This window comes from Polaribacter sp. 11A2H (assembly GCF_011379025.1).
Classification (GTDB): Bacteria; Bacteroidota; Bacteroidia; order Flavobacteriales; family Flavobacteriaceae; genus Polaribacter.
The window spans coordinates 1-56,722 of the sequence record NZ_WTLD01000016.1 but is presented as its reverse complement, the minus strand read 5'-3'; the positions used below and the strand labels follow the sequence as shown (position 1 = coordinate 56,722).

The following is a 56,722-nucleotide window of genomic DNA, read 5'->3' as shown; positions in this document are numbered from 1 at the left end:
GTAATCAGTAATCAGTAATCAGTAATCAGTAATCAGTAATCAGTAATCAGTAATCAGTAATCAGTAATCAGTAATCAAAAATTAAAAAATGCTCTTAGAATAACCTAATTTAATCTTCTTTTTTTTGTTTTACCTCTAAATTCTTGATTCTTGATTCTTGATTCTTGATTCTTGATTCTAAAACTTTGAAAAAATTAACACAGAGTAACATAGATTTAGTGCTATTCTTATGTCTTTTTTAGTATTCAGTCTTATCTCTTGTCTCTAAATTGAAACAAAAACTTAATCATAAGACTGTCCTTCTTCTTCCGCAGCTTTTTGCATGGTAAGAAACTCTTCTGGAGATAAATCTCCATAATAAAAACTAATAGGGTTTACTGCTCTACCATTTTTATGAACTTCATAATGTAAATGTGGACCAGCAGATAAGCCAGTATTACCAACATAACCTATTAAATCTCCTCTTTTTACGTTTTTACCTTTTTCAATTACAATTTTTTTCATGTGTGCATAAATAGTTTCATACCCATAACCATGCTCTATGTAAACAACATTACCGTAAGAACTACTTCTTTGCGCTCTAATTACTTTACCATTTGCAGTGGCGTAAACTGGCGTACCAACACGCGCTGTAAAATCCATACCCTTGTGCATCTTTCTATACTTTAATATGGGATGCATTCTTAGACCATAACCAGAAGCCATTCTTGTTAAATCTTCTTTTTTAACAGGTTGTATTGCTGGTATAGAAGCCAACATACTCTCCTTTTCTTTTGCTAAATTTACAATTTCATCTAAAGATTTAGACTGTACAACCAGTTGTTTAGAAAGTATATCTATGTCTTTAGTTACTTTTGTAATCATCGTAGAATTATCAAAACCATCTAAATATTTGTATCTATTTACACCACCAAAACCCGCTTTTCTTTGCTCGTCTGAAATAGGGTTTGCTTCAAAATACGTTCTATAAATATTATTATCTCTTTCTTGTAATTGTGCCAAAATAGACGAACTTTCTTGCATTTTTTTAGAAAGCAACTCGTAATGTAACTTTAAATTTTCTAACTCTCTTTTTTGAGCTCTCTCTCTTGGAGACATAATAAACTGGCTAAACACAATAAAACCAATAAAAGAAGCTAATACTAAAGCTAAAACTCCAAAAATAGTTTTCTTATAGTATTCACCTTTTTTTACTGCAATTTTCCGGTAAGAAAGCGTGTCTGCATCGTAATAATATTTTACTTTTGCCATATGGATAAATATACTATTTTTGTTGTATTACGAGAGTTTTATATTTGAAACTCATTTTATTAAGTTACGAATTTACAAAATGTTTTACAACTGCTTTTTATTTGCAGTTTTTTTTAAAAATAATTTAACATAATCCAACTTGTTGGAAACTTCTTTTTTTATGAAATCTCAAGATATTCGCGCTACTTTTTTAAACTTTTTTCAAGAAAAAGCACATTTAATTGTTCCTTCTGCACCAATGGTTACTAAGGACGACCCAACTTTAATGTTTGTAAATTCTGGAATGGCGCCTTTTAAAGAATATTTCTTAGGTAACGGAGTTCCAAAAAATAACAGGATATCTGATTCTCAAAAATGTTTACGTGTTTCTGGTAAACATAACGATTTGGAAGAAGTAGGTTATGACACCTATCATCATACTTTATTTGAAATGTTAGGAAACTGGTCTTTTGGCGATTATTTTAAGAAAGAAGCAATTGCTTGGGCTTGGGAGTTATTAACCGAAGTTTATAAAATAGATAAAGATATTTTATATGTAACCGTTTTTGAAGGTTCTGATGATGACGATAACTTAAAAATGGATACCGAAGCCTTTGATATCTGGAAACAATTTATTGCTGAAGATAGAATCTTAAAAGGAAACAAAAGCGATAATTTCTGGGAAATGGGTGAACAAGGACCTTGCGGACCGTGTTCTGAAATTCATATTGATATCCGCTCTGCGGAAGAAAAAGCGAAAGTAGACGGACGAACTTTAATTAATGAAGATCATCCACATGTTGTAGAAATATGGAACTTAGTTTTTATGCAATACAATAGAAAAGCAAACGGAACTTTAGTAGATTTACCTAATAAACATATAGATACTGGAATGGGATTTGAACGTTTGTGTATGGTTTTACAAAATGTACAATCTAATTACGACACAGATATTTTTACACCAATTATTAGAGAAATCGAAACAATTGCCGATGTAAAATATGGTGAAAATTTAGAACAAGATATTGCTATTCGTGTAATTTCAGACCACGTTAGAGCGGTTGCATTTTCTATTGCAGATGGGCAATTACCAAGTAATACTGGTGCTGGTTATGTTATTAGAAGAATTTTAAGACGTGCAGTACGTTACGGTTTTACATTCTTAAACAAAAAAGAGCCATTTATTTATAAATTAGTAGATGTTTTAAGCAATAAAATGGGAGACGCTTTCCCAGAATTAAAAGCACAAAAACAATTAATAGAAAATGTGATTAAGGAAGAAGAAACGTCTTTCTTAAGAACTTTAGACCAAGGTTTATTATTACTAGATAGAATTATAGAAAGCACTTCTGGTAAAGAAGTTTCTGGTGATAAAGCTTTTGAATTATACGACACTTATGGTTTCCCTATAGATTTAACGTCTTTAATTCTTTCTGAAAAAGGATTGACTTTAGATGAAAAAGGATTTGAAGAAGAACTACAAAAACAAAAAAACAGATCTAGAGCTGCTAGTGAAATGTCTACAGAAGATTGGACTATTTTAGTTGATGATCCGATAGAAGAATTTATTGGTTATGATGCTTTAGAAGCAAACGTAAAAGTTACACGATACAGAAAAGTAACTTCTAAGAAAGATGGTGAAATGTATCAATTAGTTTTTAACCTAACTCCTTTTTATCCAGAAGGTGGAGGACAAGTTGGGGATAAAGGGTATTTAGAAACTACACAAGGAGATGTGCTGTATATTTTAGATACTAAGAAAGAGAATAACGTTATTATTCACTTTACAAAAAACCTTCCAAAACATATTAACGAAACTTTTAAAGCGGTTGTAGACAAAAAACAACGTTCTAGAACAGAATGTAACCACACAGCTACTCATTTATTGCACCAAGCTTTAAGAGAGGTTTTAGGGGTTCATGTAGAGCAAAAGGGTTCTGCAGTACATTCTAAATATTTACGTTTCGATTTTTCTCATTTTTCTAAATTAACAGTAGAAGAATTACGTGAGGTAGAAAATTTTGTAAACAGAAGAATTGACGCTCAACTTCCTCTAGAAGAAAGTAGAAATATTACCATGGAAAAAGCAATTGCAGATGGAGCAATGGCTTTATTTGGTGAAAAATACGGTGATACTGTAAGAGCTATTAAGTTTGGTAAGTCTATTGAACTTTGTGGCGGAACACACGTAAAAAATACCAGTGATATTTGGCATTTTAAAATTAAATCTGAAGGTGCTGTTGCTTCTGGTATCAGAAGAATAGAAGCGATTACAAACGACGCTGTAAAAGATTTTTATTCTGAAAACAATAAGGCTTTATTCGAAATTAAAGACCTTTTAAACAATACAAAAGAACCTGTAAAAGCAGTACAGAAGTTACAAGATGAAAATGCTTCTTTACAGAAACAGATAGAGCAATTATTAAAGGATAAAGCTCAGAATTTATCTGGTGAGTTAAAAAGCCAATTACAAGAAATTAATGGCGTTCAGTTTTTAGCTACTAAAGTAGATTTAGACCAAAACGGAATTAAAAACTTAGCTTTTTCTCTAGGAAAAGAACATCAAAATTTATTCTTATTATTTGCTTCTTCTGCTGCAAAAGATAAAGCGATGTTAACTTGTTATATCTCTAAAGAATTGGCAAATGAACGTGGTTATGACGCAGGTAAAGTAGTTAGAGAATTAGGAAAACTAATACACGGTGGTGGTGGTGGACAAAATTTCTTTGCAACTGCAGGTGGTAAAAACCCAGGTGGCATTCCGAAAGCTTTAGAGAAAGCAGTAGATTATTTGGTCTAAAAAGTTTCTCGCAAAGACGCAGAGACGCAAAGGTGGTGTATTGTTATGTTTAACATATAAATTAAACATACAACCAAGAACACACAACTTATAAAAAACTTTGCGCCTTAGCGGCTTTGCGAGAGAAACACACACAACATAAAAAAACTTTGCGCCTTCTAGAAAAACAAAAAAAACGTTGTACCTTTTGATAAAAAATTATGACGGAAAATGAAATTTCTAAAATAGTTGTAGATAAATGTTATCAAATTCACGTTGCATTAGGACCAGGTTTATTAGAAAGTGTCTATGAAGAAATTTTGTATCACGAACTAAAAAAGGAAAAACTAAAAGTAGAACGTCAAAAAGTACTTCCTGTATTTTGGGATCAAATAAAATTAGAATTAGGTTTTAGAGCAGATTTAATCATTGAAAACAAAGTAATCTTAGAACTAAAGTCTGTCGCTAAAATTGCGCCCGTTCACCCAAAGCAGTTATTAACCTATTTAAAAATCACCAACTTAAAGCTAGGGTTACTAATTAATTTTAATGAAGTTCTTATTAAAAACGGAATCACAAGAATTGTAAATAGTTTCTAGTTTCTCGCAAAGGCGCAGAGACGCAAAGAGATTGTTACTACTAGTAGTTTTATTAGAACAATATAAGAAGCATACAACTAAGAAGATACAACTTGAAAAAAAAACTTTGCGCCTTAGCGTCTTTGCGAGAGAAACACCACACAACTTAAAAACCTCTACTTTTTTCCGAGAAACAAATAAAACCACACCTTTGCAAGATGAAACTCCAAACTCAAATTTCCTTAAAAAAAGAAACAAGAAACACCATAGATTACAATTCTAAGGTACTATTATTAGGCTCTTGTTTTTCAGAAAACATAGGAGATAAATTATCTTATTATAAGTTTCAATCACATCAAAATCCATTCGGAATTTTATTTCATCCAAAAGCAATTGAAAATTTAATTACAAACGCTATTAATGAAAAAGAATATTCAGAAAAAGATTTAACGTTCCAAAATGAACGTTGGCATTGTTTTGATGCACATTCTAGTTTAAGTGCTGCTGGTAAAAACGAATTATTAAACAATCTAAATTCAACAATTTCATCAACAAAAAAACAATTAGAAGAAGCCACACACATTGTTATTACACTAGGCACTTCTTGGGTGTATCGATTTATAGAAACTGATAAAATTGTTGCCAATTGCCATAAAATTCCGCAGAAAAAATTTTTAAAAGAATTACTTTCTGTTGATGAAATTTCTGAGAGTTTAGAAGCTATACTTGTACTTTTAAAATCTATAAATAAAGATATCCAAATACTTTTTACGGTTTCTCCTGTACGTCATTTAAAAGATGGCTTTATAGAAAACACCCAAAGTAAAGCTCATTTAATTTCGGCTATTCACAATATACTTAATGGAGGCTGCGCCTTCTATTTTCCGAGTTATGAAATTATGATGGATGAATTAAGAGATTATCGATTTTATGCAGAAGACATGATTCACCCAAATAAAACTGCCATTAACTATATCTGGGAAAAATTTGTTGCCAGTTGGTTTTCTGAAGATACTCTATTAACAATGAAAGACGTAGATGTAATTCAAAAGGGACTTTCTCACAGACCCTTTAATGAAAACTCAGTACAACATCAGCAATTTTTAAAAAATTTAGAAGTTAAAAAAGAGACATTAAAAGTTCAGTTTACTTTTATCAATTTTTAAAGCACAAAAAAATAAAATTAATTTACTTAAAAATTTTATGTAAATTCCCATCTCATAACATTAACCTCCAAAAATGAGTCAAAAAATATTAATTGGTATAATTTCAGGTCTATTACTAGGCATGTTCGTTACCTCTATTTTCGTTATCGATGAAATTAATTTAATTGAACTCATTCTAACAAAAATTACTGCAACCTCTATAATAACAGGATTCTTTTGTGGTATTTATGCCCATATTTCAAAATCTAAACTAAAAGTATTTATTGTTTCTATTTTTATAGGAATCTTTATTTTCTATACAAAATACCTTATTACTGGGCATAATTTTGACCCACTAACTATGGGAGCTTTTATGGGAGCAATGCTAGGTGGAATCTTTGCCTTTTTTAGAAAAGCGACACATTCTATAAAAAAATATAACAGATTACAAAGACACAAAAAAAAGGGTTTCAAGAAATAAACTTTTAATTTTAAACAAAAAAATAGAATTCTAACACGAAGTTAAAATTCTATTTTTTTTATTTTATCAATAAAACCCTTCTTTAAAAACAGGTTTTACAAATGTTTATTTTTAAGAAACGTGCTGATCTACGTTTTGCCAAGGACCTCCATTTATAACATCTATTCCATGGTTTGTTAAAAACTGAGTTGCTTGTCCGCTTCTTGCTCCACTTCTACAAACAGCAATTACTGGTTTATTCCACGCTTTAATTTTTTCTACCTCTAAAGGAATAACCGTTAAAACTATATGTTCTGCTCCTTCTGTATGCCCTTCATCCCACTCTTCTTGTGTTCTAACATCTAAAACAACTGCTCCTTTTTCTAAATATTCTTTAATTTCTGTACTCATATCTTTTCTTTTAAACATGTCAAATAGACCCATGTTATTTTATTTTTAATATTAAACCTGACACAAAATTAGTCCATTTTCAATTAGCTTTGTGTAGCTTTTGTTACATTTCAATTCTTCCAACCTTTCTAAAATGGTCTCACTAATGGAAAAGTTATTCTGCAAAGCTAATTCATATAACTCTAAAGTCAACAACCAATCTCCTTGAAATTTGCTATTTAACTGATTAAATATTTCTGTTATTTTTTTATTTGTTGAAGATTTCTCTTCTCTAAGAGTCTTAACTTCAGCATACAAATTATACAATTCTAACTCTTTTACTGTATAAGAAATCTTATGTGTTTTAGTTTCAGAAACTTTACCTAAACCTAAAAAAGAGTCTACATCTGCAGGCCCCGCATAGGCAGAAACCACTTCTTTACCAACCGCCATATCATAAATTCCCCATTCTGGTTGAAACAAAATCTCATCTTTGTAAGTAACCGTGCAATCATCAAAAGAAATAATTAAAATTTTACCTCTTAAATCTCTAGTTCCGGTTATTGCTTTTCCTTTTACAATTACACCGCTCTCAAATTCTAATGTCATAAATTCACCTTCGTAAATTCCGTAAGCCCTTAGATCTCTCGGACTCATGTCTTCTATCGGTAAATTAATTCCTTTTAATTTACCAACCGGACTTCCAAAACCACTAGCATGACTTGTAATTCCGTGTCCAATTAACTCTTTATCTCTATTAGCTAAAGCGGTTGGACCAGTTGTTTGAAAATAAGCAACTTTATTATTTTTATACTGAATAACTTTGGTGAAAACGCCAGAAATTTGAATTCCCGTTGTTAATTCTATAGTCCCTAAGTTATCAGAATTTATTAATTTTTGAATACTTTTTAATCCGCCAGTTCGTATTGCCATTGTATTGGCAAACTCATCTAAAACCAAACTTAAATAAGCAAAATCTGGCGTTACAAATAATTGAGGTTGCGGTTTTGTAATATCAAAATTTATGGTTGCAACATCAATAGAATAAGAAACTTTTTTTACTTCATCTTGCATACACCAAGCACTTTCTCCTATAGAGGAAAGCAAACCTGCTCCGTATATTTTAGGATTATCTAAAGTACCAATCAACCCATATTCTACCGTCCACCAATGTAAGTTTCTAATTTGTGCCATTTCAGACAAATCTCCCATATTATTCTGCAGATAAGTTACTTTTTGCTCCGCATTATCTATTTCACTTTCTGTTGAGTTTGGATTTTCTTTTAAGATTGATAAAAGCCTAATTGCCTCATACATTTCATAATCTTTAGCAGAAGAAATTGCTTTGCTACCTATTTCTCCAAATCTTCTTAAGTATTCTGCATATTCTGGATTCGAAATAATTGGTGCATGCCCTGCTGCTTCATGAATAATATCTGGCGCTGGCGTATATTCTATATGATTAATGGTTCTCATATCAGACGCAATAACCAATACATTATAAGCCTGAAATTCCATAAAAGCATTTGGTGGAATAAAACCATCAACAGAAACAGCAGCCCAACCTATTTCTTTTAAAATTCTGTTCATACCTTCCATATAAGGAATGTTTTCTACAGAAATTCCCGTTTTTTCTAAGCCGGTTATATAAGATTTATGTGCTACTTTACTTAAGTAGTCTATATTCATTCTCATTACATAGCGCCAAACAGCTTGGTTTTGCGCAGTATATTCTTCATACGGCTGTTGTACCACAAACTTGTGTAAATGTTTGGGTAATTTTTTAGTGACTTCGTTTAATTCGAAATGTAGGCTCATTAAAAAAGTATTGAATTATTCTTACAATAATACGTTTTAAAATAATGATTATTTATTTTAAGACTCAAAAAAAACTTTTTATTATACTTATCGTAAAGTAAAAACCCTTTTAAACGTAACATTTTATCCTTTTTAGCTACTTATAGTTAAAGAAAACATCATTAATTATGGCTGGAGAAGGTTTTATTGCACATATGATTGCTAGTTTAAAGGCTAACAAAAGAAATCGTCTTTCTACTTTTGATAAAATTAAAGGCTATAAAAAAATAAAAAAAAGAGAACTTTATTTTGATAAAAAAGCAACTCCAGATGAGTTAGAAAAAATTAGAAAAAGAATAATTGCAGAAAACAACACCCTATTTAAAAGAAATATATTAATATTTATACTTTTAATTACAGCTATTTTAATAGGTTTAAATTATGTTAAATAACACCAAACAAAAAAACAGACACCCTTAAAAGGGAGTCTGTTTAACTTTAGATTAATTAATTCAAATAATAATACTAAAGTGCTTCTCTAATCACTTTTATGGCATCTACCGCCTTAGATCTTTTTCCTATTAACAAAGCAGTCATATTTCCAATAGATGATTTTATATCTAACTTTGCCCCATTATCAATTAAAAGTTGTGCAATTTTTGCTTTATTGTGTCTTGCGGCAAACATTAAAGGCGTTAACCCTGTAGATTTTGTGTTTACATTTTGGCCAGTTTCAATTAAAGCTTTTACAGCTTCATAATTCCCCATCTGAATCAACCTACAAAAAGCATTCACGTTAGAATACGTTTTTGCAGAAATTATTTTATTCGATTTTAAAACTTTTGGTGTACTTGCATTTATAGAACTAAAAGCAAAAAGACATACAAACATAGACAGGATGATTTTTTTCATAATAAAGTAGTTTTTGGTTTTTTAATTATTTTAACGGTTATATTTAAAAGACTATTAACAACTTAATATGTTTCAATACAAACGATCTATTAACAAGTATTTAACAAACAAAAAAAAGTTTTTATTTAGAAAAAGTTACTAAAATTAACAGCAACTGCTTATAAAATACACCTTTATTACAGAAAGGTTCTTTACGTTATCGGTTTCGTAAAAATTCTATAAAATCTATAAAAACGATAAAATATTCCTTAATTTTACTGTTCAATTTTAAGACAATGGACAAGAAAGTTATACTAATGATTTTGGATGGTTGGGGAATTACACAAGACCCTAAAGTATCTGCTATTTACAACGCAAAAACACCTTTTATTAATAGTTTATATGACATATATCCAAATGCTCAGTTAAGGACAGACGGAGAACATGTTGGTTTGCCAGAAGGACAAATGGGAAATTCTGAAGTTGGACACATGAATTTAGGTGCTGGTAGAATTGTATATCAGAATTTAGCTCGTATTAATAAAGCTGTTAAAGAAAACACTTTAGGCAAAGAAAAAGTATTATTAGATACTTTTAAATACGCAAAAGAAAATAACAAAGATGTTCATTTATTAGGTTTAGTTTCTAATGGAGGAATTCACGCACACATTAATCACTTAAAAGGATTATTAGATGTTGCTAAAGAAAATGAAGTTGATAATGTGTACTTACACGCATTTACAGATGGTAGAGATTGTGATCCTAAATCTGCACCTTTTTTCTTAAACGAAGTGCAAGAGCACATGGACAAAAGTACAGGTGAAATAGCAACCGTAACAGGTCGTTATTATGCTATGGATAGAGATAACCGTTGGGAACGTGTAAAAAAAGCGTATGATGGTGTTGTTAATGGAGTTGGAACAAAAACAACTGATATTATTAATACTATAAAAACAAATTACGAAGCAGGTATTACTGATGAATTTCATACACCAATCATTGTAACCAATGAAGATGGGTCGCCAAAAGCACAAATTAAAGAAGGTGATGTTGTACTTTTCTTTAACTATAGAACAGATAGAGGTAGAGAATTAACAAACGCGTTATCTCAAAATGATTTTCCAGAATTTGGAATGAAAAAATTAGACCTTTATTTTACAACCATCACTTTATATGATGCAAGTTTTAAAGGAATTAACGTTATCTATAATACAGATAATATTAAAAATACTTTAGGAGAAGTTTTATCTAAAGCAGGTAAAAAACAGATTCGAATTGCAGAGACAGAGAAATATCCGCACGTTACATTTTTCTTTTCTGGAGGACAAGAAGCTCCGTTTGAAGGAGAATCTAGAATTTTAAGAAACTCACCAAAAGTAGCAACCTATGATTTACAGCCAGAAATGTCTGCATACGAATTAAAAGATGCCTTGTGTGAAGATTTAAAGAAAGGTGAAGCAGATTTTGTTTGCTTAAACTTTGCTAATGGAGATATGGTAGGACATACCGGAATGATGGACGCTGCTATTAAAGCATGTGAAGCTGTAGATATTTGTGCCAAAGAAGTTATAGAAACAGGTTTAGATAACGGCTATTCTATTTTATTAATTGCAGATCATGGTAACTGTGAAACAATGATGAACCCTGATGGATCTCCTCATACAGCACATACAACAAACCCTGTTCCTTTTATTTTAATTGATAAAGAAATAAAATCAATAAACAGTGGTGTTTTAGGTGATATTGCTCCTACAATTTTAGATTTAATGGGCTTAGAACAACCTAAAGAAATGACACAACATTCTTTATTATAATTAAAAAATTCTAAATATGAAAAAAGTCTTTTTATTGGCTTGTATTATGGTTTTTACATCTTGCAACGGCCAAAAAAAAGTAACTGCAAAGAAAAATCAAAGTGGAGATTTAATAGGATTGGCTAACAAAGCCTCTTTTCAACAAACCCCTTATAGTACTTGGTTTAATGAAAGATTAGAAAGTTATACACCAGATTCTGCAACAATTACAATGCTAAAAAAAGAATTAGAAGGTGTTAAAATTAAAGGTTTTATGGGTACTTGGTGCGGAGATAGCAAAAGAGAAACACCTCATTTTTATAAAATTTTAGAACAATCTGGTTTCAATTTAAATAACTTAGAACTAATTACTGTTGACAGAAGTAAAAAAACTCCTGATAACTTACAAGAAGGTTTACAAATAGAAAGAGTGCCTACGTTTATATTTTATAGAGACGGAAAAGAAATTGGACGATACGTAGAATATGCACGAGAATCTTTAGAAAAAGACATGTTAAAAATTGTTTCTGGAGAAGCGTATAAACATTCATACGAAAAATAATAAATGCTATCAACAAACCCACTTATAATTGCTGTAGACTTTGATGGTACCATTGTAGAAGATGCGTATCCTAAAATTGGCGAAGAAATGATCTTTGCTTTCGATACCTTAAAAAGATTACAATCTCAAGGGCATCGATTAATTCTTTGGACCTACAGGCACGGAAAAAGATTAGATGAAGCTGTTGCTTTCTGCAAAGAAAATGATATTGAATTTTATACTGTTAATAAAAGTTTTCCTGAAGAGGAATATGATGAAAAACACAGTCGTAAAATACATGCTGATTTATTTATAGACGACAGAAATATTGGTGGATTTTTGGGGTGGACAGAAATACACAAAGCTATTTTTAATTACGAGCCACCTCAAAAAAAGAAAAAAGGTTTTTTCTCATTTTTCAAATAGACAAACCCTTCTTTATTCTACCCAAATTATAGTAACTTTGCCATTCAATTTTTTTAACATGATTAAGATAAAAACAAGAGAAGAGATAGAATTGATGAGAGAAAGCGCACTAATCGTTTCTAAAACGTTAGGTATGCTTGCTAAAGAAGTAAAACCAGGAGTTTCTACTTTGTATTTAGACAAACTTGCCGAAGATTTTATTAGGTCGGAAGGTGCTGTACCTGGTTTCTTAGGGTTATATGATTTTCCAAACTCACTTTGTATGAGTCCTAATTCTCAGGTAGTACACGGTATTCCTAATAAAAACCCATTAGTAGAGGGTGATATTATTTCTATAGATTGTGGTGCATATAAAAATGGTTTTCACGGAGATCATGCTTATACTTTTGCCGTTGGAGAGATTGAACCAGCAACTAGAAAATTACTAGATGTAACTAGAGCTAGTTTATATGTTGGTATTCGAGAATTTAAAGCTGGTAATAGAGTTGGTGATGTTGGTTATGCTATTCAAAAATTTTCTGAAGACCATGGCTATGGTGTTGTAAGAGAATTGGTTGGTCATGGTTTAGGTAGGGAAATGCACGAAGATCCAGAAATGCCTAACTACGGAAAAAGAGGACGTGGTAAAAAGTTTGTAGAAGGTATGGTTGTTGCCATAGAACCAATGACAAACTTAGGGACTCATAAAATTAAACAACATTCTGATGGTTGGACAATTACCACTTTAGACAACAAGCCTTCTGCTCATTTTGAACATGATATTGCTATTGTTAACGGTAAACCAGAATTACTTTCTACGTTTAAATATGTACATGATGCATTAGGTATTGTTACCGATGAGGAAGACGAATTTAGACAATAAAAAAGACACTAATTTCACTAATTGTCACTAAAAAATAAACTTTAATTTCACCAAAAACAATTGAAATCAGAACTTATACATAAACAGGAATCATATAACATTATTGGTTCCTGCATGGAAGTTCATAAAGAGTTAGGAAAAGGTTTTAGTGAAATTATTTATGGTGATGCTTTAGAAATAGAATTTAAAAGACGAGGAATTTTATATCAAAGAGAAGTAAAATTTCAAATATTATATAAAGGAGAAAAATTGTCTCATTATTATTTTGCTGATTTTGTCATCGATAATAAAATAATACTCGAAATTAAAGCTATTGAATCTTTAACAAATAGCCATATAAAACAAACTCTAAATTATTTAGCTGCATCAAAGATAAAACTAGGCTTATTAGTTAATTTTGGTGAAGATAGTTTAACCTACAAAAGAGTAATTTTGTAACTCTCATTTTGTGTAATCCGTGTAATTCGTGTCTATTTTTAAATCCATTCTAAACACCATCCCAAGACCTTGGTTAATAAAAGCTAGTTATCTAGTACGACCAATTATTGCTTTTTCTTTAAAAGGCGATACATATACAGACCCAATAGATGGCAAGAGTTTTCGTAAGTTTTTACCTTACGGATATGGTAAACAAAGAGAAAATGCACTTTCACCTTCTACCCTATCTTTAGAAAGACATCGCTTAATGTGGTTGTTTTTAAGAGATGAAACGGACTTTTTTACATCAAAAGAAAAACTAAAGACTTTACATATTGCTCCAGAACAATGTTTTTTAGATATTTTCAGAAAACAAAAAAACTTAGAATATACCACGTCAGATTTAGAATCTCCAATAGCAGATGTAAAAGCAGATATTTGCGATTTACCTTTTGATGATAACTCTTTTGATGTTGTTTTCTGTAACCATGTTTTAGAACATATTACAGACGATACAAAGGCAATGCAAGAATTGTTTAGAGTGATGAAAAAAGGAGGGTTTGGTATTTTTCAGATTCCGCAAGAATTGTCTAGAGAACATACTTTTGAAGACGATTCTATCACAGATCAAAAAGAACGCGCTAAGATATTTGGGCAATATGATCATGTAAGAGTCTATGGTAGAGATTATTTTAACAAACTACGTTCTATAGGTTTTAAGGTTGATGAAATAGATTATACTAAAAAAATCGCTCCAGAAAAACTAGAACGATTTTGTTTAATGCAGCATGAAATTCTTCCTGTATGTTATAAAGGTTAGTTCTTTTATAAAACACACTATAACAAATATAAAAACTAGTTATAGCCACTTGTTCTATATTCTTCTAAATCTCCATTTTTATTAATGAATAATAAAATAGCACCAATATTTTTATGAATTTCTAAAAATTCTTTAGCATTTTCTAGGCCCATAGCCATAAAAGCGGTTGCATATGCATCGGTATCTGCACAATCTAAATCGGCAATTACAGAAGCACTTAACAAATTACTCTCTATAGCATACCCTGTTTTAGGATTTACTGTATGTACATATTTCTGCCCATCTTTTGTAACTCTAAATTTTCTATAGTTACCAGAAGTAGCCATCGATTTATTAGATAAATTTATTTTTCGATATCCTTTTATGCTATCCTTTTTTATAGGATTTACGAGCTTAATAACCCAAGGATGATTTTCTTTTTTTACACCTTTTGCACGAATTTCTCCGCCAATTTCAACTAAATAATTCGATATGTTTTTACTATCTAAAAAACGAGCTACCACATCAATTCCAAACCCTTTGGCAATAGAGTTAAAATCTAAATAAATTTGAGCATCTTGCTTTTTAATTTTACCATTAACAATAGTTACTTTACCTAAACCAACATACTGCATTTGCTGTGCTACTTGATCTTCACTTAAATTTAACCTCTCCTTCTTAGGCCCAAAACCCCAAGCATTTACCAGGTTTCCTACAGTTGGATCAAAAAAACCATTGGTTTCTGTATAAATTCTTTTCGATTTTGTAAAAACCTCTAAAAATAAATCATCAACAATAACCGTAGAATCTCCTTTGTTAATTCTAGAAATATCTGAACTAGGTATATAAGTTGATAACGATTTGTTCATTAAAAAAAACAGACTATCTAAAGATGTTTGGTAGTTTTTAGAAGCATCTAAATAAACAATCTTATAAGTAGTGCCAAAAACGCGTCCTTTTAAGGTAAAGTCTTTTATTATTTCTGCGTTAGAACAAGAAAAAAAAGCTAGTAAAACTGTAATGAGTATCAGTTTATTTTTAAGAATCATAAATTGTAAAATCTTTTACAAAAATAGAACATAAAGTTTTCATAAAATATCATTTATAGTACTTTTTGTACTAACTATTTGCTAAATTTGTTAACTTAATTAAATATCGTTTCCAATGAAAAAAATATCAATCTTATTATTGACTGCAGTTATAGTTAGTTCTTGTGTTTCTAAAAAAAAGTTTGTTACTTTACAAGATGAATATGATCAAACTACAACAGAATTAGTAAATGTAAAAGCAACTTTACAAAAATGTTTAATTGAAAGTGAAAAAGATGCTGCTACACTTACAGAACAAATTAACTCTCTAAAAGAAGACAAAAAAGGTGCTTTAAAACAAGTTGAAAATTTAACTGTTTTAACACAATCTTCTTCAGACAATATTAAAAATGTTATTACTCAATTAAGTGAAAAAGACAAGTTTATAAATGGTATTAGAGCAGCAATGACTCAAAAAGATTCATTAAACCTTGCTATTAAATATCATTTAACTAAAAACTTATCTGATGGTATACAAGATGAAGACATACAGGTTAATGTAGAAAAAACAGTAGTATTTATCTCTATTTCAGACAAGTTATTATTTAAAAGCGGTAGTTATAATGTAACAGACAAAGCATACTCTGTTTTAGAAAAAATATCTAAAGTAATTAAAGACCAACCAGAAATGGAAGTTATGATTGAAGGTCATACAGATTCTACACCAATAAAAAGAGCTGTTATTCAAGACAACTGGGATTTATCTGCTTTAAGAGCAACCTCTATAACAAGAATTTTACAATATAAATTTGGAGTAAAACCAGGAAGATTAATTGCAGCTGGTAGAAGCCAATATGTTCCTTTAGTAGATAATAATACTGCCGAGAATAAAGCTATAAACAGAAGAACAAAAATTATCATTATGCCTAAATTAAATCAATTCTTTGATTTATTAGAGCAAGATGCAAATAAATAATCTTTATTGAAAAAAAGTTAAAAACCATCTGAAATTCAGGTGGTTTTTTGGTTAAAAAAATAGTCATACTATAAACGTTTAAAAATGGAAAATTTAAAAAACAAAAAAGCAATTATTACAGGTGGAGGAAGAGGTTTAGGAAAAGCAACCGCTATAGCCTTTGCTAAAGAAGGAATAGATGTAGCCATAACAGGTAGAAATGAAGCTGTTTTAAAAGAAACTGTTTCTGAACTAAAAGCATTTGGCATTAAAGCAATGTATGAAGTATTTGATGTTGGTGTTTACGAAGAAGTAAAAACCGGAATTAAAAACATTGTAAACTCTTTAGGTGGTGTAGACATCTTAGTAAACAATGCAGGAATTGCCGCTTTTGGATCTTTTAACGATATGGAAGTTAGCAAATGGACACAAATTATACAAACCAATGTTATGGGTATGTATCATGTTACAAAAGAAGTATTACCTTATTTAATAGAACAAAATAAAGGTGATGTTTTTAATGTATCTTCTACTGCAGGTTTAAGCGGAAACGCAACAACATCTGCATACTCTGCTTCTAAATTTGCCGTTATTGGTATGTCGGAATCATTAATGAAAGAAGTACGTAAAAACAACATTAGAGTTTGTACTTTAACACCTAGTACTATTGTGTCTGATATGACAATTGGTTTAGGTATTGCTAGTAAAGATTCTGAAGACTCTGTGTTACAACCAGAAGATTTTGCAGAGTTAATTGTTTCGGGATTAAAATTACCAAGAAGAGCCATGCTTAAAGGTGCTTCTTTATGGTCTACAAATCCATAGGTAAACATTCTAGAACAAAACATATTTAAATAGCATAAAAACCATCTCTAATGAGGTGGTTTTTTATGTAAAAGCAAATTTTAATTTGTTAAAAAAATACGGTAACTTCGTTTCACTTCTGAGATAAAATATTAAAACGTTCGATATCAACTGAATTGTACATAACTACTGAACCAAACAATAAAATGACTATAATAAAATTTCCCTTACTAATTGCTCTTTGCTTATTTTTTAGCAATACGCATTCTCAAGAAATAGTTGAAAAAAAAGTATCTACCAATGTTAATCAGGTCACTGTATTTCTAGAAGGAGCTCAAATAACAAGAAAAAAGACGATTGAAGTAAAACAAGGTAAAACAATATTAAAATTCTCTAATTTATCTCCTTTTATAGATGCCAAAAGTATTCAAGTAAAAGCGGAAGGGAATATTACTGTTTTTGCTGTAAATCATCAACAAAACTTTATAGAAAAATTAGACAAACAACAAGAGCTAATTGACTTAGAAAAAAAACTTAAAGAAGTTGATGATAAAATAGTATTAGAACGTACCTATTTGCAAATCTTGACAGAAGAATTAGCTTTTCTTAAAGAAAACAGAAATATTGGAGGTAAAAATCAAGAGGTAAGTGTTACTAATCTAAAAAACGCATCCATATTTTTTGGCGCTAAACTAAAGGAACTTAAAATTAAAGAGATTGAAAGAAACAATACATTAAAAAATCTAACTATAGAAAGTAGAGATTTATCAAATCAAATAAATACAATATCAGGAAAAAAGGAATTTCCTAACGGTGAGATTTTGGTAAAAGTAGAGGCTAAAAATAATGCTACTGTAAATTTTGAATTATCGTATGTTGTAGAAAATGCGGGTTGGTTTCCAACTTATGACATAAGAGCAAAGAACGTAAACGAGCCTGTTCAGCTTATTTACAAGGCAAATATTAAACAAGATACAAAGGTCAGTTGGGATAATGTAAAATTAAACCTATCGTCTGCAAATCCTAATGTATCTGGAGTTGCGCCAGAACTTAAAACCTACTTTCTAAATTACAACACACGCCCTCCTGTTTACAATAGAGCTACTAATGAAGTATCAGGAGTTGTATTAGATCAAAATAACGATCCGTTACCAGGTGCTACGGTGTTAATAAAAGGAACCACAATAGGAACATCAACAGATTTTGATGGTAAATACTCAATAACAATTCCTAATAATGAGAGTTCTTTGGTGTTTTCTTATTTAGGATTTATCAGTCAGACCAAACCTATTCAAAGTGAAGTATTAAATATAATGTTAGAAGAAGATTCAGCAACATTAGATGAAGTCGTTGTAATAGGATACGGAACTGCTCGTAAAAGTAAATCTATAACGAAAGCTCTTCAAGGCACAGTTTCTGGGCTTAATATTCGAGGAGCAAGTAGTTTGCCTGTACCAACTGTTCAAACAGAAAACCAGACCACCGTAAACTTTGAAATAAAAACTCCTTACACCATAAAATCTGATAATAAAAGTTATTCGGTTGATATTGATACGTATAATTTATCTGCATTCTATCAATATTACGCTGTGCCTAAAATTGACAAGGATGCTTTCTTAATAGCGAACATATCTAATTGGGAGCAATATAATTTATTAGAGGGTGAAGCAAACATCTTTTTTGAAGGTACTTATATTGGTAAAACATTGTTAGATGTTAGATATGCTACCGATACTTTGCAAATATCTCTTGGTAGGGATAAAAATGTAAGTGTAAAAAGAGAGAAAGTTAAAGAGTTTATCTCGAAGAATTTTATGGGTAGTAAAAAAGAAGAATCTAGAGGATGGAATATTGATGTAAAAAACAATAAATCACAACAAATCAATATGGTGATATATGACCAAGTTCCGGTTTCGACAAACGACGAAATAAAAATTGAAGTTTCAGAAATCTCAGGGGCGAAAAAAACTCCTGAATCTGGTGAAATAAAATGGGAATTTACAATTGCACCAAACGAAAGTAAAAATTTTATTTTAAGATACCTGGTTAAATACCCAAAAAATAAAACGATAATATTAGAGTAGAATTATACAATTTAACTGTTGTACAAATCCAAAAAAATAAATACCGAAGATTTTGATAAGTATATTTAGCTGGATTTAAAAACAACTAGATATGAATAAATTAGTTCTGATTTAAAAAGTTATCCATTAACTCAATAATTTAATGCAACAAATCTAATTTTGGATCTATAATACTAAATATAGATTGTTTACGTAAAAACTATCTTATCATTAACGCATTCAATCTTAAAAACATCTTTAGATTTTATCGACCTTACAAGTGTAGCCATAAGTTCTTGTTGATGAGTATTAGAGATATTAGACTTACCCTGCGCTCCTATTTTTGGGTGAACGTGGCTTAAATATATTTTACCTTTTATTTCGAATAAATAATAATAAACTCTAAGAGCTTTTTTACCACCTATCCTTTTTTTCAATAATGGAATTGGAGGATTAACACCATTAATTATTGTTGCAGACAACGGGTTATTCCCAAGAAAAAATTTAATTATAAGTTTTTCGTAACTTTTATATTTTTTATCTTTTAATAAAGATTGTAATTCTACTTTAAAATCTTGAGTACAAAAAACATCCATTAAACCAAGTCATTAAGTTCCTTGTAAAGATTTTTCATTTCATCAGTATCTTTATGCTTAAAAAATGAATATGAAACATCATTTATAGTTTCTTCTAAATCTTCGACAACACCTAAGTTTTCTTGAATTACATTTGGAATCTTATCTCCAAAAGTTTCTTTCAACATATAGTAGTTCATTTTTAGAGTTTTTAAACTACCACTACTAAGTTTAATAACGATATTAATAAACAAAAGATCGTTTTCATTTATTTCACCTACCCAAGTTAACTTTTCTAATGATTCCGTAAGATTTTGGATACTCTTATTTATTTCCACAACAGAATCACTCAAGAAACTAACCTTGTCTAAGAAAGTGTTAATCTCTTCTGAACTAGTAGGTATCTTAATGTTCTCGTTAGCACGAACTACATTATCAACACATTCTTGTACGGTTAAATTCATAATAATATGATGTTTTTGATACACAAAGATACTAAAAATTAAGATCCAAAAGTTAATTTAACGTATCTAGCGTAATCGTTATATTTCGCCAATTTACTAATTACGATTAATTTTTCTAATAACAGAAAAAAATGCAGCTTACAACCGTCAAACAAACCTACTCCAAAATCTTAATAAAATCATCAAAAGCCTCGTAGTAAGGCTGATCTTTAAAAACAGGACTTTCAACACTTTCTGCGTTGGCAATTCCTACGCCAGCAAACCAAACTTTGGCATTCTGTTTTTTGGCGTGATTTTTAAAAGTCTCCATCCAAATGGTATCGTATTCATTCGGGTTTTGAATATTATTACTCGCCTTTACCAAGACAAAAATAGTAGGTTCTCCTTTTTTAAATAACACAAATTGGGGATGTCTTTTTAACTGACTGTTTATAGCCTGAAATTCATACCCCATTTTTGTAAGCTTCTTACCAACAATGTTCATTGCCAAATTATGCAATTCTTGTGCTGTTAAAATTTGCATTATTTTTTCTTTTTCTTGTTATGTTTGTTGTAGTTTTTATCTCCTCTTGTTTTTGGTTTCTTATATTTTGCAGCAATTTCTCGTCTGTAAGAACCTCCTAAATTTACTTGGCTATTTTTTTCACTCTTTTCATGAAATGCAGCTCCAGGTACATATTCTAAAGAAGTTCTATTTTTAGAAATACCTTGATCTTCTCTTGGACGCTCATCTTCCGTTAATAAATCAGAAATCTTAACGTCTTCTGGGATTTCTAAAACCGGAATCTCATAATCCATTAACTTCTCAATACTTTCTTTTGTTTCTTGCTCTTTTGGAGTAGAAAAAAGAATCGTTTTCCCTGCTCTTTCAGCACGACCAGTTCTACCAATTCTATGCATATAGTTTTCTGGAAACTCTGGTGTATCAAAATTGATAACATGAGAAACATTATCAAAATCTAAACCACGTGCCATTACATCGGTCGCTAATAAGATTCTATTCTTGCCTTCATCAAATTGTCTAATAGAACGTATTCTGTAATTCTGAGTTTTATTAGAGTGAATCACACACATTTCATCATTAAACACTTCTTGTAAATGTTTAAATAATAAATCTGCGGTTCTCTTAAAACCAACAAAAATTAATACTTTATTGTAGGTTTCTTTATCTGATAAAAGCTCATGTAACAAATTAACTTTGGTAAAAAAGTTAGGTATATTATAAGAAACTTGCTCAATATTATCTAGTGGCGTTCCACTTACTGCAACAGATATTTTTTCTGGATTTTTAAAGAAATCGTAAATTAATGCATCTACATCTTCCGTCATAGTCGCAGAAAATAATACGTTTTGTCTTCTTGCAGGAATCACATCAAAAATATTCATCAACTGAAAACGAAACCCTAAATCTAACATTACATCTACTTCATCAATTACCAATTTCTGAATAGATTTTAATTTTAAAGCATTGCTTAACGCCAAATCGTATAAACGACCAGGAGTTGCCACAATAATATCTTGCCCTTGTAAAATTGACTGTTTTTGGGTATTGATGTTTGCTCCACCATATACACCTAAAACACGTGTATTAATATATTTAGATAATTGCGCTATCTGTTCAACCACCTGTAAAACCAACTCACGAGTTGGCACTAGAATCAATACTCTTGGATGTTTTTGTGTAGAATATGGTAAATCTTGCAAAATAGGCATCATGTAGGCAAAAGTTTTACCGGTACCTGTTTGCGCAATTCCTACTACATCTTTCCCCGATCTTACAACAGAAAATGCTTGTTCTTGTATTGGCGTTGGGTTCACATACCCCAAGTCATCAATAGCATATTGTAATTGATTAGAGATTCCTAAATCTTGAAAAGTCATTCTTAATATTTTTCTGCAAAGGTACGTTTTATAAAACGCTAAACAATAGCCCTTTTCACTAAGAATAATTTGTAGTTTTGCAGCTGAAATTTCACACAACATGATTACAGATACACACACCCATTTATATTCTAGTCAGTTTAAAGAAGACCAATCAGAAATGATGCAACGCGCTAAAGAGGCTGGTGTTACTCGTTTTTTCATCCCTGCGATAGATTCTACGTATACAGATAAAATGTTTCAATTAGAAAAAGACTATCCAGATGATGTTTTTTTAATGATGGGTTTGCATCCTACTTCTGTTAAAGAAAACTATTTAGAAGAACTGGCGCATGTTAAAAAATGGATTGATGAAAAGAAATTTTATGCTATTGGCGAAATCGGAATGGATTTGTATTGGGATACAACTTTTTTAACACAACAGCAAGATGCTTTTAGAACACAAATTCAATGGGCAAAAGAAAAAAAGATGCCAATTAATATTCACTGTAGAAATGCTTTTGATGAAGTTTTTGAAGTCTTAGAATCTGAAAAAGGAGATGATTTAAGAGGGATTTTTCACTGTTTTACAGGAACTTTAGAACAAGCAAAACAGGCTATTTCTTACAATATGAAATTAGGAATTGGTGGTGTTGCTACGTTTAAAAATGGTAAAATTGATAAATTTCTGAATGAAATTGACATAAAACACATTGTTTTAGAAACCGATGCGCCTTATTTAGCACCAACTCCATACAGAGGAAAAAGAAATGAAAGCGCTTATTTAACCAACATTGTTGATAAATTGGTAGATATTTATGGACTTTCTTTTGATGAAATTGCAGCAATTACTACTCAGAATTCTAAAGATGTTTTTGGTATTTAAGCAGAGAAAAAACAAAAAGTTTACATTTAACGAAACTTTTTATTATCTTTGAATAAAGTTTATAGAAAATGATAAAACGCTTTGAGACTAGATTATTGGAAGAAGCGTTTGAATTTATTCAAAAACAAGATCTTAAAACTAGAAATAAAATTTTTCAAAATATAAGGAGAGCTGAACAACATTCAGATCCAAAATTTTTCAAGAAATTAAATAGTGAAATTTGGGAGTTTAGAACTTTATACTCTGGAAAACAAATTAGACTTTTAGCTTTTTGGGACAAAGAAAACAAAAACGAAACCTTGGTCTTTGCGACTCATGGTATTGTAAAGAAAACTAGTAAAGTAGATAAAAAAGAGCTCGAAAAAGCTGATAAAATAAGATTAAATTATCTAAAAAATAAAAAGAAATGAAAAGCTATACTTTAGATGAAGCAGAAGACCTTTTAATTGGAAAAAAAGGAACTAAAGAAAGAGAAGAATATGAATTTGAATTAAAACTTGAGTTAATTGGTGATATGATTAAAACTGCCAGAAAAAAAAGAAAATTAACTCAAGAACAACTAGGTGACCTCGTTGGTGTAAAAAAAGCACAAATATCTAGATTAGAAAACAGTACTGGAAATGTAACTTTTGAAACAGTTATGAAAATTTTTAATGCGTTAGGAGCAAAATTAAACCTGCGTCTTCAAATATAACAAGCATACACAATCTAATTGACAATAAAAACCACATACTACAAAACACCTTTAGGAACCGCAAAAATTGTCGGTGATGAAAACGGAATTCAATCTGTTTCTGTTGTAGATGAAGACTTATCAACATCAAAAGAAATCCCTGAATGTTTACAAGAATGTGTTACGCAATTAGATCAATACTTTTCTGGTGAAAGAATTGATTTCAATTTAAAATTGAATCCTCAAGGAACCGATTTCCAAAAAAAAGTGTGGGACGAATTATTAAATATTCCTTATAATAAAACCAGAACCTATTTAGAACAAAGCAAAGCTTTAGGAGATGTAAAAGCCATAAGAGCAGTGGCTTCTGCAAATGGTAAAAATCCAATTTGGATTATCATTCCCTGTCATAGAGTTATAGGATCTGATGGTTCCTTAACAGGTTATGCTGGCGGAATTTGGCGTAAAAAATGGTTATTAGCACACGAAAATCCTGTAAAGCAACAATCATTATTTTAATTTTTATTTTCAAACATTAAAAAACATATTTTTACGTTTAGAACATATAGTTTTTTATGATTCAAAGAGTTCTCTTTTTCTTTTTACTTTTTATTGGGTTTACAATCCAATCTCAAACTGTATCTAAAGATTTTAGAGTGCAAAAATATTTGATTGAAAAAGACACCATTCAATTAGATTCTGTGGCTTTAAATCCGCAGAACTTTAAAGTTTTAAATGCTTTTTCAAAAGAAATTCCTTTTTCTGAATATACCATCGATTTTAGCAATGCCGTTTTAATTATCAATTCAGCAAAACACACAGAAATTACAGTTGAATATTTTAGACTTCCCGATTTTATTACTAAAATTTATACTCCTTTTGATGAAAAGTTTATACTTCCAAATGGTACAAATACCGGTAAATTATACAGTTTAACTACCAACAAAAAAGCATCGGACATCAAATTATTTGATGGTTTACAAACTAAAGGATTTATAACGAGAGGAATTACATCGGGTAACAATCAAAATGCAGTTACAAACTCAGCTTTAGATTTAGAAATATCGGGTAAACTCTCTAAAGACGTTACGTTAAGAGCCAATATTTTTGACACCAATATTCCGATTCAAGAAAACGGATATTCACAAAATATCACCGATTTCGATCGTATTTTTATTGAAATGTTTACGGATAATTGGCGTGTAAAAGCTGGTGATATTTCACTACAAAACACCAAAAGTTATTTCTTGCCATTTACCAAACAAGTTTCTGGCTTATTGATAGAAGCGCAACTAAACGACAACTTTAAAGTTGCTGCTTCTGGAGCTGTGGTAAGAGGACAATTTAGTTCTTATAATATTACGAGTGTAGAAGGAAATCAAGGTCCCTATAAAATTTTAGGTACTAATAATGAAAGTGCCATTTTAATTATTGAAGGTAGCGAGAAGGTGTTTATCAATGGAATTCAAATTAAACGCGGAGATGAAAATGAATATACTATAGATTATAATCTTGGGGAAATAGAATTCAATACCACATACCCAATTACTAATGATATGAGAATTAAAATTGATTTTCAATATTCAGAAAGAAACTATACTCGTTTTATAACCTATGATGAAGCTTCTTACGAAGGCGATAAATTTAGTATCGCTGGTTATTTTTATTCTGAAAATGATGCCAAAAACCAACCAATACAACAAAATTTAACAGACGAACAAAAACGAATCTTAGAAAGTGCTGGTAACAATACCGATTTAATGATTGCAGAAAGTGCCTACGAAGATGCTTTTAATGAAAATAAAATCTTGTATAAAAAAGTACTTAATGGAAGTGAAGAAATTTTTGAATATTCCAACAACGCAACAGATGAATTATACACGGTAACTTTTTCTAATGTTGGTAGCAATTTAGGAGATTATGTTTTAGATGAAACCACAGCAATTGGTAATATCTTTTTGTTTGTAGGCACAAACCAAGGGAATTACAATCCTATTATTCGTTTAACTCCACCTACGAAATCGCAATTATTTATTGTACAATCTGCATACAATCCTTCAGAAAAAACAATTATTAATACAGAAGTAGCACTGAGTAATAATGATGCCAATTTATTTTCTACGGTAGATGATGCCCAAAATAAAGCAATTGCAACAAAGGTTAATTGGCAGCAAACTTTAATTGATAAAAAATGGCAGTTAAAGAGTAATATGAGTCATGAATTTGTGCAGAATAATTTTAAAACAGCACAACGTTGGGAGTCTGTAGAGTTTAATAGAGATTGGAATATTCTAACAAATAATGCTACTAAAAGTTATTTTCAATCGGAGTTCACTTTACAGAATAAAAAAGAAGACTTTATCCTATACCGTTTTAACAACCTTGCATATAAAGACATTTTTTCTGGTAACAAACATGAACTGCAATCTAAAATGAAGTTAAAAAACACTTCTTTTTATGTAAATGGTAGTTTTTTAAAAAACACCTCAACCTTAGAAGATAATTCATTTTTTACAGCAAAAGCAAAAGCAGAACACGATTTTAATAAAAAATGGTTGGGTGCGTTTATCAACTTTGAAACCAATAGCAGAAAAGATCTTACTACACAAGAATTTATAAATACCAGTCATAAATTTAAAGAATATGAAACCTATTTTGGAATTGGAGACTCTACTAATGTGTTTACAAAATTCGGATTTAACTACAGAAATAACGACAGTATAAAATCGAATCGTTTTACAGAAATCAATAATAGAAAAACGTTTTATATCAACAGTAAAATCATTCAGAACAAACAAACCAATTTAAGTGTTTTTGCCAATTACAGACTTACAGAAAACAAGTTTACCGAAAATGAAAAATCGTTAAATTCTAAAGTTGTTTTTAATCAGGAATTATTTAATAGTTTCATCAATTTAGGAACCGTTTATGAAACTTCATCGGGTAACGTTGCAAGACAAGAATATATTTATGTGAAAACAGAACCAGGTTTGGGGTATTATACTTGGATAGATTATAACAGTAACGGCGTTAAGGATTTTGATGAATTTGAAGTTGCAGAATTTCAAGATCAAGCGGAATATTTACGTTTACCAAAACCTAATTTACAGTTTATTGCCACTCAACGCGCAAAATTTACGCAGTCTATAACATTAAACCCAAGAATTTGGACTGCTAAAAATGGGGTTAAAAAATTGCTTTCTAATTTTTACAATCAGAGTTTTTTAAGTGTAGAAAATGAACAACAAAGAATAGGAAATTCGTTTAATTTTAATCCTTTTGATTTTGATGAAAGTAAACTGATTGGTTTAAATTTCAGTCTTAGAAATAGTCTATATTTCAACAGAAATCTTCAAAAATATAGCACAACGTATACCTACGGAAAGAACAGAAATAAGCAACAATATTTTATAGGAAATCAAGAAAATAACATTGAGTTACATCAGCTAGATTTTGCACATAAATTTGCAACTTTTTGGTTACTTGATTTAATGGGTAAAACTACTGAAAATGATTTAAAAACAGCCAATTTCAACAATAGAAACTATACCATTAAAGCCAATGAGTTTCAGCCAAAAATTAGTTTTTTATACAATGACAGCAATCGTCTAACGGCTTTTTATCACTTTAAAAATAAAGAAAACCAACTCGCAGATTTTGAACATTTGAAGCAACAGAAATTCGGAATTGAATACTTCTATATCAACAGTAAAAAGAATCAAATTTCGGCCAATATAAATATGTTTTTAAATGATTTTACAGGAGACACCAACTCACCCGTTGCCTACCAAATGTTAGAAGGTTTACAAGATGGAAAAAATTACACTTGGAATCTTTTATTCAACCAAAAATTGAATGCTTTTTTAAATTTGAATTTATCTTATTTAGGTAGAAAGAGCGAAAACACAAAAACCATTCATACTGGAAGTGTGCAATTGAGAGCCATTTTTTAGAAACTTGGGTACTTTTTTAATACGTTTGTAACATCAACAAAAAAAATCAATTATGAAAAAAATTACACTATTGCTTTTATTATTTATTACAACAATTTCTATTGCTCAAGAAAAAGAAGAACAATACCCACAAGACATCAATAAAAAACACGAAGTAAAATTAAATATTTTGGGAGCTTTAGCTTTTGAATGGATAGATGTTTCTTATGAGTATTTAATTAATGACGAATCTTCTTTTGGTGTAGGGGCTTTAGTTGGTCTTGATAATAATAAGAATATAGATAAATACAGAAAATTTTCTTTAACGCCTTTTTACAGAAGATACTTCTCTAATAAATTTGCTAGAGGTTTTTTTATTGAAGGTTTTGGAATGTTACACTCTTATGAAAACAATAACTCTAATTATTACGATGATTATTCTAACAATTACATTAGTTATGGGAACGATGATACTAAAACAGAATTTGCTATTGGTATCTCTGTTGGAGGGAAATTTATTTCTAAAAAAGGGTTTACTACAGAAATTTACCTTGGGCTAGGACGTAATTTAGGCGGAGATAGCAGCTCTGTAGAAGTAGTAGGTAGAGGAGGAATCTCTTTAGGTTATAGATTCTAAAACCAATCTTATTTACTAAATTTGCTGCTTCTAAAATCATTAGATACAAAAAATAAAAAAACATGAAAAAAATACTTTTAGCTTTCGGACTCCTAGTAAGCACTTTAAGCTACGCACAACAAGAAATTAAATTAGACATTGGAGATGTATTGATTGTAAAAAATTTAGAATTTTCTTATGAAAACTACATTACAGAAAGTTCTTCTTTTGGTATTTCTGCTTCATTTAACTTAAAAGATCAAGATGCAGATTTTAGATACCATGAGAACACCATGATTACACCTTATTATCGTAATTATTTTTCTACAAACGAAGCATGGAATTTTTTTGGTGAAGCTTTTTTAGGTATTAATTCTGGTAAAAATGAAATTACTGACTCAGCAGATACTATAACAGGTTATGATAAATACACAGATGCTGCATTAGGTATTGCTGTTGGTACAAAATATATTACAGAAAGTGGTTTAACTATTGATATACACGCTGGTATTGGTAGAAACTTATTTGGTTCTGACTCACCTACCCTAGTACCTAGATTAGGTGTTAATATTGGTTGGAGATTCTAATACATTTCTTACTTTATAAAACAAAAAACGCACTCTAAGGTGCGTTTTTTTTTGTTCCTTAACACCACTATACTTTCCCGAATAAGATCCTTTTAAACTTGTGTATACATCAATTTGAATATACTTACAAGTACTATTTATAAATGGTTAGAGAATAGCTTTTATTTACACCTTACAATATGAAATAAAAAAATCTCTTGAAGCATTGCTTCAAGAGATTTTAAGAAATATATAATTAAGTAATTTTACAATTACCAAAGTTTATTATAAACCTGCATTAACCCAAGTCCAAGAAGTAACATCTACTTGTGTACCTGTATTATAAACATTTGTAGTAGTTGCAGCAGCACCTTCAATTATAACGTTCGCTAAAGAACCATTATCTTTCATATCTATGTTAGTATCATAACCTTCTAAATATAAGTTATTAATAGTACCACCAGAATTAAGTTTAAACTGTAAAGCTGTTCCACCAACAGTAGAGATAGCAGTAATATTAGTAAATGTAGGGTTTGCGTTAGCTTTATCTCCTTCAAAAACAGTAGAAAAACCAGCAACAGAATGAGAAATATAAGCGTTTGTTACAGAACCAGACCAAGACTCTGTCCAATCTATTGAATCATCACTATTGTTTTCTAAGTATAAGTTAGATACAGAAACAGTACCACCAAAGAACTCAACACCATCATCATCTCCGTTGATTACAGAAACGTTTTCTACAGTAGTTCCAGATCCTACAGCATAGAAAGAAACTCCATTGTATTGAGATTCTGAATTAATTTGAGCACCAGTACCTTTAATTACTAAATATTTAATAGAACCAGAGCTATCTGCATCATCAGTTCCACCATAAATGAAACCACCTATTTCTGCTTCTGCACCTGCACCTGCACTAGTTGTAGCATTACCACATAAAGTAAGACCTCCCCAATCTCCAGGTTCACCTGAAGCAGAAGACATAACTACTGGATTTGCTGCAGTACCTTGTATGTCTATTTCACCACCTTGTAAAACTGCGATATAAACTCCTGTACCACCTTCTCTAGCAGTAATTTTAGTTCCTGCTGGTATTGTTAATTTACCACCATCTTGTACAATATAAGAAGAGCTTAATGTATAAGCGATAGAAGCATCTAATGTTACATCACCAGTAACAGCTCCTTGTAATAAGTTAGATTCAAAAGAAACATCAGTATCTACCCAAGGGAAATCTGCTGCAGTAACTGTTGAAATTGCAGAAGTATTTAAAGCATAGAAATATCCGTCTGTTGCTTGATCTTCTGTTAATGCAACTGGAGTATAACCTTGTGAAAAAGTAACGCTAGAAACATCACCACCATCTTTCATGTCTAAATCTACATCATAACCAACTAAAGAAAGACCTGTAATTGTACCTCCAGAAGTAGCTTTGAATTGTAAAGCAGTACCACCAACAGTAGAAACTGCAGTAATATTATCAAAAGTAGGGTTTCCGTTTGCTTTATCTCCTTCAAAAACAGTAGAAAAACCATCTTCTGTATTAGAAATATAAGCATTTGAAATGTTACCAGACCATTCTTCTGTCCAATCGATAGCATCATCTTGTACGTTTTCTACATATAAGTTAGTCACTGAAACAGCACCACCAAAAAACTCAACACCATCATCTGCACCATTAAGTACAGCAATATTGCTAACAGAAGTACCAGAACCTACAGAGTAAAAAGAAATTCCGTTATATTGAGACTCAGAGTTAATTTGAGCACCTGTACCTGCTATTTGTAAATAAGAAATAGCTCCAGAACTATCTGCATCATTAGATCCTCCATAGATAAAACCACCTACTTCAGCTTCTGCATTTACACCTGCACTAGTAGTAGCGTAACCACAAATAGTTAAACCACCCCATCCGTTAGCTTCTCCTGAAGCTGTAGAAATTACAACTGGGCTAGATTGTGTACCGTTAATATTAATTGCTCCACCTTGTAAAACTGCAATATAAACATCTGTACCACCTTCTAACGCTTCAATTTTAGTACCAGCTGGTATTGTAAAAGTATATCCTTCAGGAACAATAAAAGAAGAAGTTAATTTATAAGTAATACTAGCATCTAAAGTAACATCAGAATCTAATCTTCCTTTTAAAATTCCTACTTCTAAATTTTCTTGAACATCAGAATTAAGTAATGCTGGTTCGTCACTAGTACAACTTGCAAAAGTCATAGCAAATGCTAATGCTACAACACTTAAGTTATTAAAAATTGATCTTTTCATTTTTGTTTGTATTGTTTATTGTTTATTTTCATGCAAAGAAACTACCGAACCATTTAAATAACCTTAACTAAATATTAATAATATGTTAGATAAATACGGCTTTGTTAACTAATTGTTACCTCGTTTTAACAGCTAATAACAAATAGTATTAAAAAAAGAAAAAGCCTAGAAGTAAACTTCTAGACTTTTTAAATTATTTAAAAAAATTCTTTAATTAGAAAGCATATTTAACTCCTAAAGTTAATTGAACCCCTTGTTTATAATTAGAAACTGTTTCATTTGTTTCTATTTCTGTATTTACATTTCTTACGAACTGCGTTTGTTTGATTTCTGGGTTTAATAAGTTTCTACCAACCAATTTAACACTTAATCTATCCGTTAATTCTTTACTTAAAACTAAATCAAGAGAAACAAAACCTTTTTCTATAATTTCGTCATTATAAAGTGTAGCACTATTTACAAAATCTTCTGGAGAACCTAAAGCAAAAACTTTATCTGATGAATAATTACCTGTTAAAGTTGCAACAAATTCTTTTTCTTTATTACTACTATAACTTAAACTACCATTTGCAATAAGGTCTGAAGCTCCTTGTAAGTTTGATTCTGTTTTTCCTTTATATTGAAAAACATCATCTAAATCTTGGCTAAACCACATTTTAGTTAAGTTTGCATTAAAACCTAAAACAGTATCATCATCTTCATTTTTAATAAAGCTTGTTCTAGCTTCTAACTCTAATCCTTTTACTGTTGCTTTCTCTCCTGTATTATAGAAAATAAAGTTACCAGAAGAACCTCTTGACTGTGCCAAGTTAATTGGGTTTTTTATATTTTTATAAAATCCTGTTACAGAGAAAACTTCTCCCCTACTTGGAAAAAACTCCCATTTTAAATCAACATTTACAACATCCGATTTTTCTAAATCTGGATTACCTTTAGAAACACGACCAGTTGGTGAAACATACTCAAAAGGAGATAATTCTTTAAATTCTGGTAAAGTTTGTGTAAGGCTTGTTGCAAAACGTATATATTGGTTTTCTGCAACTTCATATTTTAAGTTAACACTTGGAAACAAGTTTTCGTAAGTTTTACTAGTATTACCTATTCTACCTACGTAGTTTGCTACATCCCAAGAAACATTAATTTCGTCTCTCTCGAAACGCAAACCTAAGTTCCCCGAAAACTTTTCATTTAAAGTAAAGTTAAAATCTGCAAAAGCAGCTAAAACATTCAATTCTCCAGAGAAAAGATCTACTTCTCCTATTCTAAGGTTTAAACCATTATCAAAATTAGATTGCACAAAAGTTGAAGATAATTCATCTACAGAAGGTGCTTTATAATTTCTTGCTAAAACTCCAATTGCTTGTGATTTAAAATCTCTTTCTTTCCTTCTATAATTTACACCATAATTAAGCGCAAAAGGCTTATCTCCTTCTTCATTAAGGTTACCAAATTTCCAATTATTTTTAACATAAGCATTGTACTCTACATCTTCAATTTTTTGAGTAGATTTTCTTTGCTGATAATCTCCTACGTGTGCAAATTGAATTTCTGATGAACTTGCTACATCTAAAATATTAACTTCGTTTCTAATTCTATTTGGCTCTTCTGCTAAAACAAAATTATAACCACCAGCCCAAGTTAAAGTATTATTCTCGTTTAAATCATGCTTTCCTATTAACTGATTAATAACCATTGTGGTTTGTTTAAAGTTTTGATCTCTAACAAAAGCTCCATCTTCTTGCGGATCTTGATCATATACAAAACCTAAACCATTTCTTCCTTGTTCATATAAATTATTAGAACTCTTGTTTACAAATAAAGTATTAAACTTTAAACTGTTAGCATCATTCAATTTCAATTTAAGATTAACATAACCAGAAGTATTTGTTTTTGTTGTAAAACTTTCTACATCAGAAAACACGTTGTCCTCACGATTCTGTCTAAAACTTTGAAACTCTCCTGAATAATAATCATAAGACTTAGAATGTGTAGCACTTACATAAAAAGACAAATCTTTACCAAAAATTTCAAATTTTTGAGCTGCAGATAAAGAACCACTATAATTTATGGGTTGTGCAGATATAGTTTCTGTATCCCAACCTTGTCTAGATATTAAATCTTGCAAAGCATATTGTTTTTTATGAAAGCCTAAGCTAACATCATTATTTGTTATTGTAGTTCTAAAATCCCCATCGTACTCTAATACATTTGTATTTGTTCCTCCGTTTACACCTATAGAATATCCCTTTTTAGAATAATCTTTAGTTACCACATCTACATTACCAGAAGCTTGATCTGCATAACCAGAAGTTGTATATGTTTTACTAATCCCTACGTTTTGAATAACATCTGTAGAAAAAAGATTTAAGTTAATATTTTTCTTTTCAACATCATCCGAAGGTACAGGTAAACCATTCATAGTAGTCGATAAATATCGATCTCCTAATCCTCTAATAAAAATATCTCCCGTTCCTTGACTTTTTGTAACTCCAGAAATTTTAGTTGTTGCTGTTGCCGCATCCGAAACTCCAATTTTAGATAAAGTTTGTGCTCCAATACTTTCTTTAATTACTGTCGCTTTTTTCTGTTCTAATAAAAGTGCCGAAACAGATTCTCTAGACGCAGCAGACATAATAACTACCTCTTCTAAAGAAACTCCTTCTTCTGCAGATAGTATTTGATTTATCGTTAAAGTTTCTCCTACAGCAATTGTAATTGATTTTTCAATTGTTTTGTATCCCAAAAAACTAAAAACAACAATATGAGTTCCTGCTGGTACGTTTAATACATAATTTCCATCAAAATCGGTAGTTGTACCCATTGCGGTTCCTTTAATAAGAACGTTTGCAAAAGGCAACGGTTCATTATTTGTTTCTTTGTCAGATAATATACCCTTTAATGTACCTTGACTTTGGGCTACTAATAATTGACTAAAAGCTAAAAAAGTAATAAATAAAAATTTTTTCATTTTTTTCGTATAATTTACTGCCGCAAAAGTCCACCGCTTTTGTAAATTCTATGTTAGCTTTAAATTATGCTTGTATCACAAAAACATTAACTAAATGTTAAGTGGGTATAAATCGTTAACATTTTTTTAATTTTGAAAAAACATTCATTTTAATTTTTGGTGAGATATTTGAACTATTCTTTAGAAATAAAGATTACCATAAATTAAATTAGTTTTTGTCGACTACAATTTATGATCTACTGCCTCTCACCAAGGCAGTTTTTTTGTTTACTTAATACTGAATTAACATTAATTTAACATAGTTAACTGTTCTTTGCATTGACAAAAACTAATAACATGCAATTCTCAACACTACGTAAAGTAGTAGTTTCCATTATCATGTGTGCTTTTTTAAGCATACAGGCACAAGAAACAAATGCCCCAAAATTTGGAAACGGCCTCTTTAACCTTGTTGGTAAAGACAGTACATATACAATGAAGGTTGGTTTAAGAGTTCAAACACTTGCCACTTCTCAATGGGATGTTCGTAATGGTCTTTCTAACCCAGAATCTTCTATGTTAATTAGAAGGTCTCGTTTAAAGTTTGATGGTTTTGCTTTTTCTACTAAATTAAAATATAAAGTAGAATTAGGGTTGTCTAATAGAGATCAGTCTGGAGGCTCAGAATACACCAGCAATGCTCCTAGATATATAATGGATGCAGTTTTGAAATGGAATTTCTCTGGAAACTTTGTATTATGGTTTGGGCAAACAAAATTACCAGGTAATAGAGAAAGAATTATTTCTTCTGCAAACTTGCAAATGGTAGATCGTTCTTTATTAAATAGTAATTTTAATATAGATAGAGATATCGGAATTCAATTAAAACACCATTTTAACCTTTCAGATACCTTTATAATTAAAGAAACTTTTTCTATTGCCCAAGGTGAAGGAAGAAATATTACTACAGGTAATATTGGTGGACATCAATATACTACAAGAGTAGAATTACTTCCTTTTGGAAATTTTACGAGTAAAGGAGATTATACTGGAAGTGATTTAAAATTTGAGAAAAAACCAAAACTGTCTTTAGGTTTTGTTTACGACTTTAACAATAACGCCTCTAAAACAAAAAGTAATCAAGGTTCTTATATGTTAAATGATATAGGGTTTTATAATACAAATATTTCTACACTTTATTTAGATGCTATGTATAAACACAAGGGATTCTCTTTTATGGCAGAATATGCTAACAGAGACGCAAAAGACCCTTTAGCAAAAAACTCTGATGGAACTTTAACCGGAGATGAAGTACAAATAGGTAATGGTTTAAATTTACAAACTGGTTATATGCTATCTAAAACTGTAGAAGTTTCTGGGCGTTACACAAATATTACTTTAAGCAAAAATATTACAGGAAAAGGAGCTAAAAATCAATACACTTTAGGTGTTTCTAAATATATATCAGAACATAAATTAAAAGTACAAACAGACGTTAGCTATACAGACATTGGTTTTAGTACAAATCAATTGCAATTTAGACTACAAGTAGATATTCATTTTTAGTTAAAATGATAACATAAACCTAACATAGGCGTTCTTTTATGTCTATAAATTTGCACAACAAAAATTAAATAAACAAAATGGGAGATCCATATATTTTAATGTTAGTCGCTTTAGCTGTTTTAGCTATAGTAGATTTAGTTATAGGTGTTAGTAATGACGCAGTTAACTTTTTAAATTCAGCCATAGGCTCAAAAGCAATATCAGTAAGAAATATTATGATAATTGCAAGTTTAGGTGTGTTTTTTGGAGCCGTTACCTCTAGTGGAATGATGGAAGTTGCACGTAAAGGTATTTTTAACCCTAACATGTTTATGTTCCAAGATATTATGTTCATTTTTATGGCTGTAATGATTACAGATATTTTATTGCTAGATATCTTTAACACGCTCGGAATGCCTACTTCTACTACAGTTTCTATTGTATTTGAACTTTTAGGAGCTGCCGTTTGTATTTCTTTAATAAAAATATCTGCAAATGATTCTCAATCTATTTCTGATATTTGGAACTACATTAACCATGAAAAAGCTTTTGAAATTATTAACGGAATATTATTATCCGTTGTCGTCGCATTCTCTGTAGGTGCTGTTGTACAGTTTGCATCTAGATTAATTTATACATTCAACTTTAACAAAAGAGCTACATATATTAGTGCATTATTTGGTGGATTTGCAATTACTGCAATCACCTACTTTATCATTATTAAAGGAATGAAAGGTACACCTTGGTATGACGATGTAGCACATTTAATTGAAGGAAATACTTTGGGTATTATTTTAGGAAGTTTTGTTATTTGGGCTATTATTTCTCAACTTTTAATACAATTTTTTAAAGTAAATATTTTAAAATTGATTATTGGAGTTGGTACGTTTTCTTTAGCCATGGCTTTTTCTGGAAATGATTTGGTAAACTTTGTAGGTGTACCAATTGCTGCATGGAACTCTTACCAATCTTGGAACGTTTCCGGTATTGCTCCAGATGCTTTCTCTATGGGTATTTTAGCCAAAAAAGTACCTTCTAACATCTGGTTATTATTAGCTGCTGGTGCTATTATGGTGGTTACTTTATGGACTTCTAGTAAAGCACAAAATGTAATAAAAACAGGTATCGATTTATCTCGACAAGGAGAAGGGCATGAAAAATTTCAGCCAAATAATTTATCTAGAGTTGTGGTAAGGTTTGCAATGGGTCTTAATTTTGGAATTAGTAAAATTTTTCCTAAAAAAATATTGACTTATGTAGATTCTAAGTTTCAAAAACCCGTAATAGAATTACCGAAAGACAAAACATACGAGTTACCTGCTTTCGATTTAGTAAGAGCGTCTGTTAACTTAATTGTTGCTGGTATCTTAATATCTGTTGCAACTTCTATGAAATTACCTTTGTCTACTACTTATGTAACATTTATGGTTGCTATGGGTACTTCTTTAGCAGATAGAGCTTGGGGACGTGAAAGCGCAGTTTATAGAGTTGCCGGAGTAATAAATGTTGTTGCTGGGTGGTTTTTAACGGCTATTACAGCCTTTTTAGCAGCTGCTTTAGTAGCATACTTAATTAGTTGGGATATGATTATGATTCCTATTCTATTAGCACTTGTTGCTTTCTTAATTGGAAGAAATAGCTTAATTCATAGAAGAAGATCTAAAGAAATAAAAAAACAAGTATACATAGAAAGAGCAGAATTAATTACTATTAATGGTGTAATTGAAGAAAGCGCAGATCATATTTCTGAAGTAATAAATCGTGTAAATAAATTATATACCAATGTTGTAAATGATTTGGCAAACCACGATTTAAATAAATTACGTAAAACAGACAAACACGTTGCTAAACTTAATGACGAAATAGATGGTTTAAAAGACGGTGTTTTCTACTTTATTAAATCTTTAGACGAAACTTCTGTAGAAGCAAGTAGATTTTATATTATGGTTCTAGGATATTTACAAGACATAGCACAATCTATTAGTTATATTTCTAGAGCAAGCTACAAGCATGTAAATAACAATCATAAAAACTTAAAGAAAGGTCAAATAAAAGATTTAAAAACTATTGACGTTGCTTTATCTGCTCTATTAACTAAAGAAGCTAATATTTTTGAAAACAGAGAATTAGACAATTTAAATAGTCTATTAATAGAAAAGAATGAGTTGTTACAAAGCGTAAGATCTTCTATTGAAAAGCAAGTTGCTAGAATTAGAACAGATGAAACGAGTCCTAAAAACACAACTTTATACTTTAGTGTATTATTAGAAACAAAAGATTTAATTAAGGCTTTAATGAGTTTACTAGAAACTTATGAAGAGTTTCACTTAAGCACAAAACAAGTAAAATTATAATATTATTATAAACAACAAAAAAACCATGAAGCGCTCTTCATGGTTTTTTTTTGTTATATATTTTGTTTATTTTTAAATGTAATCCTTTAAAAGTTCTGTAAAAAAGAAAGCAGATAGAAAATCTGTAAAGGCTATCCTTTTAATTACTGGTACCATGCACTAAAAACAGCAACCCTTAAGCTGTTTACTATACTAAATTTACTTCCCTTTAAGTTTTAGCTCAAAGGAGTTTTGCCTCCTATTCTAATGTATTTTCTACTTACTCTGTAGAGTAACAAAATAGAAATCTAGTATTGGTTTTCTTTTAAAATTAACATTAGATAAAAGCGAATTTTAAGAGATATTCTACTAATACCTATAGACTCCTTTCTAAAACCAAAACCCTAAATTAAACAACCAATATTTTTCAGTATTTTCTGGAGACCAACTATATTTTATTTCTAAAGGACCAATAAAAGAATTATAACTATAACCAATAGCATAACCTGATTTTATGTCTTTAAAAAGATCTATATTTTTGAAAACATTTTCGTCTAAACGCCCATAATTAGCTATAAAAATTGCGTAATGTTTACTTGCAAAAGCATATCTTAAATTAAACTCTGTCTTTACAAAGCTATTGTTAGAAAGCTCTCCAAAATCATAGCCATAAAAAGGCACAAAAGTATTGATATAGTTTTGGTTGTAACCTCCTAAATAAAAGTCAAAAACCTCAGAATCTACATCGTTTAGTGTAAAACCAGCTTCACTTGTTACTTGAAGAGTAAGTTTATCTAAAAAAGTAGTAGCAAAACCTAAAGTTCCTTTAGATTGGGCAAATTGCGAAAAATCATTATTTCGATCTGATGAAACCATGTACCATTTAAAGTTTAAATCTGCAAAATATCCTTTGGTAGGAAAATATTTTTTATCATAAGAGTCTAATTTTAAATAACCAAAAGAATTAAAATAGTTGCTATTATCAAAAACTGTAGCTCCACTATTTACAGATGCAATTGTTTCACTGGTTGCCTTTACATATTTATACTCTACACCCAAACCTAAAGCAAACCTTCTATTAAAGGTAGTTTGAAGAAAAAATTGGTTGGTAATATCTGTATATTTTAAATTAATAGTACTAATTGTAGGATACTGAGATACAATGGAACTAAATTTAGAATTTGTTCTAAAATGATTGTATCTAGACCTAAACCCATAGCTAATATAAAAACCATTATCTACAAAATAATCTAAGTTATACCTTAAATTATCTCCTAAAATCATGTCAAAAGAAAACATATCATTATTTAATAATAAATGTTTTTTATTATAGTTTGCTAAAAAACCAGACTTATATAAATAATCATAATGGACTCCCAATTTTAAATTAGCACTCCCACTTGTTTCGTTTAAATTCAGTTTTAGATTATAAGTATTATCTTCTTTTTTAATTAAGTTATACGTTATTCGTTCGTAATTTTTTGTAGAAGATAAGAGGTGTATCCTTTTGGTAATTTCTTTTCTTGTTAGACTATCTCCTCTTTTTATCTTTATTTTACCTAAAACAAAAGCTCTTGTATATATATTAGATCCTAACAGATTAATCTCTGTAATAGAAAATTTATCATGATCAAAATCTACCTTCTTACGTTCTTTTTTATGTACTTGCTTATTTGCTAATTCTATAAAAACACTGCTAAATTTTTTTCCTTCTTCAATTCCTTTTTCTAAAATACTTTCTTTATCATCAAAACTAACCACATTGTAATCAGTAACAGATGGATGAATATAAACATCAAGCATCTCTTTTTCTTTGTCTGTTGTACGATACATCTGATAACTAACAATCTGGTTCATTATAGCAACAACAGAATTTAGATTTTCTTTTTCATATAAATTCCCTTCAACATCTACTCCTATTATAACATCTACTCCCTTAGATTTCATTACACTAATAGGAAAATTATTTGCTATACCACCATCTACTAACAATTTATCATTTATAAAAACCGGATTTAACAACGTGGGAAAAGAACCACTAGCTCTTAAAGCCAAAGGCAAAGAACCTTTTTCTAATAAAACAGGACTTCCATTTTCTACATCTGTAGCAATACAGAAAAAAGGGATCGGAAATTTTTTAAAATCACTAATACCCTCTACTGATGACAATAATTCTGTTAAAAAATTTAATACATTCTGTCCTTTAGAAACAGCTACCGGAAAGCCTATTGCTCCTTTGTTTACAGGCAAAGTAATCACAGTTTTTTCTCCAAATTCTTTTTCGAAAAATGGTGCAGAATTTCTAGGCAACTTATCTTGTAAAAGTGAAACAAAATCGGTTTCTAAAATGATTTGCTCTATCTGATCACCAGAATATCCTATTGAATATAAACCTCCAATAATTGCGCCCATGCTGGTACCACCTACATAATCTATTTGTAAACCTGCTTTGTCAATTTCTTTTAAAACCCCAATATGAGCAAAGCCTTTTGCACCACCTCCACTTAAAACCAAACCTACTTTTGGCTGCTTTTCTTGACTATTTATAGTTATAGAAAGCAACAATAGAAATGCTAATAAAATGTTTTTCATTTTTTATTCGGTTGAAAATATTGATATACTTTTACAGCTCTTGCATTTCCAATAACCTCTTTTAATTCTTCTAAAGAAGCTTCTTTAACACGTTTTGCCGACTTAAATTTACGTAACAAGGTAGTAATAGTTTGCGTACCAACATCTGGTATTTGCTCTAACTCAGATTTTATAGCACTTTTACTTCGTTTATTTCTGTGAAACGTAATTCCGAATCTGTGTGCCTCATTTCTTAGGTACTGGGTAATTTTTAACGTTTCAGACTTTTTATCTAAATATAAGGGAATTGGATCTCCTGGATAATATATTTCTTCTAATCTTTTAGCAATTCCTATAATGGCAATTTTACCTCGTAACCCTAAAATATCTAAACTTTTTAAGGCAGATGATAATTGTCCTTTTCCACCATCTACAATAATTAGTTGCGGCAACGGCTCTTCTTCTTCTAGTAAACGCTTATACCTTCTATAAACAACCTCTTCCATAGATGCAAAATCGTCTGGCCCATCAACTGTTTTAATATTATAATGTCTGTAATCTTTTTTACTCGGTTTTCCGTCTTTAAAAACTACACAGGCAGCTACTGGGTTTGTTCCTTGAATATTTGAGTTATCAAAACATTCTATATGACGTGGCTCCACATGCAAACGTAAATCCTTTTTCATTTGCGCCATAATTCTTTTTACATGCCTATCTGGATCTACAATTTGTACTTGCTTAAATTGCTCTTGTCTGTAGTATTTTGCATTTCTTTCAGATAATTCTACAATACGCTTTTTATCACCTAATTTAGGAACCGTAACTTTTACAATCTCTCCTAAATCTACTTTAAAAGGAACATAGATTTCTGGTGATTGAGAATCGAAACGTTGTCTAATTTCAACAATAAACAATTCTAATAATTCTTTGTCTGTTTCATCTAACTTTTTCTTAATTTCTGTAGTATGAGATTGAATAATAGACCCATTAGAAATTTTTAAGAAATTGGCATATCCATGTGTTTCATCAGAAATAATAGAAAAAACATCTACATTATTTATAGAAGGATTTATAATAGTACTTTTAGATTGATAATTGCCTAATAGATACAATTTCTCCTTAATTTTCTGTGCCTCTTCAAATTCCATTCTTTGAGCAAAACCCAACATCATTTCGTTAAATTTCTCTAAACTTTCTTTAAAGTTACCTTTAATAATGTTTCTAATTTCTACAATAGAATTATTGTAATGACTCTCGGTTTCTAAGCCTTCGCAAGCACCTTTACAATTTTTTAAATGATATTCTAAACAAACTTTATACTTTCCTTCATTTACATTCTGATGACTTAAATCGTAGTTACAAGTTCTTAGTGGATACAATTCTTTTATTAGATCTAACAAAACCCGAACTGTTTTTATAGAGGTATAAGGCCCAAAATATTCCGAACCATCTTTTATAACTCTACGGGTCATAAAAACTCTAGGGAAACGTTCTTTTTTAATACAAAGCCAAGGATACGATTTATCATCCTTTAGTAAAACATTGTAACGCGGTTTGTATTTTTTTATTAAATTATTCTCTAATAATAGAGCATCTGTTTCTGTATTAACAACAATATGCTTTATACGAACAATCTTTTTTACTAAGACTCTTGTCTTACCGTTCTCATGATTCTTATTAAAATAAGAAGCCACTCTTTTCTTTAAATTTTTAGCTTTACCAACATAAATAATAACATCTTCTTTATCAAAATACTGATAAACTCCGGGTTCATTTGGTAAAGTTTTAATTTGTAGTTCTAAAGGTGTAGGCATAGAACGAAATTACACATTTTTAAACATCCGGAATATAAAAACAAGTGAAAAAAGAAGTTTAAAAAAAAGAGGAAAACTATTTTTAATATTTAAAATTACGTATTAATAGGGCATCTTAGTTATTTTCTATACTTTTAAAACCTAACCAAAATTATTTATTAACTACCAATACAAACTAAACATGGCAAAAAAAAATACCATTTCATTAAAAACAGCTAAAAAATGGACCAAAAGATGGCGAAAAATGGAAGGCACCTATAATGCACACCGAGATTGCAGGGCTTTTAACATTCCTTTAGAAGATTTAAAAGATGTTATTGCAGAAGGAGCCACAACAGTAAGAGCCTATTTAGGTGTACATAAACATAAAATTGAAGGAGAAACTGTTTTTGAAGAAAAATTAATTATTGTGGGTGTAGATGCCAATGGTAAAGACATGATTTCTTCTAAAGATGGCGAAAATCTAGATTCAGAAAGTGATTTTATTTATGATTTGACGACTCCTTGTCCGGATAAATGCGACTCTGAAAGTCCTTTAAATTAAGCTGCCTAATATGACTTTTGATGATTTTGTAATAAATACTGGCTATGCTGTATTAGTTTTAAATACACTCGTTTTTATTATAAGCTATAATAAAAAACACAAAGCACTAAAATACTTTATTATGTATTTATTGCTTTGTCTTTTTATTCAGTTTTTATCTAACATTTTAAATTCGTTAAACAATTACAACCTTTTTTTAAGTCATTATTTTTTTATTGGTCAGTTTATTTTTTTAAGCCTATTCTTCTCCTCTCTTACTGATTTTAAAAAGTACAAGCGCTTACATATTTTTCTAACATTTATAATAGCCACTTCTTTTATTATATACCTCTATAATTTTCCTAATAATTTAAATAGGTGGAGTGTTTTAGAAATTGCAATTACATCTATAGCATTGTTATTATATAGTTTTTTCTTTTTTCTAAAAAAAATAGAAGATGCTAAAGATAAAAGATACATTTATTTTAACTCTGGTTTCTTTGTATATACATTGTGCAGTACGTTAATTTTTACATTAGGAAACATCGGTTCTAGAGAATTAAAATTTTATGTTTGGCAGTTTAATACCATCTTGTATCTTGTTTTTCAGCTGATGATTTTTGTAGAATGGTATAAAAACTTTAGAAAACCAATTACTAAGAAAATCTATCAAATATTTACATCCAAAAACACAGATTAAATTTATAAGACTTATTTTTTTTAAACAAAGCAGGTGTTAAGTATAGATCTATAGATAATACTATTTAAAGTAATAAAAACGACAATTATAGAAATAAAAAAAAATGTTGTAACTTCGTTAAGATTCTTCAAAAACCCCCAATGACAGAAGCACTTATTCAAGAAAACCAAGTGATCCTTATCGCTTTAATAGGGGTTTTATTACTTCTATTTATGGGCCTTGCGCTCTTACTATTTTTCTTCTCTTCAAGAAAAAAAATTGTAGACAAAGAGCTAGAAAAAAAGAAATTAGAAGTAACCCATCAAAAAGAAATTATACAGTCTATCATTATAACTCAAGAAGAAGAACGCAAACGTATTGCACAAGATTTACATGATGATATTAGCTCTAAACTAAATGTAATTAACCTAAATGCAAACCTCTTAAAAGATGGAGGTTTATCTCCAGAAGAATATTTAATTGTTAACAATGGTATTTTAGAAGCTACAGACAAAACCTTAGAAAGTGCTCGTAAAATTGCACATAATTTACTACCTCCAATTCTAGAAGAATTTGGTTTTAAAGATGCCGTAGAAGAACTTGCAGACTCTTTTAATAATAGTAGAAAAATTAATATAACATACAATATTAATTACCTCAAGAAACATTTAAATCCACAAAACGAATTACACCTTTTTAGAATTACTCAAGAATTAATTAATAACTCTGTAAGGCACGGTAAAGCAAAAAATAGTACTATAAATATTTCTCATAAAGACAACAATCTTATTTTTAGCTATACAGATAACGGCGTTGGTTTTAATTCTGATAAAAAAGAAAATAAAAAAGGCCTTGGTATGAAAAATATTGAAAGTAGAGTTTCTCTGTTAAATGGAAAATATAGTATTGGTAGTGAAGTAGGAAAAGGATTTAATATTTTAATTGTAATATAACCCTCAAATAATGATGAAAATTAATATCATAATTGCCGATGATGAAGAACTTTTTAGAAAAGGTATCCGATTTTTACTAGAAAGAGAAAGTAACTTTAACATTACTTATGAAGCAAAAAACGGTAAAGATTTAATTGATTTTTTATCCTATTCAGAAGGCACTCCTGATATTATTTTAATGGATCTAAAAATGCCAGAAATAAATGGTGTAGAAGCTACAAAAATAATTCATAAGACACACCCAAACATTAAGATAATTGCTTTAACTAGTTTTGACGGAAAATCTTTTATAACCAATATGATTGATGTTGGAGCCTCTTCTTACCTTCTTAAAAACACAAGCCCTAAAATGGTAATTCATACCATAAATGAAGTATATAATAAAGGTTTTTATTATGATGAAAAGGTTTTAAAAATTATACATGAAAACATTAATTCTTCTAGTGGAAAACGCATAAAAATAGATTTAGATAAAAAGCTACTTTCTAAAAGAGAAATTGATGTTTTAGAATTAATTTGCGATCAATGCACTACTGCAGAAATTGCAGACAAACTATTTATTAGCCCAAGAACCGTAGAAGGTCATAGAAATAACTTATTACTTAAAACACATTCTAAAAATGTAGCGGGTTTGGTTATTTATGGTATTCAAAAGAAATTAATAGAAATTACTCCAGATTTTAATATCTAAAAGACAGCTAATTTTATAATAAACTATGGTAAATATACCGATTTAACGGTTTAAGCTTTAAGTCTAGAAATAGCTACGGATGTATTGTAATAAAAAAAGGATTACAAAAGCTCTCAACTTTATTTTTGAGGGCTTTTTTTAAACTTAATCTTTAAAATTACTAAAAATTCCCGAATTTGTATTGTCTATCACTTGCCAATTATAAACTGCAGAAAGTTGATATATTTTAGACAACTCCTCTATCAATCTTATTTTTGCTTTCTCTTTTAAGTCTGTAACCGCTATAGTTTCTTTAATTTTTTCGATACTTTTTTGGTTGATTTTATTCAACTCGCTCTTGGTAAAAGTATTAAACTGACTTTGTTGTAAGTCGAAATATTTTACATCTGGTGAAATTACAACCTCTTCTTTTGGAATTTTATTAATATAAATTTTCTTACCCAAAGAATCTATTTGAATTTCTAATTTAGATAAATCATAACCAACCTCTACCGTAGCGTTTACAGTTACAATGGCTTTTTTATCAAAAGAAAGATAATCGTAAAAGTATTTTTTAGAATCTGAATAATTATAAACTTCAGAAAAAGTTCCTTTAGAAACCACTAGTTTACTCAAATTTTTAATTGAAGCTACTACGACTTGTATTTCTTCTTGTTTATGATTTCTCTCGCTTTTATCACACCAATATTTGGCGATAAAAAATCCCAGAAAAAAAATAATAAGGTATTTTAGAAAGCGTTTCATAGGCTTAAACTTTCTTTAAAGGTAAAAGATTATTCTTTTAAAACAACCGGCTCATCTTTAGGAAAAGCTTGTTTACTAAAAATAAATAATAAAGCTACACCAATACTTATAAAAGCATCTGCAGGGTTAAATATATATTGAAAAAAAGTAAACATTTCTCCTCCTATAACAGGTATCCAATCTGGCAGAACGCCTTCCCATAAAGGAAAATAAAACATATCTACTACTCTACCATGAAACAACTCTCCATAAGGTTTGTCTGCAAATAGTGTTGCTACTTTATGGTTAGAACCATCAAAAATAGCTCCGTAAAAAACAGAATCTATGATATTACCAACTGCTCCAGAAAAAATTAAAGCAATCGCTATAATTACGGCATTGTGTACCTTCTTTTTAATGTTTTGTATTAACCAATAGATAATTCCGGATACTGCAATCAATCTAAATAAGGTTAAAAAGAGTTTCCCTCCTTTTCCTCCAAACTCAAAACCCATTGCCATACCATTATTTTCTGTAAAATGAATTCTAAACCAATCGAAAACAACTACCTCTTCACCTAAAATAAAGTGTGTTTTTACATAAATTTTAATTACTTGATCTAAAATAATTGCGATAAAAATAATTAGAATAGCAAGACTCTTTTTTGACATTTGTATTGAATTTGTGGTAACAAAAATAACAATATTATTGTGTTTATTTCGTTGTTAAGAAAATATTAGCTTTTATAGAATTTACAAGCACTTTTTTATCTGATTTTTCTACTCTTTTCTGATATGTTTTATCAACTAAAACATCGTTAATATTTAGTTTACCTGCTTTAGAAACAACATTAATATTTGTATTATTTAATACAGCATACAAGCTACCAGCATACATTCTTACTTCTAAATTAGCAAAAATAGTATGTAATTTTAAAATTCCTTTTTCAATAAAAATATTTAAATCTCCTTTGTAACTTTTAGCTTCAATATTTATTTCGTCACCAAAAAAAGTAACCGCTTTATTACTTGGAATTTTAAGAACTACACTTGCTCTTTGCAACCTTTCTGTTATAAATTTTCTAAACACCTTATCTGCTGGCAAACTTTCTGGTATTTCAAATTGAATCTTTAAAGTGTTAAATTCTTCTTTGTAAATAATATGTTGTTCTGCTATATTTTCTGCAATTAAATAAACTTCTACAAAGTTAGACTCAGAATTTTCTATAACAAAACTATCTAACCCATGTGTAGAAATTTCTATTGCTTTTAATTGAGTTTCAAACTTTTTTACCACTTTCTTTTGCGACAAAATAGGAGCAGAAATTAATAAAAAGAAAAATACTATTTTCAGTTGAGTTTTAAAAGACATAATCTTAAAATTATAAAAATAAAAAAAGCTTCCCTAAAGAAGCTTTTTAATTATGATCAGAAAATTATTATTGTTTACGTTTAGCTTCAATACTTAAAGTAGCATGAGGTACTATTCTTAAACGTTCTTTCTGTATTAGTTTACCTGTTACTCTACAAACACCATACGTCTTATTCTCTATACGTAACAATGCATTTTTTAGGTCTCTAATAAACTTTTCTTGTCTTATAGCTAACTGAACATTTGCTTCTTTGTTCATCACTTCAGAACCTTCATCAAAAGATTTAAATGAATGTGAAGTATCATTTGTACCGTTATCTGAATCATTTTTATAGGCAGCTTTTAACAATATCAAATCTTCATTTGCTCTTGCTATCTTCTTGTCTATAATTGCTTTAAACTCTTGTAAGTCTTCCGCTGAATATTTTTGTTTTACGTCTGACATAAATCTTACATTTTTTCGATTAATATTCTACTTTTTATGGTATCAAACTCAATTTCTGTACCATCCTTTAATTCATCTACAAAAACCAATTCTTTGGTTAATGTTTCACTCATTATGTAGTCTTTATTATCCGTGATAGATTTTTGTAAGTTCTCGAAATTTAAAACCGTTAATTTTATTCTATCTGTTACTTCTAAACCTGTGTCTTTACGTGCATTTTGGATTCTATTTACCAATTCTCTGGCAACTCCTTCTTTACGCAAATCTTCTGTTATGGTAACATCTAAAGCAACTGTTAACGCCCCTTCATTTGCAACTAACCACCCTTCTATATCTTTAGATGATATCTCTACATCTGAGAGTTCTAAATTAATATTTTTTCCATTAACTGCAAGAGAAATGTTTTTATCTTTTTCTATTTTGTTAATATCTTCTTGGGTAAACTTCTGCACCTCAGCAGCAATAAAACGCATGTCTTTTCCAAACTTTGGTCCTAAGGTTTTAAAATTAGGCTTTATTTGTTTGATTAAGATATCTGAAGCATCATCTAAAATCTGAATTTCTTTAATGTTTACTTCATTTTTGATAAGATCTGCAACCGCTAAAATTTCTTCTTTCTGTTGTTCATTATCAACAGGAATCATTATTTTTTGCAATGGTTGACGCACTTTTATCTTTTCTTTTGCTCTAAGTGATAAAACTAAAGAAGATATTACTTGTGCATTTTCCATTTTACGCTCTAGGCTCTTATCTACAAAACTTGCATCAAAAACAGGAAAATCTGATAAGTGAATACTTTCTGATGTCTCTTTACCAGTTACAGAGTTTAAATCTTGATACAATCTGTCCATAAAAAATGGCGCAATTGGCGATGCTAATTTTGCAATCGTATTCATACAAGTGTACAAAGTTTGATATGCAGAAATTTTATCTGTTTCGTAAGTTCCTTTCCAAAAACGTCTTCTACTTAAACGAACGTACCAGTTACTCAAGTAATCTTGTGTAAAGTCTGATATTGCTCTTGCAGCTCTTGTAGGTTCATATTCTTCGTAGAATTTATCAACCTTAGCAATTAAAGTATGTAATTCTGATAAAATCCAACGGTCTATTTCTGGTCTATCTTCTAAAGCAACATCTGCTTCTTCATAAGAAAATCCATCAATATTTGTATATAAAGTAAAGAACGAATAGGTATTATATAAAGTTCCGAAGAATTTACGTTTTACCTCTTCTATTCCGTCTAAATCGAATTTTAAATTGTCCCAAGGATTTGCATTTGCAATCATGTACCAACGTGTTGCATCTGCCCCATAAGTTGATAATGTTGTAAAAGGATCTGTTGCATTCCCTAAACGCTTAGACATTTTATGTCCGTTTTTATCTAAAACTAAACCGTTAGAAACTACGTTTTTATACGCTACAGAATCGAAAACCATTGTTGCAATTGCGTGCAATGTATAAAACCAACCTCTGGTTTGATCTACTCCTTCTGCAATAAAATCTGCAGGGAAAGATTCGTTTCCATCAATTTTTTGTTTGTTTTCAAACGGATAATGCCATTGTGCATACGGCATAGAACCAGAATCGAACCAAACATCAATTAAATCGCTTTCACGTTTCATTGGTTGTCCAGATGCAGAAACTAATACTATTTCATCCACAATGTTTTTATGTAAATCTATTTTTGCATAGTTTTCTTCGGAATTGTTATCAACCTCAAAATCTTCAAAAATATCTTTTGCTAAAACGCCAGCTTCAACAGCCTTAGCCATTTCTTCTTTTAATTCTTTAACAGAACCCACACAAATTTCTTCTTTACCATCTTCTGTTCTCCAGATTGGTAATGGAATTCCCCAATAACGAGAACGAGATAAATTCCAATCGTTTGCATTTGCCAACCAGTTTCCAAAACGTCCAGTTCCTGTAGATTCAGGTTTCCAGTTAATGGTTTTGTTTAAACCGTGCATTCTATCTTTAACATCAGTCACTTTAATAAACCAAGAATCTAATGGATAGTATAAAATTGGTTTATCGGTTCTCCAACAATTTGGATAACTGTGTTTGTATTTCTCAACTTTAAAGGCTTTATTTTCTGTCTTTAACTTAATCGCTAACTCAACATCAATAGATCTTTCTGGCGCTTCACCATCAGGATAATATTCGTTCTTTACGTATTTACCTGCAAACTCACCCATTTCTGGTCTAAATTTCCCTTGTAAATTTACTAGAGGAACTAAATTATCATTTTCATCTTTTACCAACATTGGCGGAATTGGTGGTACCGCTTGTTTTGCAACCAAAGCATCATCCTGTCCAAAAGTTGGTGCTGTATGTACAATTCCTGTTCCGTCTTCTGTAGTAACAAAATCTCCTAAAATTACTCTAAAAGCATCTTGCGGATTGTCATTTGGTCTACAGTAATCTAAAACTGGTTCGTATTTAATATCAACTAAATCCTTACCAATAAATTCTTTGATAACGTGATAAGGTATTTTTTTATCACCAGAATTATAAGAACTTAATTCTTCCGAAGTTTCAACTTCTACATTATTTTTACCTGCAAATTGCTTTCCAACTAATTTCTTAGCTAAAATTACTTTTATAGGTTCAAATGTATACTGATTAAAAGTTTCTACTAAAACATATTCAATTTTAGGCCCAACTGTTAATGCGGTATTAGATGGCAATGTCCAAGGAGTAGTTGTCCAAGCTATAAAATAAACCGTTCCTTCGTTTTGTAAAAAGTCTGGTAATGTATTTTCTACAGCTTTAAATTGTGCAACAATAGTAGTATCAGTTACATCTTGGTACGTACCAGGTTGATTCAGCTCATGAGAACTTAAACCCGTACCCGCTTTTGGCGAATATGGCTGAATTGTATACCCTTTATAAATTAATTTTTTATTGTAAATCTCTTTTAGCAACCACCAAACAGATTCCATATATTTAGGTTCGTAAGTAATGTATGGATCTTCCATATCTACCCAGTATCCCATTTTATTGGTTAAATCATTCCAAATATCTGTGTAACGCATCACCGCTTTTCTACAAGCTGCATTATAATCTTCTACAGAAATGGTTTTTCCAATATCTTCTTTGGTAATTCCTAATTCTTTTTCTACACCCAATTCTATTGGTAAACCATGCGTATCCCAACCAGCTTTACGCTTTACCTGGAAACCTTTCATGGTTTTATAACGTGGAAAAATATCTTTAATAGCTCTTGCTAAAACATGGTGAACTCCTGGAAGTCCGTTTGCAGAAGGAGGTCCTTCAAAAAACACAAAAGGTTTTGCATTTTCTCTAGAAGATACACTCTTTTCGAAGATGTTATTTTCTTGCCAATAGCTTAAGATTTCTTCTGCTACTTTTGGTAAGTCAAGTCCTTTATACTCAGGAAATTTCGCTTTCATTTTCTGTCTTTTCTAATAAGATTGCGAATTTACTGAAATTCTTCTAATTTTTAAGTTTGTTTCTAAAGAAGTTACAAAGCATAAAAAAAGTTACAAAATTGAGAGGAAACGAAATGCTAACTTCGTAAACTCTGCAACTTTGTAACTCTTTAACGTTGTTACTTTAAAACTTGAAACGATATCTACATACCTCTCTCGTTTTTTATCTTTTCATACGCAGCTTGTATGCTTTGGAATTTTTCATTTGCACCTTTTAAATGCTCCTCTCCTAAACCTTGTAACTTATCTGGATGGTATTTTTTCACCATTTTTCTATAACCACTTTTTACTTCTGCATCTGTAGCGGTCTTTTCTAGATCTAAAATTTTGTATGCGTTTTCTGACGCATCATGAAACATTGCTTTTATAGACTCAAAATCGTTTTGGTTGATGTACAAATAACCAGCCATTTTTCTAATTTCTTCTATTTCAGACTCTGCTACAAAACCATCTGCTTTTGCAATACCGAATAAGAAATGTAATAATTGCAAACGAGATGCGTGAGACATATTTTGTCTAATCTGTATACAAACTTGACGCGCAGAAACTTCCTTTTTTATAATTCCGCTAAAAAGCTTAAAGGCGTTGTTGGCTCTTTCTTTACCGTACATGCCAACAAATTGAGAACGTACAAAGTCTAATTCGCGCTGATCTACTTTTCCGTCAGATTTTATAACGATGGAGGCTAACACCAATAAACTCATTTCAAAATCTCCAGATTGTGTGTCTGCAGCACTACTTCTACCACCAGATTGTCTGGTTCTTTCGTAATCTATTTGCTCTTGTGTTAAGTCTTTTTCTGAAAAACCATCTACAAAACTACCTACTGCAAAACCAATGGCTGCACCTATTGGACCTCCAAAAGTAAATCCTAATCCGGCTCCTAACCATTTTGTAAAACTTCCCATTTTTTATTTTTTATTTGAAGCGGCAAAGTTACAAAGTTTCAAAGAAACAAAGACTTATAGTTTTTGAAATTGGGTTGTTTGAAATTTTAAAAATATTAACACTGTAACTTTATTACTTTTTTTACTTTCTAACTCTGTAACTAATAAACTTTGTTACTTAGATGCATGAAGGATTGAAAAGTTTGTTTGAGCTCTCCCGCTTTTTAGCGGGAAGCGAGCTTTGAAAGCCTGACGATTTTTTAAAAAAAGTGCAGTGTAAACGGAACTTTGTTTTAAAAATGGGCATGCCCAAAGAATAAAGAATAGCTTTTTAATAATTTATTTGATATCAATTTTATTGATATTTCTATTGAGACAACTATTTTTATAAAGTTGACTTTTCTTTAACTTATACCTATCTTTGCATTTTAAAATTAGAAAATATGTATCCAGAAGAATTAGTAAAACCAATGCGCGATGAGTTAATTAACGCAGGTTTTGAAGCATTATATACAAGTGAAGACGTTGAAAACGCAATAGCTAAAAAAGGAACTACTTTAGTGGTAGTAAACTCTGTTTGTGGTTGTGCTGCAGGTACTGCAAGACCAGGAGCAATTGCTTCTTTAGGTGCAGATAAAGTACCTACAAATTTAACAACTGTTTTTGCAGGTGTAGAAAAAGAATCTACACAGAAAGCACGTGAGTTTATGATTCCTTTTCCTCCATCATCTCCAGCAATGGCTTTATTTAAAGATGGTAAATTGGTACACATGTTAGAGCGTCACCATATTGAAGGAAGATCTGCACAGATGATTGCACAGAATTTAGCACAGGCTTACGAAGAGTTTTGCTAGGCTTCTAAAAATATATTATACAAAAAAAATCCACTTAATAATATAGGTGGATTTTTTTTTCAATAACATTACTTATTATGGCTTCAGAATTTTCTACATACACCAAAGAAGAACTTATAACGAAACTAAAAAAGCAAAAAAACTTTTTTAATATTAAAATAGTTGTCATTCTTTTAATGGTAGTATTTGCTGCTTTTTCTACCATGGAAAACGGCATTTCTTTTCATACTTTTTTACCTTTATTTTTTATACCAATGTCTATTTACATGTATGTAGATATCAAAAATATTAAAAAAGAACTTGCTTTAAGGAACTAATATGAATACGATAATTGAAAACACGATTAATTTTGTAAAAGAAACCTTAAAAGATGCTGAAGGCGGACATGATTGGTTTCATATAGAACGTGTCTATAAAAATGCTGTTTTAATTTCTAAGGATGAATCTGTAGATCCTTTTGTAGTTTCTTTAGGTGCTTTATTGCATGATATTGCAGATCCTAAATTCTTTAATGGAGACGAAACTGTTGGCCCTAAAATAGCTACAAAATTTCTAGTAGAACAAAACGTAGCTAAAGATGTAATAACACATGTTATAAATATTATAAAACATATTTCTTTTAAGAACTCTTTAGAAACTAATGGTAAAAAATTTACGTCTAAAGAATTAGAAGTTGTGCAAGATGCAGACAGATTAGACGCTATTGGCGCCATTGGTATTGCTCGTTGTTTTAATTATGGTGGCTTTAAAAATAGAGCATTATACGACCCAGAAGTTCTACCAAATTTAAATATGACTAAAGAAGAATATAAAAATTCTTCTGCTCCAACAATCAATCATTTCTACGAAAAATTATTGCTATTAAAAGATAAAATGAATACTGTTACTGGACAGCAAATTGCTGCAGAGAGACATTTATTTATGGAATTATTTCTAAAGCAATTTGATGATGAATGGAACGGCATTAAGTAATATAAAATGCTTAATTCTGAATTAAACTCATCATTTCACTTCTATATTTAGATGCTGATTTACCTGTAAATTCTTTAAACAATTTATTAAAGTGAGAAAAGTTATTAAAACCACATTCAAAACAAATATCTGTAATACTCGTTTGGCTTTCAGACAATAACTTAGTTGCATGTACAACTCTATATTCATTTACTAATTTAGTAAACGTTTTACCCGTTGTTTTTTTAAAGAACCTACAAAACGCAGGAACGGTCATACTTACCAAATCAGAAATTTCATCTAAACTGATGTGCTGATTAAAATTCTCGTTTATATGTTTAAAGATAATATCTATTTTACTGCTGTCTTGTGGTTGGGTTTCAAAAGCAAAACCATCTGCATTTAATAATGTATAATCTTCAGATTTAGAAAGCGTGTGTAGTATTTCTAACAAAATTAAAATTTGCTTAAACCCCTTCTTTTCAGAAATTTTCTCTATTCTAGGACCTAATTTTTCTTTTGTTTTAACACCAAAAATAATTCCTTTCTTCGCTTTTTCAAACAAAATACTAATAGGTTTCATCTCTGGGACTTCAAAAAAGTCTTCTCCTAAAAAATCTGGTTTAAACTGTACTAATGTTTCAGACCCATTGGTGGTTAATCTATCTGTAAACCCATTATGTGGCAAGTTAGAGCCTATTAATAATAACTGACTATTATTAAAGTAAGACAAATGATTACCAATATGTCTTTTTCCCTTTCCTTTATTTACATAAACTAATTCAATTTCTGGATGAAAATGCCAGAATGCTTTTATTTGCTTTAAAAACTCTGTATGTTTTTTTACCAGTATTGAGCTTCCAAAATCTGGACTAATTTTCTCTAAAGTAGGTTTAACTTTCATAAATAGTACTATTTAACTGCAAATTTACGACACTTAATACTAAAAAGCTGTATAAAATTAACAAAATAATATAGTATATTAACTTTACTTTCTTTTAACGCGTAGATAGTAGATAATATAGCATATAAAATCACCAATTTAGATGTTTTAGAAACAGAATTGCTGTCATAACTTTGCAGTGTTATTAATACGGTAAATTACAAATAAAATGAAAATAAAGAAAATTATATTAGTTGCTTTAATGTTAGGAACATTAATAACTAACGCAAACGAAAAAGACAATACAAATTATAAAGAAGCAAAGGGAACTGTTAAAGTTGAATTTAATAATGTAAAAAAAGGTCATACTTTAACTATTAAAAATGCTAACGGTTTAACTGTATATAATAATGAAATTAAAAATTCTGGAAACTACTCTAGAACATTTGATTTTTCTGCTTTAGAAAACGGAGTTTACGCTGTTGAGTTAAATAAAGACTTCGAAATTGTTATTAAACAATTTTATGTTGAAAACGGATTGGTTTCATTTATAAACAACAATAATGAAAAAATATTTAAACCGATCATTAGAACTGAAGGTAAATTATTATTGATATCAAAAATTAGTTTTGACAACGAACCTTTAAATGTTACTCTTTATTATAATGATGAAGCTGTACTTTCTGAAACCATATCTGGAGACAAACTTTTACAAAGAGTTTACAAATTATCTGAACAAAAAGTAGGTTCTTATAAAGTGATTATTAGTTCTAATAACAGAACTTACATAAAAGATTTTACAATATAAAAATTTAGTTAATTGTTTCATTAAATTACTGCTATAATTTAATGATAAAAGCGAGTCCAAATGGACTCGCTTTTTATTTGCACTACTTTTAGAGTAAAATGAAATTACCACAAATATACTCTATATTAACCTTGTGTTGATTTACATTTACCAGCAATGATAAAATAACATATAATTATACCAATTATGATGTTTTTAGAACTTAACTACCACCATACCTTTGTAGTGTTACTAACCATTAAATAATAAAAAGATGAAAACAATAATAAAAACAATTTTAGTAGTAACATTAATGTTTGGAACATTAATTGGTTATGCAAACAACAATACAGAGCCTGCTAACATAGTACCTGTAAAAAAGGGAAATGCTTTAACAATTAAAAATGAATACGGAATAACAATATATAAACAAGTATTACAAAATACTGAAAACAATACTAAAACTTTCGATTTAACGAATTTAGAAGATGGTTTATACACTACTGAATTAGAAAAAGACTTCGAAATTATTGTTGAGAAACTAGAGGTTAAAGACGGTTCTGTTACTTTTTATAAGAACGAAAATGAAATAATTTTTAAACCAGTAATTAGAACAGAAGGGAATTTGGTTATGATTTCTAAAATTGAATTTGGAGACCAACCTTTAAACGTTACTTTATACTACCAAAACAACATTATCGTTTCTGATAAATTGAATGGTGAAAAAATATTAAATAGAGTTTATAAATTGTCTGAAGCTGAAAAAGGTGCATACAAAGTTGTTATTAATACCGATAACAGAACTTACGTAAAAGATTTTACAATATAAAAATTTAGTTAATTGTTTCATTAAATTACTGCTATAATTTAATGATAAAAGCGAGTCCAAAAGGACTCGCTTTTTATTTGTATATACTTTTAGATCAAAATAAAATTACCACAAATATATACTATATTAACATTACAATTAATTAAAGTTAATTAATAATGATAAAATAACACATAATTATACCAATTATGATGTTTTTAGAACTTAACTACCATTGTACCTTTGTAGTGTTACTAACCATTAAATAATAAAGAAATGAAAACAATAATGAAAACAATTTTAGTAGTAACATTAATGTTTGGAACATTAATTAGTTACGCAAACAACAACACAGAACCTACTAACACAGTAGCTGCAAAAAAAGTTAAAGCTGAATACAAAAACGTAAAAAAAGGAAATGCTTTAACAATTAAAAATGAATACGGAATAACAATATATAAACAAGTATTACAAAGCGCTGAAAACGATACTAAAACTTTCGATTTAACCAATTTAGAAGATGGTTTATACACAACCGAACTAGAAAAAGACTTCGAAATTATTGTTAAGAAACTAGAGGTTAAAGATGGTTATGTTACTTTTTATAAGGATGAAAATGAAGTAATTTTTAAACCAGTAATTAGAACAGAAGGAAATTTGGTTATGATTTCTAAAATTGAATTTGGAGACCAACCTTTAAA

General features: G+C 29.9%; 53 protein-coding genes. 33 read left to right on the top strand and 20 right to left on the bottom strand.

Annotated elements, in window-relative coordinates:
• Nucleotides 1-282: 282 nt before the first annotated feature.
• Nucleotides 283-1,251 (bottom strand): M23 family metallopeptidase, encoded by a 969-nt coding sequence (locus GQS58_RS15690; protein ID WP_166387631.1) that lies wholly within the window; start codon nt 1,249-1,251, stop codon nt 283-285.
• A 160-nt stretch (nt 1,252-1,411) separates the two neighbouring features.
• Here GQS58_RS15690 and alaS point away from each other — a divergent pair, with 160 nt between their 5' ends.
• The 4 genes from alaS to GQS58_RS15670 all read left to right on the top strand — a co-directional run bounded on the left by alaS (nt 1,412) and on the right by GQS58_RS15670 (nt 6,213).
• Nucleotides 1,412-4,030, top strand: coding sequence for an alanine--tRNA ligase (alaS, locus tag GQS58_RS15685; RefSeq protein ID WP_166387629.1), 2,619 nt, complete (start codon nt 1,412-1,414; stop codon nt 4,028-4,030).
• A gap of 200 nt (nt 4,031-4,230) precedes the next feature.
• The gene (locus GQS58_RS15680) at nt 4,231-4,608 is read left to right on the top strand and encodes a GxxExxY protein (RefSeq protein WP_166387627.1); all 378 of its coding nucleotides are present in this window, start codon (nt 4,231-4,233) and stop codon (nt 4,606-4,608) included.
• A gap of 197 nt (nt 4,609-4,805) precedes the next feature.
• Nucleotides 4,806-5,753: a GSCFA domain-containing protein gene (locus tag GQS58_RS15675; protein WP_166387625.1), complete on the top strand. Its 948-nt coding sequence runs from the start codon at nt 4,806-4,808 to the stop codon at nt 5,751-5,753.
• A gap of 73 nt (nt 5,754-5,826) precedes the next feature.
• Nucleotides 5,827-6,213, top strand: coding sequence for a hypothetical protein (locus GQS58_RS15670; protein WP_166387623.1), 387 nt, complete (start codon nt 5,827-5,829; stop codon nt 6,211-6,213).
• Nucleotides 6,214-6,324: 111 nt separating this feature from the next.
• On the opposite strand, the gene GQS58_RS15665 is transcribed toward GQS58_RS15670, so the two are convergent.
• Both GQS58_RS15665 and GQS58_RS15660 read right to left on the bottom strand, forming a co-directional pair.
• A complete protein-coding gene (locus tag GQS58_RS15665; protein ID WP_166387621.1) occupies nt 6,325-6,603 on the bottom strand; it encodes a rhodanese-like domain-containing protein in 279 nt (92 codons plus the stop codon).
• Between the two features lie 51 nt (nt 6,604-6,654).
• Nucleotides 6,655-8,400, bottom strand: a complete 1,746-nt coding sequence (locus GQS58_RS15660; RefSeq protein ID WP_166387619.1) for an aromatic amino acid hydroxylase — start codon at nt 8,398-8,400, stop codon at nt 6,655-6,657.
• A gap of 167 nt (nt 8,401-8,567) precedes the next feature.
• Between GQS58_RS15660 and GQS58_RS15655 the strand changes: the two genes are divergently transcribed.
• Nucleotides 8,568-8,831, top strand: coding sequence for a hypothetical protein (locus GQS58_RS15655; protein WP_166387617.1), 264 nt, complete (start codon nt 8,568-8,570; stop codon nt 8,829-8,831).
• A gap of 73 nt (nt 8,832-8,904) precedes the next feature.
• On the opposite strand, the gene GQS58_RS15650 is transcribed toward GQS58_RS15655, so the two are convergent.
• The gene (locus GQS58_RS15650) at nt 8,905-9,291 is read right to left on the bottom strand and encodes an ankyrin repeat domain-containing protein (RefSeq protein ID WP_166387615.1); all 387 of its coding nucleotides are present in this window, start codon (nt 9,289-9,291) and stop codon (nt 8,905-8,907) included.
• A 275-nt stretch (nt 9,292-9,566) separates the two neighbouring features.
• Here GQS58_RS15650 and gpmI point away from each other — a divergent pair, with 275 nt between their 5' ends.
• From gpmI to GQS58_RS15620, 6 genes are read left to right on the top strand one after another with little or no spacing between them, the layout of a single operon-like run.
• The gene (gpmI, locus tag GQS58_RS15645) at nt 9,567-11,084 is read left to right on the top strand and encodes a 2,3-bisphosphoglycerate-independent phosphoglycerate mutase (protein ID WP_166387613.1); all 1,518 of its coding nucleotides are present in this window, start codon (nt 9,567-9,569) and stop codon (nt 11,082-11,084) included.
• A gap of 16 nt (nt 11,085-11,100) precedes the next feature.
• Nucleotides 11,101-11,625: a thioredoxin family protein gene (locus tag GQS58_RS15640; protein ID WP_205860452.1), complete on the top strand. Its 525-nt coding sequence runs from the start codon at nt 11,101-11,103 to the stop codon at nt 11,623-11,625.
• Nucleotides 11,626-11,628: 3 nt separating this feature from the next.
• On the top strand, nt 11,629-12,030 hold the full coding sequence (locus tag GQS58_RS15635; protein WP_166387611.1) for a BT0820 family HAD-type phosphatase: 402 nt from the start codon (nt 11,629-11,631) through the stop codon (nt 12,028-12,030).
• A 58-nt stretch (nt 12,031-12,088) separates the two neighbouring features.
• Nucleotides 12,089-12,892 (top strand): type I methionyl aminopeptidase, encoded by an 804-nt coding sequence (gene map / locus GQS58_RS15630; protein WP_166387609.1) that lies wholly within the window; start codon nt 12,089-12,091, stop codon nt 12,890-12,892.
• A gap of 60 nt (nt 12,893-12,952) precedes the next feature.
• Complete coding sequence (locus tag GQS58_RS15625) at nt 12,953-13,330, top strand: GxxExxY protein (protein ID WP_262887966.1); 378 nt, start codon at nt 12,953-12,955, stop codon at nt 13,328-13,330.
• A 28-nt stretch (nt 13,331-13,358) separates the two neighbouring features.
• Nucleotides 13,359-14,129, top strand: a complete 771-nt coding sequence (locus tag GQS58_RS15620) for a class I SAM-dependent methyltransferase (RefSeq protein WP_166387607.1) — start codon at nt 13,359-13,361, stop codon at nt 14,127-14,129.
• Between the two features lie 35 nt (nt 14,130-14,164).
• Here the strand turns inward: GQS58_RS15620 and GQS58_RS15615 are convergent, their stop codons facing one another.
• Nucleotides 14,165-15,157 carry an FAD:protein FMN transferase gene (locus tag GQS58_RS15615; protein WP_166387605.1) on the bottom strand — a complete coding sequence of 331 codons (993 nt, stop codon included), beginning with the start codon at nt 15,155-15,157 and terminating at the stop codon, nt 14,165-14,167.
• 115 nt (nt 15,158-15,272) lie between these two features.
• Between GQS58_RS15615 and GQS58_RS15610 the strand changes: the two genes are divergently transcribed.
• From GQS58_RS15610 to GQS58_RS15600, 3 genes are all read left to right on the top strand, one after another.
• Entirely contained in the window at nt 15,273-16,112 is an 840-nt protein-coding gene (locus tag GQS58_RS15610) for a flagellar motor protein MotB (RefSeq protein WP_166387603.1), read from the top strand.
• A gap of 84 nt (nt 16,113-16,196) precedes the next feature.
• Nucleotides 16,197-16,916 (top strand): 3-ketoacyl-ACP reductase, encoded by a 720-nt coding sequence (locus tag GQS58_RS15605; protein ID WP_166387601.1) that lies wholly within the window; start codon nt 16,197-16,199, stop codon nt 16,914-16,916.
• A 185-nt stretch (nt 16,917-17,101) separates the two neighbouring features.
• Nucleotides 17,102-18,979: a mucoidy inhibitor MuiA family protein gene (locus GQS58_RS15600; RefSeq protein ID WP_166387599.1), complete on the top strand. Its 1,878-nt coding sequence runs from the start codon at nt 17,102-17,104 to the stop codon at nt 18,977-18,979.
• Between the two features lie 188 nt (nt 18,980-19,167).
• Here GQS58_RS15600 and GQS58_RS15595 read toward each other — a convergent pair whose 3' ends face one another.
• From GQS58_RS15595 to GQS58_RS15580, 4 genes are all read right to left on the bottom strand, one after another.
• Nucleotides 19,168-19,554: a hypothetical protein gene (locus GQS58_RS15595; RefSeq protein ID WP_166387597.1), complete on the bottom strand. Its 387-nt coding sequence runs from the start codon at nt 19,552-19,554 to the stop codon at nt 19,168-19,170.
• Nucleotides 19,554-19,997, bottom strand: coding sequence for a hypothetical protein (locus GQS58_RS15590; RefSeq protein WP_166387595.1), 444 nt, complete (start codon nt 19,995-19,997; stop codon nt 19,554-19,556). Before GQS58_RS15590 ends, GQS58_RS15595 begins: the two co-directional genes overlap by 1 nt.
• A 157-nt stretch (nt 19,998-20,154) precedes the next feature.
• Nucleotides 20,155-20,520: a Na(+)-translocating NADH-quinone reductase subunit F gene (locus GQS58_RS15585; RefSeq protein ID WP_166387593.1), complete on the bottom strand. Its 366-nt coding sequence runs from the start codon at nt 20,518-20,520 to the stop codon at nt 20,155-20,157.
• Nucleotides 20,520-21,878: a DEAD/DEAH box helicase gene (locus tag GQS58_RS15580; protein ID WP_166387591.1), complete on the bottom strand. Its 1,359-nt coding sequence runs from the start codon at nt 21,876-21,878 to the stop codon at nt 20,520-20,522. Before GQS58_RS15580 ends, GQS58_RS15585 begins: the two co-directional genes overlap by 1 nt.
• A gap of 100 nt (nt 21,879-21,978) precedes the next feature.
• Between GQS58_RS15580 and GQS58_RS15575 the strand changes: the two genes are divergently transcribed.
• From GQS58_RS15575 to GQS58_RS15545, 7 genes are all read left to right on the top strand, one after another.
• Nucleotides 21,979-22,743 carry a TatD family hydrolase gene (locus GQS58_RS15575; protein WP_166387589.1) on the top strand — a complete coding sequence of 255 codons (765 nt, stop codon included), beginning with the start codon at nt 21,979-21,981 and terminating at the stop codon, nt 22,741-22,743.
• Between the two features lie 68 nt (nt 22,744-22,811).
• Nucleotides 22,812-23,153 carry a type II toxin-antitoxin system RelE/ParE family toxin gene (locus tag GQS58_RS15570; protein WP_166387587.1) on the top strand — a complete coding sequence of 114 codons (342 nt, stop codon included), beginning with the start codon at nt 22,812-22,814 and terminating at the stop codon, nt 23,151-23,153.
• On the top strand, nt 23,150-23,437 hold the full coding sequence (locus GQS58_RS15565; RefSeq protein WP_166387585.1) for a helix-turn-helix domain-containing protein: 288 nt from the start codon (nt 23,150-23,152) through the stop codon (nt 23,435-23,437). The genes GQS58_RS15570 and GQS58_RS15565 overlap by 4 nt, the downstream gene beginning before the upstream one ends.
• 24 nt (nt 23,438-23,461) lie before the next feature.
• Entirely contained in the window at nt 23,462-23,935 is a 474-nt protein-coding gene (locus tag GQS58_RS15560) for a methylated-DNA--[protein]-cysteine S-methyltransferase (RefSeq protein WP_166387633.1), read from the top strand.
• A 56-nt stretch (nt 23,936-23,991) separates the two neighbouring features.
• The gene (locus GQS58_RS15555; RefSeq protein ID WP_166387583.1) at nt 23,992-27,369 is read left to right on the top strand and encodes a hypothetical protein; all 3,378 of its coding nucleotides are present in this window, start codon (nt 23,992-23,994) and stop codon (nt 27,367-27,369) included.
• 52 nt (nt 27,370-27,421) lie between these two features.
• A complete protein-coding gene (locus GQS58_RS15550) occupies nt 27,422-27,985 on the top strand; it encodes a DUF3575 domain-containing protein (protein WP_166387581.1) in 564 nt (187 codons plus the stop codon).
• A gap of 62 nt (nt 27,986-28,047) precedes the next feature.
• A complete protein-coding gene (locus GQS58_RS15545; protein ID WP_166387579.1) occupies nt 28,048-28,551 on the top strand; it encodes a DUF3575 domain-containing protein in 504 nt (167 codons plus the stop codon).
• A 264-nt stretch (nt 28,552-28,815) separates the two neighbouring features.
• Here the strand turns inward: GQS58_RS15545 and GQS58_RS15540 are convergent, their stop codons facing one another.
• Entirely contained in the window at nt 28,816-30,804 is a 1,989-nt protein-coding gene (locus GQS58_RS15540; RefSeq protein WP_166387578.1) for a hypothetical protein, read from the bottom strand.
• Nucleotides 30,805-31,018: 214 nt separating this feature from the next.
• Nucleotides 31,019-33,772, bottom strand: a complete 2,754-nt coding sequence (locus tag GQS58_RS15535; RefSeq protein WP_166387576.1) for a TonB-dependent receptor — start codon at nt 33,770-33,772, stop codon at nt 31,019-31,021.
• A 336-nt stretch (nt 33,773-34,108) separates the two neighbouring features.
• Between GQS58_RS15535 and GQS58_RS15530 the strand changes: the two genes are divergently transcribed.
• Both GQS58_RS15530 and GQS58_RS15525 read left to right on the top strand, forming a co-directional pair.
• Nucleotides 34,109-35,317 (top strand): porin, encoded by a 1,209-nt coding sequence (locus GQS58_RS15530; RefSeq protein ID WP_166387574.1) that lies wholly within the window; start codon nt 34,109-34,111, stop codon nt 35,315-35,317.
• A gap of 77 nt (nt 35,318-35,394) precedes the next feature.
• A complete protein-coding gene (locus tag GQS58_RS15525) occupies nt 35,395-37,650 on the top strand; it encodes an inorganic phosphate transporter (protein WP_166387572.1) in 2,256 nt (751 codons plus the stop codon).
• A 369-nt stretch (nt 37,651-38,019) separates the two neighbouring features.
• Here the strand turns inward: GQS58_RS15525 and GQS58_RS15520 are convergent, their stop codons facing one another.
• Together GQS58_RS15520 and uvrC are read right to left on the bottom strand one after the other, a co-directional pair.
• A complete protein-coding gene (locus GQS58_RS15520) occupies nt 38,020-40,221 on the bottom strand; it encodes a patatin-like phospholipase family protein (RefSeq protein WP_166387570.1) in 2,202 nt (733 codons plus the stop codon).
• On the bottom strand, nt 40,218-42,014 hold the full coding sequence (uvrC, locus tag GQS58_RS15515; RefSeq protein ID WP_166387568.1) for an excinuclease ABC subunit UvrC: 1,797 nt from the start codon (nt 42,012-42,014) through the stop codon (nt 40,218-40,220). The genes GQS58_RS15520 and uvrC overlap by 4 nt, the downstream gene beginning before the upstream one ends.
• 181 nt (nt 42,015-42,195) lie before the next feature.
• Between uvrC and GQS58_RS15510 the strand changes: the two genes are divergently transcribed.
• The 4 genes from GQS58_RS15510 (at nt 42,196) to GQS58_RS15495 (ending at nt 44,860) form a co-directional block, all read left to right on the top strand.
• Nucleotides 42,196-42,558 carry a hypothetical protein gene (locus GQS58_RS15510; RefSeq protein ID WP_166387566.1) on the top strand — a complete coding sequence of 121 codons (363 nt, stop codon included), beginning with the start codon at nt 42,196-42,198 and terminating at the stop codon, nt 42,556-42,558.
• Between the two features lie 10 nt (nt 42,559-42,568).
• Complete coding sequence (locus GQS58_RS15505; RefSeq protein WP_165731821.1) at nt 42,569-43,237, top strand: hypothetical protein; 669 nt, start codon at nt 42,569-42,571, stop codon at nt 43,235-43,237.
• Nucleotides 43,238-43,377: 140 nt separating this feature from the next.
• Entirely contained in the window at nt 43,378-44,169 is a 792-nt protein-coding gene (locus GQS58_RS15500) for a sensor histidine kinase (protein ID WP_166387562.1), read from the top strand.
• 10 nt (nt 44,170-44,179) lie between these two features.
• A complete protein-coding gene (locus GQS58_RS15495; RefSeq protein ID WP_165731819.1) occupies nt 44,180-44,860 on the top strand; it encodes a response regulator transcription factor in 681 nt (226 codons plus the stop codon).
• Between the two features lie 144 nt (nt 44,861-45,004).
• On the opposite strand, the gene GQS58_RS15490 is transcribed toward GQS58_RS15495, so the two are convergent.
• From GQS58_RS15490 to GQS58_RS15465, 6 genes are all read right to left on the bottom strand, one after another.
• Nucleotides 45,005-45,475, bottom strand: coding sequence for a DUF4230 domain-containing protein (locus GQS58_RS15490; protein ID WP_166387560.1), 471 nt, complete (start codon nt 45,473-45,475; stop codon nt 45,005-45,007).
• Between the two features lie 158 nt (nt 45,476-45,633).
• Entirely contained in the window at nt 45,634-46,254 is a 621-nt protein-coding gene (locus tag GQS58_RS15485) for a lipoprotein signal peptidase (RefSeq protein WP_166387558.1), read from the bottom strand.
• Between the two features lie 43 nt (nt 46,255-46,297).
• Entirely contained in the window at nt 46,298-46,954 is a 657-nt protein-coding gene (locus GQS58_RS15480) for a hypothetical protein (protein ID WP_166387556.1), read from the bottom strand.
• A 67-nt stretch (nt 46,955-47,021) separates the two neighbouring features.
• Nucleotides 47,022-47,399: a TraR/DksA family transcriptional regulator gene (locus GQS58_RS15475; protein ID WP_166387554.1), complete on the bottom strand. Its 378-nt coding sequence runs from the start codon at nt 47,397-47,399 to the stop codon at nt 47,022-47,024.
• A 5-nt stretch (nt 47,400-47,404) separates the two neighbouring features.
• Nucleotides 47,405-50,812 (bottom strand): isoleucine--tRNA ligase, encoded by a 3,408-nt coding sequence (gene ileS, locus GQS58_RS15470; RefSeq protein WP_166387552.1) that lies wholly within the window; start codon nt 50,810-50,812, stop codon nt 47,405-47,407.
• Nucleotides 50,813-50,994: 182 nt separating this feature from the next.
• Nucleotides 50,995-51,759: a TerB family tellurite resistance protein gene (locus GQS58_RS15465; protein WP_166387550.1), complete on the bottom strand. Its 765-nt coding sequence runs from the start codon at nt 51,757-51,759 to the stop codon at nt 50,995-50,997.
• Nucleotides 51,760-52,181: 422 nt separating this feature from the next.
• Here GQS58_RS15465 and GQS58_RS15460 point away from each other — a divergent pair, with 422 nt between their 5' ends.
• From GQS58_RS15460 to GQS58_RS15450, 3 genes are all read left to right on the top strand, one after another.
• Nucleotides 52,182-52,592, top strand: a complete 411-nt coding sequence (locus GQS58_RS15460) for a BrxA/BrxB family bacilliredoxin (protein ID WP_166387548.1) — start codon at nt 52,182-52,184, stop codon at nt 52,590-52,592.
• 77 nt (nt 52,593-52,669) lie between these two features.
• Nucleotides 52,670-52,909 carry a hypothetical protein gene (locus GQS58_RS15455; protein ID WP_166387546.1) on the top strand — a complete coding sequence of 80 codons (240 nt, stop codon included), beginning with the start codon at nt 52,670-52,672 and terminating at the stop codon, nt 52,907-52,909.
• A gap of 1 nt (nt 52,910) precedes the next feature.
• Complete coding sequence (locus tag GQS58_RS15450; protein ID WP_166387544.1) at nt 52,911-53,564, top strand: HD domain-containing protein; 654 nt, start codon at nt 52,911-52,913, stop codon at nt 53,562-53,564.
• Between the two features lie 10 nt (nt 53,565-53,574).
• Here the strand turns inward: GQS58_RS15450 and GQS58_RS15445 are convergent, their stop codons facing one another.
• Nucleotides 53,575-54,447 carry an AraC family transcriptional regulator gene (locus tag GQS58_RS15445; protein WP_166387542.1) on the bottom strand — a complete coding sequence of 291 codons (873 nt, stop codon included), beginning with the start codon at nt 54,445-54,447 and terminating at the stop codon, nt 53,575-53,577.
• Between the two features lie 208 nt (nt 54,448-54,655).
• Here GQS58_RS15445 and GQS58_RS15440 point away from each other — a divergent pair, with 208 nt between their 5' ends.
• The 3 genes from GQS58_RS15440 to GQS58_RS15430 form a co-directional block, all read left to right on the top strand.
• Nucleotides 54,656-55,234, top strand: a complete 579-nt coding sequence (locus tag GQS58_RS15440) for a T9SS type A sorting domain-containing protein (RefSeq protein ID WP_166387540.1) — start codon at nt 54,656-54,658, stop codon at nt 55,232-55,234.
• 253 nt (nt 55,235-55,487) lie between these two features.
• Entirely contained in the window at nt 55,488-56,042 is a 555-nt protein-coding gene (locus GQS58_RS15435; RefSeq protein ID WP_166387538.1) for a hypothetical protein, read from the top strand.
• A gap of 255 nt (nt 56,043-56,297) precedes the next feature.
• Nucleotides 56,298-56,722, top strand: a 425-nt coding sequence (locus GQS58_RS15430) for a hypothetical protein (RefSeq protein WP_166387536.1), incomplete at its 3' end; no start/stop codon positions are given.

Coding starts and splice junctions, on each gene's coding strand:
- GQS58_RS15585 (WP_166387593.1), bottom strand. CDS start 20,520: ATGCAAATTTTAACAGCACAAGAATTGCATAATTTGGCAATGAACATT.
- GQS58_RS15545 (WP_166387579.1), top strand. CDS start 28,048: ATGAAAAAAATACTTTTAGCTTTCGGACTCCTAGTAAGCACTTTAAGC.
- GQS58_RS15455 (WP_166387546.1), top strand. CDS start 52,670: ATGGCTTCAGAATTTTCTACATACACCAAAGAAGAACTTATAACGAAA.
- GQS58_RS15520 (WP_166387570.1), bottom strand. CDS start 40,221: ATGAAAAACATTTTATTAGCATTTCTATTGTTGCTTTCTATAACTATA.
- GQS58_RS15600 (WP_166387599.1), top strand. CDS start 17,102: ATGACTATAATAAAATTTCCCTTACTAATTGCTCTTTGCTTATTTTTT.
- uvrC (WP_166387568.1), bottom strand. CDS start 42,014: ATGCCTACACCTTTAGAACTACAAATTAAAACTTTACCAAATGAACCC.
- GQS58_RS15550 (WP_166387581.1), top strand. CDS start 27,422: ATGAAAAAAATTACACTATTGCTTTTATTATTTATTACAACAATTTCT.
- GQS58_RS15690 (WP_166387631.1), bottom strand. CDS start 1,251: ATGGCAAAAGTAAAATATTATTACGATGCAGACACGCTTTCTTACCGG.
- GQS58_RS15665 (WP_166387621.1), bottom strand. CDS start 6,603: ATGAGTACAGAAATTAAAGAATATTTAGAAAAAGGAGCAGTTGTTTTA.
- GQS58_RS15680 (WP_166387627.1), top strand. CDS start 4,231: ATGACGGAAAATGAAATTTCTAAAATAGTTGTAGATAAATGTTATCAA.
- GQS58_RS15500 (WP_166387562.1), top strand. CDS start 43,378: ATGACAGAAGCACTTATTCAAGAAAACCAAGTGATCCTTATCGCTTTA.
- GQS58_RS15440 (WP_166387540.1), top strand. CDS start 54,656: ATGAAAATAAAGAAAATTATATTAGTTGCTTTAATGTTAGGAACATTA.
- GQS58_RS15525 (WP_166387572.1), top strand. CDS start 35,395: ATGGGAGATCCATATATTTTAATGTTAGTCGCTTTAGCTGTTTTAGCT.
- GQS58_RS15570 (WP_166387587.1), top strand. CDS start 22,812: ATGATAAAACGCTTTGAGACTAGATTATTGGAAGAAGCGTTTGAATTT.
- GQS58_RS15670 (WP_166387623.1), top strand. CDS start 5,827: ATGAGTCAAAAAATATTAATTGGTATAATTTCAGGTCTATTACTAGGC.
- GQS58_RS15575 (WP_166387589.1), top strand. CDS start 21,979: ATGATTACAGATACACACACCCATTTATATTCTAGTCAGTTTAAAGAA.
- GQS58_RS15635 (WP_166387611.1), top strand. CDS start 11,629: ATGCTATCAACAAACCCACTTATAATTGCTGTAGACTTTGATGGTACC.
- GQS58_RS15445 (WP_166387542.1), bottom strand. CDS start 54,447: ATGAAAGTTAAACCTACTTTAGAGAAAATTAGTCCAGATTTTGGAAGC.
- GQS58_RS15650 (WP_166387615.1), bottom strand. CDS start 9,291: ATGAAAAAAATCATCCTGTCTATGTTTGTATGTCTTTTTGCTTTTAGT.
- gpmI (WP_166387613.1), top strand. CDS start 9,567: ATGGACAAGAAAGTTATACTAATGATTTTGGATGGTTGGGGAATTACA.
- GQS58_RS15655 (WP_166387617.1), top strand. CDS start 8,568: ATGGCTGGAGAAGGTTTTATTGCACATATGATTGCTAGTTTAAAGGCT.
- GQS58_RS15505 (WP_165731821.1), top strand. CDS start 42,569: ATGACTTTTGATGATTTTGTAATAAATACTGGCTATGCTGTATTAGTT.
- GQS58_RS15460 (WP_166387548.1), top strand. CDS start 52,182: ATGTATCCAGAAGAATTAGTAAAACCAATGCGCGATGAGTTAATTAAC.
- GQS58_RS15580 (WP_166387591.1), bottom strand. CDS start 21,878: ATGACTTTTCAAGATTTAGGAATCTCTAATCAATTACAATATGCTATT.
- GQS58_RS15485 (WP_166387558.1), bottom strand. CDS start 46,254: ATGTCAAAAAAGAGTCTTGCTATTCTAATTATTTTTATCGCAATTATT.
- GQS58_RS15605 (WP_166387601.1), top strand. CDS start 16,197: ATGGAAAATTTAAAAAACAAAAAAGCAATTATTACAGGTGGAGGAAGA.
- GQS58_RS15590 (WP_166387595.1), bottom strand. CDS start 19,997: ATGAATTTAACCGTACAAGAATGTGTTGATAATGTAGTTCGTGCTAAC.
- alaS (WP_166387629.1), top strand. CDS start 1,412: ATGAAATCTCAAGATATTCGCGCTACTTTTTTAAACTTTTTTCAAGAA.
- GQS58_RS15510 (WP_166387566.1), top strand. CDS start 42,196: ATGGCAAAAAAAAATACCATTTCATTAAAAACAGCTAAAAAATGGACC.
- GQS58_RS15675 (WP_166387625.1), top strand. CDS start 4,806: ATGAAACTCCAAACTCAAATTTCCTTAAAAAAAGAAACAAGAAACACC.
- ileS (WP_166387552.1), bottom strand. CDS start 50,812: ATGAAAGCGAAATTTCCTGAGTATAAAGGACTTGACTTACCAAAAGTA.
- GQS58_RS15535 (WP_166387576.1), bottom strand. CDS start 33,772: ATGAAAAAATTTTTATTTATTACTTTTTTAGCTTTTAGTCAATTATTA.
- GQS58_RS15435 (WP_166387538.1), top strand. CDS start 55,488: ATGAAAACAATAATAAAAACAATTTTAGTAGTAACATTAATGTTTGGA.
- GQS58_RS15450 (WP_166387544.1), top strand. CDS start 52,911: ATGAATACGATAATTGAAAACACGATTAATTTTGTAAAAGAAACCTTA.
- GQS58_RS15465 (WP_166387550.1), bottom strand. CDS start 51,759: ATGGGAAGTTTTACAAAATGGTTAGGAGCCGGATTAGGATTTACTTTT.
- GQS58_RS15610 (WP_166387603.1), top strand. CDS start 15,273: ATGAAAAAAATATCAATCTTATTATTGACTGCAGTTATAGTTAGTTCT.
- GQS58_RS15595 (WP_166387597.1), bottom strand. CDS start 19,554: ATGGATGTTTTTTGTACTCAAGATTTTAAAGTAGAATTACAATCTTTA.
- GQS58_RS15640 (WP_205860452.1), top strand. CDS start 11,101: ATGAAAAAAGTCTTTTTATTGGCTTGTATTATGGTTTTTACATCTTGC.
- GQS58_RS15565 (WP_166387585.1), top strand. CDS start 23,150: ATGAAAAGCTATACTTTAGATGAAGCAGAAGACCTTTTAATTGGAAAA.
- GQS58_RS15615 (WP_166387605.1), bottom strand. CDS start 15,157: ATGATTCTTAAAAATAAACTGATACTCATTACAGTTTTACTAGCTTTT.
- GQS58_RS15530 (WP_166387574.1), top strand. CDS start 34,109: ATGCAATTCTCAACACTACGTAAAGTAGTAGTTTCCATTATCATGTGT.
- GQS58_RS15540 (WP_166387578.1), bottom strand. CDS start 30,804: ATGAAAAGATCAATTTTTAATAACTTAAGTGTTGTAGCATTAGCATTT.
- map (WP_166387609.1), top strand. CDS start 12,089: ATGATTAAGATAAAAACAAGAGAAGAGATAGAATTGATGAGAGAAAGC.
- GQS58_RS15480 (WP_166387556.1), bottom strand. CDS start 46,954: ATGTCTTTTAAAACTCAACTGAAAATAGTATTTTTCTTTTTATTAATT.
- GQS58_RS15495 (WP_165731819.1), top strand. CDS start 44,180: ATGATGAAAATTAATATCATAATTGCCGATGATGAAGAACTTTTTAGA.
- GQS58_RS15475 (WP_166387554.1), bottom strand. CDS start 47,399: ATGTCAGACGTAAAACAAAAATATTCAGCGGAAGACTTACAAGAGTTT.
- GQS58_RS15660 (WP_166387619.1), bottom strand. CDS start 8,400: ATGAGCCTACATTTCGAATTAAACGAAGTCACTAAAAAATTACCCAAA.
- GQS58_RS15555 (WP_166387583.1), top strand. CDS start 23,992: ATGATTCAAAGAGTTCTCTTTTTCTTTTTACTTTTTATTGGGTTTACA.